Genomic DNA, 40,923 nt, shown 5'->3' with positions numbered 1-40,923 from the left:
CCAGCCTGCGCGTGAAGGTGCTCGCATTGGCCACCGAAGCAGGATTCCCCGGTGAGTCGACCAGGTCGGCGCGTGCCGACTTCGACCTCGCGCTCGCAGCGCTGTTGCACACGGAGATGGGACTGGTTCCCGCAGAAGCGGCGTCCGGTGACGTGTGGGCGTTCCTGGCTCTCGTGCTTCTACCGGATGTCGCCTACTGGCGATACTCGCCCACGCCGGTGCGGGATCGTGTACAGGCATCCGACATCACCCGCCACGTGTTCGGACGTCTCTGGTGGCGGGCACAGCTGGTCCACGACCCGAGCGAGCCGGATCCGTACTCGGCGTTGGCCATTCTCGGTGAAGCCGCGTTCGACCAGATCTACGCCCGTCGTAGAGCGCTCGGAGGAAGCCCGTACCTGGTCAAGGCAATCCTGCGGGTGTGGGGCGAGCTGGACCGCGGCGGGGAGAACGAGCGTGACGTGCTCCGTGACTTCCTGAAGCGACTGCTCCGGCTGGCTCCGTTCCTGAGCTTCGACGCCATTGAAGACCGCCGGCTGGACGCCGAGCTCATGCGCGCTGCCGGGGACAGCGTCCTGGCAGTCCGGGATGAGCGCCTTCGAGCGGCTGCGGCAAGTGCCCGGGAACGCCAGGATTCGGCGGTCGGCGGGTGACCTTCACCTGCGGTCGAGGGTCAAAGGCGTGGCGATCGTGAGAGTTCGTCCCCCGAGCCGATCTCGCCTTGTCGGAGTCGGAAGCGGCTGAGTCGTCACTGCTGTCCAGCCGGCAGCGGACAAGCAGATGGGCCGACCTCCGAGGAGATCGGCCCACGTACTTGCCACCTGTGGTGTAGCGCCCCTGGCAGGATTCGAACCTGCGACCTCGGGATTAGAAGTCCCTCGCTCTCTCCACTGAGCTACAGAGGCTGGAGGGGTGCGAAGGCGACCACGATTCGTGGCCACCGGTGCCCCCACCGGACACATCGTCCGGAGTCGATCGACCGTTTCCGCCTTACGGCCAAATGGGTGACGAAAACCGTCTAAACGTGATGGGGATCACTTCGGCGAGGCCGTTGAGGCTCTCTCCACGAGGGAAACGTCGAGTCTCGTCGGCCTCGGCGGTCTGCCGCCGGCCAGTAACTTCAGCGCCAGCTCGCCGGCTCGGCGGCCCTTGTCGGCCAGGGGTTGACGCACGGTAGTCAGCGGTGGGTCGCTGTAGGCCGCTTCGGGGACGTCGTCAAAGCCGACGACGGACACGTCCCGCGGCACGGTGAGGTTCAGGTCTCGGGCCGCTCGCAGGGCGCCGAACGCCAGTTGGTCGGACGTGCACAGCAAGGCGCTCGGGCGTGGCGTGCGGGTGAGCAACCACCGCGCGCCTAGACGTCCGAGTTCGCGATCACTGCCGCGGGCCTCCCACACCGGGACATTGTCCGGTTTCACCCCGGCTTTTTCCAAAGTGTCGAGGTAGCCGCCGAGGCGGTCTCGGCTCACGCGGAACGGCACGGCCGAACGGCGGGCGGGGGAGACCGGGCCCGATGCTCCGTCCGGGTGCAGGGCGAAGGACAGCACGCCGAAGCTGGTGTGGCCCAGTGCCAGCAGGTGTGTCGCGGCGGCGCACGTGCCGGCGTAGTCCTGCACCTCGACGCGGGCCGAGTCCGGTAGTACGGGCTGGTCGATCACGACGAGCGGGAGGCCGCGGGCGGCTACCGCGGCGAGGGCGGGGGCGGTGTCGGGCAGGGAGTAGGCGACCATCACGTCCGCCTGGGCGCGCGTCACGATCGACGGGCGCGGGCCGCCGGTCGAGTCGCCCGGCATCAGGACCAGGCTGTGGTCGTGGCCGTCGACGGTCGAGGCGAGACCGTCGAGCACGATCGAGAGGGCCGGGTCCGAGAACGCGCCGGACAGGCCCTGCGGCAGCATGAAGCCGACGGCCGCGGACGAGCGGGTGGCAAGCGAACGCGCTACCGGGTCCGGGCCCGGGTAGCCCAGTGAGAGCGCCGTTTCGAGGATGCGTTCGCGCAGCGTCGACGACAGCTGGTCCGGGCGGTTGTACGCGTTCGACACCGTCGCTCTGGAGACCCCGACGGCCGCGGCGACGGTGTCCAGCGTCGGCCTGCGTCGGCGGTCCGAGTCCACGTCAGCATCGTATTCGAGAGGTCCGACATCCCGGGCTGGCGTGACTGAAGCGCTTCAGTCATGCTGGAGGGCATGTCCCCACGGCTGGCCACGTTCCTCGTTTTCCTCCTGAACGGCGGCGTCTTCGGCACCTGGGCCGCGCGCGTGCCCGCGCTCGCCGGGCAGGTCGGTGCCGAGGTGGGCAGCCTCGGCCTCGCGCTGCTCGGGGCGAGTGTCGGGCTGGCCTTCACGGCGCCGCTGGCGGCACGGATCTGCGCCGTCCACGGGTCGCGCGGCGTGCTGCTCGCGAGCAGCGTCCTCAGTCCGTTGATGCTGCCCGTGCTCGCGCTCTCACAGTCGCCGCTCCAGCTCGGTCTGACGCTGGTCGCGCTGGGGGCGAGCGTCGCCGCGATGGACGTGTCGATGAACATCGCGGCGGTGGTCGTCGTCCGCGAGCTGCAACGGCCGTTGATGCCGCAATTCCACGCGGGGTTCAGCGTCGGCGGTCTCATCGGGTCGTTGGGCAGTGCGGCCGCCGCGCAGGCGCAGTGGACGCCGATGAGGCACTTCCTCGTCACGGCGGTGGTGGGCGTTCTCGTGGTGGCGGTCATCGCGAAGAAGGTCCCCGGAGGCGTGGGGGAGCGCCATAGGGAAGAAGTGACCGAACGCACCAGCGTGCTCAAGAGCCCGGTTCTCTGGCTGTTGGCGAGCGTCGCGCTGTGCAGTGCCATCGCGGAAGGAGCGGCGGCGGACTGGTCTGCGCTGTTCATGGTGCGTGAGCGCGGCATGGGTGACGCGGCCGGCGCATATGCCTATGCGGGTTTCTCCGTCACGATGGCGCTCTCACGGTGGTTCGGCGAACCGTTCCAGCGCAGGCTCGGTCCGCACTGCCTCCTCGCGGCGGGCGGCGGGCTCGCCGCGGCGGGTCTGGCACTGGCCGTCGTGGTGCCGTTCCCGGCGGCTGGCTACGCGGGGTTCGCCCTGGCCGGCCTGGGGCTCGCGTTCTCGTTTCCGGTGGTCATGGACCTGGCGAGCGACGTCGGCAAGCGCGCGGACGGCAGCGGTGGCGAGCGCGAGCTGGGCCTCGTGACGACGATCGCCTACAGCGGGTTCCTCGCGGGCCCGCCGATCGTGGGCGGGCTCGCGCACGTCAGCTCGCTCGTGCTGTCACTCGGGTTCGTGGCGCTCGTCACCGCGCTCATCATCCCGGCGACCCTGCTGGCCAGGCGCGCCGCTAGGCGGCCGGCACGCGTTTGAGGGCCTCCTGGCCGATCGGCTCCAGGGTGTCGCGCGCCTTGGCCTCCGAGACGCCGCCGCCCATGCCGATGGCGACCATCAGCGACTCGGACCGCGTCACGGCGATGGTGGCGGTGCACACCATCTCGGTCTCCTGCTTGCCACAGCTCAGCCACGTGGCGTGCTTGCCGGTCAGGACCTCCTGGCCCTTGCTCTGGATGCGCTTCGACTCGTCGAACGACCGGTACGGGACCGCCACCAGCACGTACGCGTTCTCCTTGAGTGTGAACAGGCACGAGTTCGGCATCTCGACGCGCGGCGCGGGGACGAACTGGAGCGTCCCGATCGGCTTGAGGTCCTTCTCCGTCACGAGCTTGCACGGGTCGACGCCAGCGGTCTTGCGGGGCGTCTCAATTGCTAACGGAGGGGGCGGTGCGGCAATGGGTTCGCCCTGTACGCGGTAGCTGCAACCGCTTAACGCGAGGACGACGAGCAGCAGGGGGAGAGAACGTCTCACACGATGCAACCCTAGAGGGTCGTAGGCTCCAGGTCGTGCCAATCGAACGCTCCACCAGAACGGGTTTGGTGCCCCTCGTCGTCATCGGCTTCGCTGTGGCGGCTCTCGCCGCCGTCGCGTTCAGCGCCCTCTCCGGCAACCCTCCGGCGGGATTGCTGGTCGTGCGCGTGCTGACCGAGACAGGCGCGGTGGTGACCATCGGCTCGTTGCTGCTGGCGGCGTTCCTCGTGCCACCGCAGAAGTCCGGCACCCTCGCCGCGGACGGGTACGCCGCGATGCGCACCGCCGGCTGGTTCGCGCTGGTGTGGCTCGTCGGTGCCGTGCTGTCTGTGCCGTTCAACACAGCGGCGGCGATCGACCGGCCGGTGAGCTCGTTCAGCCTCAGCCAGATGATCGCGACGGCGATGCTGCTGGAGCAGTCCAAGGCGTGGATGCTGACGGCGATCCTCGTGGCGTTGCTCGCCGTGGCCTGCCGTCTGGTGTTGTCGTGGGGATGGACGACGGTTCTGCTGTTCCTGGCCGTCTTCGCGCTCATCCCGGTCGCCGTCACGGGACACTCGTCGTCCGGCGGCTCGCACGACATGGCGACGAACAGCCTGCTGTTCCACCTCGTCGCCGCCGTGCTGTGGGTGGGCGGTCTGATCGCACTGCTGGCGCACGGACGTCGTGGCGGTGCACACCTCCCGCTCGCCGCCACGAGGTTCTCGAAGCTGGCGCTGGTCTGCTGGATCGTCATGGCCGTCTCGGGCGTGGTCAACGCGTTGGTGCGCATCACGTTCACCGACCTCTTCACGTCGACCTACGGTCTGCTGACGCTCGGCAAGCTGGTGTGCCTGCTGCTGCTCGGCGTGTTCGGCTACTTCCAGCGCGAACGCGGCGTGAAGGGCGTGGTGGACGGCAAGCCGCACGCGTTGCTCAAGCTCGCGGGCCTCGAAGTGCTGCTGATGATGTTCACGATCGGCCTGGCCGTCGCGCTGGCCCGCACGCCTCCGCCGGGAGGCAGCCTGGAGCTGCCCAGCCGCGTGGAGATCGCGATCGGCTACGACCTCGACGGACCGCCCACGCTCGCGAGCATCCTGTTCGACTGGCGGTTCGACCTCGTCTTCGGCACGGCGGCGGTGGCGTTCGCGCTGCTGTACGTGCTGGGCGTGCGCAGGCTCGTGAAGCGCGGCGACAAGTGGCCGGTCGGTCGCACCGCGGCGTGGTTGTGCGGCTGCTTCTCGTTGCTCTTCGCGACGTCCTCGGGCATGGGCCGCTACTCGCCGGCGATGTTCAGCGTCCACATGGAAGCGCACATGGTGCTCTCGATGCTGACGCCGATCCTGTTCGTGCTGGGCGGACCGGTCACGCTGGCGTTGCGCGCGTTGCCGGTGAGCAAGGAGGTTCCGGGACCGCGGGAGTGGATCCTCGCGTTCGTGCACTCGCCGCTCGCGCGTCTGCTGACGAACCCGTTCGTGGCGCTGGCCCTGTTCGTCGGGTCGTTCTACGCCCTGTACTTCTCGGGGCTCTTCGAGTCCGCGCTGCCGTTCCACTGGGCGCACATCGCGATGAACGCCCACTTCATCCTCGCCGGCTACGTCTTCTACTGGCCCGTGATCGGCGTGGACCCGTCACCGAACAAACTGCCGCCCCTCGGACGGTTGGGGCTCTTGTTCGCGTCGATCCCGTTCCACGCGTTCTTCGGCGTCATCCTGATGAGCTCCACGACCGTCATCGGCGAGCAGTTCTACCGCGGGCTTTCGCTGCCGTGGGTGCAGAACCTGCTGGAGGACCAACGGCTCGGCGGTGGCATCGCGTGGGCGGCGGGGGAGATCCCGCTGCTGGTGGTCATGGTCGCCCTGCTCGCGCAGTGGGCGCGGCAGGACTCCCGTGACGCCAAGCGGATCGACCGCAAGGCCGACGCCGATGGCGACGCCGACCTCGAGGCCTACAACGCGATGCTGCGGAAGATGGCCGGCAAGGACTAGAGCGACAGCGGCCGGCGGAAGCCGCGGACCGCGAAGAACGCTCCGATCGCCGCGATCACTCCGCTCGTGACCAGCGCTCCCGCCACCCCGGTGACCGGGTGGGCGAGCGCCAGGCTGCGGGCGGCATCGACCGCGTAGGTCAGCGGGTTGATCTTCGCGATCGCCTGGAGCCAGCCCGGCAGGCCGTTGACCGGCACGAACGCGCTGGACGCGAACATCAGCGGGAACATCGCCAGGAAGCCGACGGTCTGCATCAGCTCGGCCTTGCGCACCCACGCGGCGATCGCGATGAACACCCAGCTCAGCGCCCATCCCACGACCAGCGCGAGGCCGAGGGCGGCCAGCGTCCCGAGCACGCCGCCGTCAGGGCGGAAGCCGAACACCAGCACGCCGAACGCGATCATCAGCACGAGCTGGAACCCGGTGCGCACGGCGTCGGACAGGTTGCGTGCCAGCAGAACCGTGCTCGGGCGGATGGGCAGCGAACGGAACCGTGCGAGCACACCGTTCGACATGTCCTGCACGAGTCCGATGCCGGACGCGAGAGAGGACTGCATCGCGGTGTTCACGAGGATCGCGGGCAGCAGGAAGTTGATGTAGCTCATGCCCGGCGGGAAGTTCGCCGTCGACGTGATGCTGCCGAAGATCTGGCTGAAGAGCGTCAGCATGATCAACGGCTGCAGCACGCTGAAGAAGACGAGTGCGGGCGTGCGCAGGAGTGCGCGCAGAGAACGGCCAGTCAGCACGAGGACTTGCGTCGGGTAACTGCTGCCGTGCCAGGTCAAAGTCGCCATGGTGTTTCCCCCTAGTTCGCGGCGAGCGTGAGGTAGACGTCGTCCAAGGTGGGCTCTTTGAGGCCGATTTCGTGGGCCTCCAAGCCGTTGTCGTCCAACGCGCGCACGACCGTCGCGAGGTCGCGTGACCCGCTGACGGGCGTGGTGAGCGTGAGACCTTCCGCGACCGGGGTGAGCCCGACGCCGTTGATCGCCTTCAGCGCCAGGTCCACTTCGGACGCCGAGTCGAGCGTCACGGTCACCGTGCGCTGGCCGACCTGCGCCTTGAGCTCGGCCGACGTGCCGGACGCGACGACCTTGCCGTGGGACAGCACGGTGATCGAGTCGGCGAGCCGGTCGGCCTCGTCGAGGTACTGCGTCGTGAGCAGGACGGTCGTGCCGTCCGCGACGAGCTTCTCGACGATCTCCCACATGGCGAGGCGGCTGGCGGGGTCGAGACCGGTGGTCGGCTCGTCCAGGAACAGCACCTCGGGGTTGCCGACCAGCGACGCGGCCAGGTCGAGGCGGCGCCGCATGCCGCCGGAGTAGGTCTTGGCGTTGCGCCGGGCGGCGTCGGTGAGGTCGAACTGCTCCAGCAGGTCGTCCGCGCGCTGGTGGGCCTGGGCGCGGCTGGCCCCGAGCAGGCGGGCGATCAGCACGAGGTTGTCGTGGCCGCTGAGCTGCTCGTCGACGGCGGCGAACTGGCCGGTCAGGCCGATGCGGCTGCGGACGTCGTGGGCCTGCTTGACGACGTCGAACCCGGCGACCTTCGCGGTGCCGCTGGACGGCGGCAGCATCGTGGTGAGCAGGTTGACCAACGTCGTCTTGCCGGCGCCGTTGTGGCCGAGCAGGCCGAGGACGGACCCCTTCCGCGCGGTGACGCTCACGCCGTCGAGGGCGTTCACGTCGCCGAACTTCTTGCTCACGTCGTGAGCTTCGATCATGAGCTCAGTCATCTGATCCCCCTGTTTTGAGTGCTCCGTGCAGGAAGAGCTCGACGAGCTCCGCGGGTTCGACGCTCTTCTCGCCGAAGCCCTTGCCCTGCAGGCGGTTGGTGAAGACGAAGCCGAGGAGCAGGCGGGCGGCGTGCTCGGGGCTCGTGCGCAGCTCCACGTCGTCGAACAGCTCGGCGATCGCGTCAGACACGCGTTGCATGCCTGCCTGGGGACCCCTGTGCTTCTCGTGGTCCTCCTGGCTCGGCTGGTAGCCGGACTCGCGCAGCGCGCCCATGACGGTCCACATGCGGTCGAGGTAGCCGGACACCGTGCTCGCCGCCTCGACGAGCCGTTCCTCGATCGGCAGGCCGGCGGGCACGGCCCTGATCCTGGCGACTTCGTCGTCGGAGAGCAGTGCGCGCTGGATGCAGGCGCCGAGCAGCTCCGCCTTGTCCTTGAAGACGCGGAACACGGTGCCCTCCGCGATCCCGGCCGCGGCGGCGATCTGGCTGGTCGTGACGTTCGCGCCGGCCTCGACGACGAGCGGCAGCGTCGCCTGGACGATCGCCTCGCGGCGGTCCTCCGGGCTCATCGCGGGGGCGCGGCGGCGGCGTGGTTCCTCTGACACGTCCGCCACTGTATGAGTGAGTCCTCACTCATGTCAATGAGTGGGCGCTCACTCACTGGGCTCACTCGAGCGCGCCACTAGCACGCGGGTCCGACAATTCCGGTGCCCGAGGGGCTGCAAGATCCCGACCTGTCCACAACCCGCGAGTAATCCACAGATCCTGTTCCGCCCGGCCCCCGCCGCCCGCCTCCGGCCCAAGCTGGACCGGCACCCCTCAACCCCGGAGGCGAACCCGATGTCCTGGAATTCCACGGTGGTCACGGTCGTTGGAACCGTGACGAGCGACGTCTCGTACAAGCACGGCGAGGACGGCAGGAGCAACGCGTACTTCCGCCTCGGTTCGACCGAGCGCCGCTACAACACGGCGGTCGGCGACTGGGAGGACGGCGAGACGCTGTGGCTCAGCGTCTCGTGCTGGCGCAAGCTCGCCGACAGCGTCAAGACCACGCTGTCCAAGGGTGATCCCGTGATCGTCCAGGGCAAGCTGCGCCTGCGGCACTACGAGAAGGACGACGTGAAGAAGATCGCCCTCAACCTGGACGCGCTCCACGTCGGGCTGGATCTGAGCCGCGTGCAGTCACTCGGGGCCGCTCCCGTCGTTGAACCGCGGGCCGGTGAGGAACAGGTGGCGCACACAGCGCCGTTCTGAGTCCGGTGCCGTACCCGGTTTTGCGCCGTTCGGGCGCAACCTCGCACGGGAAATCCGGGAACCCCCCGTTCCGGCGGTGCCGCCGGAGAAGATGTGAGCACTGCGAAACTTGAAGGAGGGAAGCTCGTAGGTCGGAGCCGCCGAGGACCGATCGCCGAGAGTCGTTCACGTTCGAACGGAACGAGCAGGTCACCGAGTCGCGTGACGCTCGATCCGGGGGTGGACGCCTGCTAGTCGGCGACCGAGGTCAGGAGCCTCTGGGCACCGCTCTACGATCGCCGCCATGGCCGAGTTCATCTACACCATGAAAAAGGTGCGCAAGGCGCACGGTGACAAGGTCATCCTCGATGACGTCACGATCATGTTCTACCCCGGCGCGAAGATCGGTGTGGTCGGTCCCAACGGCGCCGGCAAGTCGAGCGTGCTCAAGATCATGGCGGGGTTGGACACGCCGAACAACGGCGAGGCGTACCTGTCTCCCGGTTACACCGTGGGCATCCTGCAGCAGGAACCGCCGCTCAACGAGGAGAAGACCGTCCTCGGCAACGTCCAGGAGGGCCTGGGCGAGATCAAGGTGAAGCTCGACCGCTTCAACGAGATCGCCGAGCTGATGGCGACCGACTACTCAGACGAGCTGATGGAGGAGATGGGCAAGCTCCAGGAGGAGCTCGACCACGCCGACGCGTGGGACCTCGACTCCCAGCTGGAGCAGGCGATGGACGCCCTGCGCTGCCCGCCCCCGGACGCCGACGTCACCAAGCTCTCCGGTGGTGAGCGCCGCCGCGTCGCGCTGTGCAAGCTGCTGCTGAGCAAGCCCGACCTGCTGCTGCTCGACGAGCCCACCAACCACCTGGACGCGGAGAGCGTCCTGTGGCTGGAGCAGCACCTCGCGCAGTACACCGGCGCCGTGCTCGCCGTGACCCACGACCGGTACTTCCTGGACAACCTGGCCGAGTGGATCCTCGAGATCGACCGCGGCCGCACGCACCCGTACGAGGGCAACTACTCCACCTACCTGGAGAAGAAGGCCGAGCGGCTCGCGGTCCAGGGCAAGAAGGACCAGAAGCTCCAGAAGCGCCTCAAGGACGAGCTGGACTGGGTGCGCTCCGGCGCCAAGGCCCGCCAGGCCAAGTCCAAGGCGCGACTCGACCGCTACGAGGAGATGGCGGCCGAGGCCGAGAAGACCCGCAAGCTCGACTTCGAGGAGATCCAGATCCCGCCGGGCCCGCGTCTGGGCAGCGTCGTGGTCGAGGTCGACAAGCTGAAGAAGGGCTTCGGCGAGCGCGTCCTGATCGACGGGCTGTCGTTCACGTTGCCGCGCAACGGCATCGTCGGCGTCATCGGCCCGAACGGCGTCGGCAAGACGACGCTGTTCAAGACCATCGTCGGTCTCGAGCAGCCGGACGCCGGCGGCGTGAAGGTCGGCGAGACGGTCCTGCTGTCCTACGTCGACCAGAACCGCGGCGGCATCGACCCGAAGAAGAACGTGTGGGAGGTCGTGTCCGGCGGGCTCGACTACATCCACGTCGGCAACGTCGAGATGCCGTCGCGCGCGTACGTCAGCGCGTTCGGCTTCAAGGGCCCCGACCAGCAGAAGCCCGCGGGCGTGCTGTCCGGTGGTGAGCGCAACCGCCTCAACCTCGCGCTCACGCTCAAGCTCGGCGGCAACCTGATCCTGCTGGACGAGCCGACGAACGACCTGGACGTCGAGACCCTGGGCTCGCTGGAGAACGCTCTCGAGCAGTTCCCCGGCTGCGCCGTCGTGATCTCCCACGACCGGTGGTTCCTCGACCGCGTCGCCACGCACATCCTCGCGTGGGAGGGCACGGACGAGGACCCGTCGAAGTGGTACTGGTTCGAGGGCAACTTCGAGGGCTACGAGAAGAACAAGCTCGAGCGCCTGGGTGCCGACGCCGCCCGGCCGCACCGTGTCACGTACCGCAAGCTGACACGGGACTGAGAGGGCAACGGCGACGTCGTGGCGGCGAGGGGCGAGACGCGGGCGGACGTCGAGGTGAGCACGCTGGTCGTGCCCGCCTGGCGGCTGCGTTGGCGGGCACCGGAGCTCGCTCTGGTGCTCGGCGAGCGCGCACTCGCGCTCGCCACCGCCCGCCGCGACGAAGCCGACCGCCTGCGGGCGGAGTCGCTGGTGGTCTTCGCGGGCAACCGCGTGGGCCGCGGAGTCCGCGTCGCCGACCGGGCCATCGACGCGCTGAAGGCGGCCGAGGCCGCCGGTGAGCACGAGACGGCGTGGCTGCTGCGGGTCGAGCTCGCGGCGTGCGCGCGGTCCGTGGGCGCGCCGCTGACGGGGTTCGCCGCCGTGCTGCCCGTGCTGGAGGCGCCGGACGTGCCCGCGGAGCTGCGGGCCTCTGCTCTGGTGCAGGCCAGCGAGTGCCTGGTCACGGTCGGCCGCGGCGACGAGGCCGTGCGGGCACTCGCCGAGGCCGACCAGCTCCACGTCGCCGACCCGACGCTCGACGACGACACCCGCCTGTTGCTGCGCGGCCACATCCGCGCGGTGCAGGCGGCGCAGCACCGGCGGTGGGGCGACATCGCCGCCGCCATCGGTGCGGCGCGCGAAGGGCTCGACCTGCTCAGCAGGTTCGCCGACCCGGCGGCGGACAGCGGTCAGGGCTTCGGCCGGCTCACGCTGGAGCTGGTGCTGGCGTTGATGGACGCCAACCGGCTGCTCGACGCGAGCGAGGCCGGTGCCCCGCTGCTCGACCGCCCGGTCCGGGCGCCGTCGGCGTCCACGGCGGGCTGGCTGCGCCTGGCGCTGGCCACGCGCGTGCACCTGCCGGCGGGCCGGGTCGGGCTCGCCCGCGAGATGCTGCGCGAGGCCGTGGCGAGCGCCGAACGCCACCAGCTCGACTCCCTGCTCGCGGAAAGCCTGCTGGCGCTGGCGCACGTGCACGAGGTGTCCGGCGAACTGGCCGACGCGCTCGCGGACCTGCGGTCGGCCCACGCCGCCGAACGCCGTCGTGCCCGTGCCGTCTACGCGGTGCGGGCGAGGCTGGCCGCCGAGTTCTCCGGCGTGCACCGCCAGCCGGCCGACCTGCACCAGCAGCTGGCGAGCCTGCTCCGCCCGATCGAGGGCATGCCCACCGCCACCGACGGCGTGCTGCCCGCCGCGCTCAAGCAGCAGCTGCGCCAATGGCGTCCCGTCCACGTGCGCAAAGGCGATGGCCTCACGGCAAACCGGGTCCGCCGCGCGGCTGAGGACATGACCGTGGAAGGCTTGTCCGCAGCGCGACAACACGCCGCCGACCGGTGGCGCATGGTCCAGCCGTTCGGCGAACCAGAAGACAAGACTTCGGAGCCCGTGGAACCGCCACCAGCACCCTCGTCGTCCGACCGCACCGTCCCCGCGTCCGGCCTGATCGCCTCCGCGGGTGCCATGGTCAGCGGCCGCCGCCGCGCCGCCCGAGTGGCAGCAGGCGAGATCGGCGACGACACACCGACCACCATCGCGCAGATCCCCGTCATCACCGACGCCTCCGAGCCGCCCCCACCGGCCGAGCCGCCGGCGGTGCGGTCCGTGCCCGGCGACACGTCGCCGTCCGCTGACAGGTCGCCGTCCGCCGACCAGGTCCCGCCGGCCGAGCAGACCCTGACCCTCGACCAGGTGCCGCCGGCCGAGCAGGAGCAGCTGAGCCCCGAGCAGGTGCGCAAGCGCAAGGTCGAGCAGCAGCTCATGGAGCTGCAGCGGGAGGCCCGCCGCCAGATCGAGGCCGAACGCCAGGCCCGCGCCGAGCAGCGCGCCGAGGCCGAGCGGGAAGCCAGGGCCGCGGAGGAGGCCGCTCGCGAGGAGGCCGCGCGCCAGGAAGCGGCCCGTCAGGAGGCCCTCCGCGAGGAAGAGGCCCGGCAGGAAGCCCTCCGCGAGGAGGCGGCCCGTGAGGCCGCGCGTCAGGAAGCGCTGCGCCAGGAGGCCCTGCGCGAGGAAGCCGCCCGTGCCGAGGCGGCCCGCCAGGAAGCCCTGCGCGAGGAAGCGGCTCGTGCCGAGGCCGCCCGCCAGGAAGCCCTGCGCGAAGAGACTGCCCGTGCGGAAGCCGCGCGGCAGGAGGCCCTCCGCGAGGAGACGGCCCGGCAGGAAGCGGCCCGCCAGGAGGCGGTGCGCCAGGAGTTCGCCCGCGAGGTGGCGGCCAGGCAGGAAGCCGCCCGGCAGGAGGCCGCCCGCGAGGAAGCGGCGCGCCGGGAGGCCGCGCGCCTGGAGGCGGTGCGCCGCGACGTGGCCCGGCAGGAGGCGGCCCACCAGGAGGTCGCCCGCCAGGCCGCGGAACGCGAGGAGACGGCCAGGGCGGACGGCTCCGGGAACCAGTCCGAGAGCGTGCTGGACATGCTCAAGGCCCAGGGCCTGAGGGCGGGAGGCCGCCGCCGGGCCCGTGACGCCGGTGCGGAGCAGGAGACCCCGTCGTGGCGGGTCGAGCCGCCGTCCCGCCCGCGCCAGGACGACCCGTCCGCGGAGTCCACCGCGGACCAGGAACAGCAGACGCCCGGCTACTTCGCCACCGCGGCGGGGCGGGGTTCCGCGGACGCGGGCTCGCCGCCGAGCTACCTCGGGTCCGGAACCTCCGGTCCCGCGGAGGCCGAGTCGTCGCCGGGCCAGTCCGGCGCTCCGGCCGCGCCGGACACCGAGTCACCGGCGCGGCAGGGTCTCCCGGCCGGTGGGCTCTTCGGCGACCGGGGCACCCCGGCGTCGCCGGACCTGCCCGGACAGCCCGGTCAGCCCGGGCAGCCCGGTCGCGGGGGACTGGCGGCGGCGTTCGCACGGCCGCCGGCGGCACCCGACTTCGGGCCCCACCTCGACGAGCCCGCCTACCCGCTGCACACCCCCGCGGAGGGGTTCCCCGCGGTGCCCGACCCGGACGAGCGCAAGCTCCCCGACCTCGACTTCAGCTCGCTGGACTTCAGCACCCCGAAGCCGAGGCCGGTCGCCTCCGTCCCCGCTCCGGAACCGGAGGCGCTCCCGGAGCCGGAACCCGCGCCCCAGCCGGAACACCTGCCGCTGCCGCCCGCCCCGCCGATCCCGGACCCGATGCCGCCGGTGCCGGTGCCGGACGAGATCCCGCGGCCGCCGCGGCCGGACCTGATGTCGACGAGCTTCCTGAGCTCCGCGGACGTGGACGACGACCCGGCCGACGTGCCGACGGTTCCGGTGCGCCTGGCCCCGGCACCGGACCAGCAGGCCGCCGAGCCGCAGGCCGGCGGGGCGCCGGTGTTCGGCACCCAGACGAGCTTCGGGACGCAGACGTTCGGGACGCAGGGCTTCGGCACCCAGACCGGGTTCGGGACGCCGGTGCCGGCCGACCCGCCGTCGGACGTCCCCGCACCGGCCGCCGGCCAGCCGGACCCGGCGGCGCCTGCCGCACCGGCCGACCTCGAAGCCGCGGCGGCGAACGGTGACACCGGCTCGCGGACCGGCAGGCCGAGCAGCAGGCGCAGGCCGAGCGACCTGAGCCTGGCCGACCTGCTCGCCGAAGCGCTGGTCGCCTACGAGACGGGCCGCCGTTCCGACGAGGAGGAGGTCGACGCCGCGGACCTCAGCGTCCCGGAGTGGTCGGCCGTGGACCCGGACGCCGTCACCCCGGAGTCCGGCGTCGAGGTGCCCCCGGCGCAGCAGCCGCAGCCCGCGCAGCAGGTGCCGGCGACGGAACCGCAGGCGGGGCAGCCGGTGAGCGTCGACTCCCCGTTCCGGGCGAGCGACCCGTTCGGCTCCGCGCCGCCGTCGGCGGACTTCTACTTCGGCGCGAGCCAGTTCGGCGCGCAGCACAAGCCGTACGTCCTGTCGGAGCACTTCGGCCCCGCGGCGACCGCGGGGCAGCAGACCGCTCCCGAGCCCGTCCCGTCGTCCCCGCCACCGGAGACCGACCAGGAGAAGACCGGCCCGATCGTCCCGGTGGCGCCCGCGACGGACAACGAGACCACCGGTCCGATTCGTCCGGTGCGCTTCGACGGGCCACCCGGCTGGACGCTGCCGGGCGTCTGAGGGTGTCCAGCGCCACACCTCAAGCCTTGCCCAACCCGTCCGCCGGCGAGTGACCCGCCGGCGGCGGGCGGGTAGGAGTTGTGCACGGTCCGGCGGTCGCCACGACGCCGGGCCCCTGATCGGTTGTGTGCCACGGATCGGCTGAACTTCCGGTGCCGCCCGCCTCCGCGGGGCCGCCGGTGTCCGGCCGCGTCCACGATGCGGAACCTGTTGCCGCCACTGATGAAGTGACTCGATTCAGCCCTCGATTCAGTGGTCCGTCAGTGCCCCTCCCGTGTCCGGTGACGGCCGCCATCCCATCTAGGGTGGGGGCGGACCCGGCACACAGAGGTGCCGGATAGCGTGGAGTCGCCTGAAGATGACCTCGACTGGAGCCCCGACCCGAACCGACGACGTCCCCGCGGTACCCACCGCGGCCGACGGCAGTCGAACGGCCAGTCCTGAGCAGGTCCGTGACGAGCTGATCGAACGGGCCGCCGCCAATGCACCGGAACTCGCTGACCTGATCCGCCTCTTCTACCGCCACGTGCCCGCCGAGGAAGTCAACGACGACGACCCGGTGGACCTGGTCGGAGCGGTGCGGTCGAACTACCAGCTCGCCGAGAGCCGCGTCCCCGGACGCGCCGCGGTGCGCATCCTGAACCCGACGCGCAGCGCCGACGGGTGGCAGTGCCCTGTCACCGTCGTGCAGGTCGTGACGGACGACATGCCCTACCTCGTGGACTCGGTCGCGTCCGAGCTCACCCGCGGTGGCGTGCAGGTCCAGCGCGTCGTGCACCCGATCGTCGTCGTGCGCCGCGACCCGGTGACCGGCGAGCGCACCGAGGTGCTGCCGACCGCCGACCCCGCCGACCCGCCCGCCGACGCGCTGGCCGAGTCGTGGATGAACATCGAGGTCGACCACATCACCGACCCCGATCGGGCCCGCGAGCTCGAGACCCGGCTGCTGGCGGTGCTGAACGACGTCCGCGAGGTCGTCGAGGACACCGACCGCATGGTCGCCACGGCGCTGCAGCTGGCCGACGAGCTCGAGAAGGACTCGTCCGAGGCCACCACGGACGGCGCGAAGCTGCTGCAGTGGCTCGCGGACGGGCACTTCACGTTCATGGGCTACCGGCAGTACGAGCTGGTCCGCGAGGACGGCGAACCCGCGCTGCGGGCCGTGCTCGCGAGCGGCCTCGGCGTGCTGCGCCAGGACAGCCTCGCCGCCCGCAGCCTCACCGCCGGGCCGGACAACGGCGCCCAGGCGCTCAGCACCGAGCTGCTCGTGCTGACCCAGGCGAGCGCGCAGAGCAGCGTGCACCGCAGCGTCTACCCCTTCTACGTGGGCGTGAAGACGTTCGACGGCGAGGGCGGCGTCTCCGGCGAGCACCGCTTCCTCGGCATCTTCAGCACCACGGCGCTGCACGAGGACGTGCTCGACATCCCGGTGATCGAGCGCCGCGTGCGCGAGGTCATCCACCGCGCCGGCTTCCCGCTGCAGTCCTACTCGGGCCAGCGGATGCTCGAGGTGATCCAGAACTACCCGCGCACCGAGCTGTTCTCGGTGGACGCGGAGACGCTCTACCAGACGACGACGGGCGTCATCGCGCTCGCGGAACGGCGGCGGCTGCGGCTGTTCCTGCGCCGCGACCCGTACGGCCGCTTCTTCTCGTGCCTGGTCTACCTGCCGCGCGACCGCTACACGACGACGAGCCGCCTCGCGATGCAGGAGGTGCTGCTCGCCGAGCTCGGCGGCCTCAACCTCGAGTACAGCGCGCGCATCGGCGAGTCCGCGCTGGCCCGCGTGCACTTCACGGTCCACACGGACCCGGCGCGCACGCTGGAGCCGGACGTCCACGCGATCCAGGCGAAGCTCGCCGAGGCCGTCCGCAGCTGGGACGACCGCATGGTCGAGGCCGTCGGGGGCGACGACCCGGGCGCCGAGTCGGCCACCGAGCAGGGCCAGCGGTTCGCCGCGGTGTTCCCGGAGGCCTACAAGGAGGACTTCGCGGCCGCCACGGGCCTGGAGGACTACCGGCGCATCGAGAAGCTCGCCGAGGGCGACCTCGACATGGTCTTCTACGTGCCGGAGGACGCCGAGCCGGGCGAGCGCCGGTTCAAGATCTTCGTGACCGGCGCGGGCATCACGCTGTCCGACGTGCTGCCGATGCTGCAGCGCATGGGCGTGATCGTGGTCGACGAGCGGCCGTACGAGATCGCGCGCGAGGACGGCGTGCAGTGCTGGATCTACGACTTCGGCCTGCGCATCGACAAGGCCGCCCTCGCCCAGCTGTCCGAGGCCGACCTCGACAACGTGCGGGTGCGGTTCCAGGACGCGTTCGCCGCCGTCTGGCGCGGTGAGGCCGAGGTCGACCGGTTCAACTCGCTGGTGCTGCAGGCCGGGCTCACCTGGCAGCAGGCCGCGATGCTGCGCGCGTACGCGAAGTACCTGCGGCAGGCGGGCACGCCGTACTCGCAGGACTACATCGAGGACGCGGTGCTCGGCCACACGAGCGTGGCGATCGCGCTGGTGGCGCTGTTCGAGGCCCGGTTCGACCCGCGCTTGGACGACGCCACGCGGACCGACCGCACCGAGACGATGGTCGTCGAGATCGGCAAGCTGATCGACGACGTCACGAGCCTCGACGCGGACCGCATCCTGCGCAGCCTGCTCTCGCTGATCAACGCCACGCTGCGGACGAACTACTTCTTCCGCGACGCCGACGGCAACGGCCGGCCGTACCTGTCGGTCAAGCTCGACCCGCAGGCCGTCCCGGACCTGCCGGCGCCGCGGCCGAAGTTCGAGATCTTCGTGTACTCGCCGCGGGTCGAGGGCGTGCACCTGCGCTTCGGCAGCGTCGCGCGCGGTGGCCTGCGCTGGTCCGACCGCCGCGAGGACTTCCGCACGGAGGTGCTGGGCCTGGTCAAGGCGCAGGCCGTGAAGAACGCGGTGATCGTGCCGGTCGGCGCGAAGGGCGGCTTCGTCGTCAAGAAGCCGATCGCCCCCACCGGCGACCCCGGCATCGACCGCGAGAACAACATGTCCGAGGGCATCGCCTGCTACAAGATGTTCATCTCCGGCCTGCTCGACCTCACCGACAACCTGATCAACAACGAGGTCGTGCCCGCCCCGCAGGTCGTGCGCTACGACGCCGACGACACCTACCTGGTCGTCGCCGCGGACAAGGGCACCGCGACGTTCTCCGACATCGCCAACGGCGTGAGCCAGAGCTACGGCTTCTGGCTGGGTGACGCGTTCGCCTCCGGTGGCTCGATCGGCTACGACCACAAGGCCATGGGCATCACGGCCAAGGGCGCGTGGGAGAGCGTGAAGCGCTCGTTCCGCGAGCTCGGCGTGGACACGCAGACCGAGGAGTTCACCGTCGTCGGCATCGGCGACATGTCCGGTGACGTGTTCGGCAACGGCATGATGCTGTCCGAGCACATCCGGCTCGTGGCCGCGTTCGACCACCGGCACATCTTCATCGACCCGAGCCCGGTGGCGGCGAGCTCGTTCGCCGAGCGCGTGCGGCTGTTCAACGTCCCGCGTTCGTCGTGGGACGACTACGACCGCTCGCTGATCAGCGAGGGCGGCGGCATCTTCCCGCTCTCGGCGAAGTCGATCCCCGTCTCCGAGCAGGCCCGCGTCGCGCTGGGGCTGCCGGAGGGCGTGGTCAAGCTGTCGCCGCAGGAGCTCAAGAAGGCGATCCTGCTCGCGCCGGTCGACCTGCTCTGGAACGGCGGCATCGGCACCTACGTCAAGGCGTCGACCGAGTCGCACGCCGACGTCGGTGACAAGGCCAACGACTCGATCCGCGTCGACGGCGCCGAGCTGCGCGTCAAGGTCGTCGGCGAGGGCGGCAACCTGGGCCTGACCCAGCGCGGCCGCATCGAGTTCGCGCGCGCCGGCGGCAAGGTCAACACCGACGCGCTCGACAACTCCGCCGGTGTCGACTGCTCCGACCACGAGGTCAACATCAAGATCCTGCTGGACCACCTGGTCCGCGAGGGCTCGGTGGAGCAGCAGCAGCGCAACGAGGTCCTCGCCGAGATGACCGACGAGGTCGGCGAGCTCGTGCTGGCGGACAACTACTCGCAGAACAACGTCCTCGGCGTCAGCCGGGCGCACGCCGCTCCGATGCTCTCGGTGCACGCGCGCCTCACGGCCGACCTGGAGGCGCGCGGGGCGCTCAACCGCAAGCTGGAGGCCATGCCGAGCGCGGCGGAGTTCAAGGCGCTGGAGAAGGCCGGCGAGGGCCTCACCTCGCCGGAGCTCGCCACGCTGCTCGCGTTCACCAAGCTCACGCTGAAGGAAGAGCTGCTCGCGAGCGACATCCCGACGATCGACACGTTCACCCGCAAGCTCCCGGACTACTTCCCGAGCCTGCTGCGCGAACGCTTCGGCGCAGCCATCCCGAACCACCCGCTGGCGCGGCAGATCATCACGACCGTCGTGGTGAACGAGGTCGTCGACGGCGGCGGCATCTCCTTCGCGTTCCGGCTGGCCGAGGAGATGAGCGCGTCGGCCACCGACGCGGTCCGCGCGTACGCCGTGGTCACCCAGGTCTTCGACCTGCCGTCGATCTGGCGGGAGATCGAGGCGCTGGACAACGTCGTGCCGACGGAGGTCCAGGACAACATGGTCCTGGAGACCCGCCGCCTGCTCGACCGCGCGTCCCGCTGGCTGCTGTCGAACCGCCCGCAGCCGCTCGCGGTGGGGTCCACGATCAACCGCTTCCGCGGCGTGGTCGAGGAGCTCAGCCCGTACGCCTTCGACCTGTTGCAGGGCAAGGAACTGGCCGTGGTCGCGGGCAAGGCGGACCGGTACGTCGAACAGGGCGTCCCCGCGGAGCTGGCGCGCAAGGTCGCGGCGCTGCTCTACATGTACGGCCTGCTCGACGTCACCGAGATCGCCGAGCTGGCCGAGCGGGAGTTCGGCCCGACCGGCGGCGCGGGTCCCGAGCGGACGCACCGCGAGACGGCCGAGCTGTACTTCGCGCTGTCCGACCACCTCGACATCGACCACATGCTGGACTCGGTGACGAGCCTGGAACGCGGCAACCGCTGGCACGCGCTGGCGCGGCTGGCCCTGCGCGACGACTTCTACTCGTCGCTGCGGGCCATCTCCGTCGACGTCCTGCGGGCGAGCGACGAGGACGACACGGCGACCGAGAAGATCGGCAAGTGGGAGCAGGCCAACGCGTCCCGCCTGGCCCGCTCGCGCGGTGCGCTGGAGGAGATCAACCGGGTCCACCAGCTGGACCTCGCGACCCTCTCCGTCGCCGCGCGTCAGGTGCGGAGCATGGTGCGCTAGCGACACGACGCAGAACGGGGCGCCGCGGAATCCCCTCCGCGGCGCCCCGTTGTCCTTCCAACGTCAGACGATCTGCTCGAGTTCCACGCGCTGTGCGATCGCCCGGCGCAGCCAGTGACGTCCGACGACGACCAGCAGCGCCACCCCGGCCGCGGCGACCGTGCCCGCCGCCGCCCCCATCCACAGGCCCAGGACCTCCATGCCGTCGGTGGGCGAGGGGATGTCGCCGAACGTGATGTAGAGGAACAGCACGGCGAGCACCACGCCGCCGGAGGCGATGGCCCCGATGGCGACGTTGGTCCACGTGACCGCGCCGGGCTCGAAGACCGCGTCGCTGCCGGCCTTCTGCAGCATCGCCCCCAGCGCCACCGCCAGGACCTGGAGGCAGAGGACGAAGACGATCGCCAGCACGACGAACGGGACCCGCACGGACTCGTAGGGCGGGAACAGCTCCGCCTCGTCCGCCGCCGTCGTCGGGATGACCACGACCTGCGCGAACAGCCCGCAGAGGACCGCGAAGGCGAGCAGGGACTGCAGGAAGATCACCAGTGCTCGTGACATGCATCGAGTATCGAGAGCTGCCTATCGACTTTCAATAGTCCCGTGTGGAGGTCCTGTGAAGGTTCGCGCGGTCGTGAGCGGTAGGGTCCGTGCATGGGTGTCTTCGTCACTAATGTGCGGCCGCGGTGGTCGGACATGGATGCGTTCGGCCACGTCAACCACGCGAACACGGTGACGTTGCTGGAAGAGGCCCGCATCGAGCTGCTCTTCACCGAGGCCGCCCGCCACGGGGTGAAGGAGATGGCCGAGGGCATGGTCGTGGCGAGGCTCGTCGTCGACTACCTCGCGCCGATCGTGTTCACCGGTGACGACGTGGTGGTCGAGATGTCGGTGCGGGAGCTCAAGTCCGCGTCGTTCACGCTCGACTACGCGGTGCGCGTCGGCCGCGAGCAGGACAGCCCCGTGGTCACGCGGGCGGAGACGTTGATGGCGCCGTACAACGTGACGACGGCACGACCGCGGCGGCTGACCGACGCGGAGCGCGATTTTCTCGCCGGGTGGCGGGCAGGGGGTAGTGGTGCCTGAGCTGGTGCTGGCCGACGCGGCCGAGCGGGACGACCTGGGGGCGTTCGCGGCCCGCGCGGTGCGGCTGGACGCGCAGACCGTCGTGCGGCTGCGCAACCGCGACGAGCGGCTGCTGGACGCGTGGGTCGCCACGCCGTTCGACACGCTCGCCACGCGAACCGTTGCGGGACAGGCGAATCCCGCCGACGTGACGGTGGCCGGGTCCGAGCTGCTGACCGGCCTCGCGGTCATGCGGGACGAACGGATCGACCCCGGTCCCGCCAAGGACCTGATGTGGCGGTCGGCGCTGCCTCCCGCCGAGGGCTGGCTGCTCGTCGACCACCTGCCCGTCGAGGTCGTGTCGGACATCGCGGACGAGGGTGTCGAGGTCGCGCGGGAGAACACCGGCCCGCAGGGCACGCCGCCGGCGTCGCTGCTCGACCAGACGGTGCTGACCGTCACCGGGTCCGGGTTAGACGTGAAGATCCCGCTGCGGTGCCTCTTCGCGTTGTCGGGCATGGGTTTCCTGGGCGAGGGCGGCGACGTGCGCGTCACGGCGACCGACTCGTGGCTGCGGATCGACGCGAAGTTCGGCGCGGTGGTGCGCCGCCGGCACTCGATGCTGCCGCTGATCGTCTGAACCTGGAGTTAGGTGCAGGTTCGCTGTACGGGAAAACCCTGCGCCACAGGCGGATGCGCGTGGCACCATGTCGCGCGTGTCCGCCGAAACGCACGAGGTGCGTGAAGAGACCGAGTACCGCGTCTCGACGCTGGAGCTCTTCTTCGACCTGGTCTTCGTCTTCACCATCACGCAGCTGACCCGCACGCTGGCCGACGACACGTCGCCGCTCGGGTTCGCGCAGGTCGTGATCATGCTGTTCGTGATCCTGTGGATGTACTTCGGGTACGTCTGGCTCACCAACGCCGTCCCGCCGACGACCACGGGGCGGCGGTTGCTGCTCATGGCCGGCATGGGCGGGTTCCTCGTCATCGCGCTCGCGATCCCCAACGCCTTCGGCGCCGCCGGGATCGCGTTCGGCATCGGCTACCTGATCGTGAACCTGGTGCACTCCGGGCTGTTCATCTCCGCGGGCGGACCGGGTTCCGCGGCGGCGATGGCGCGGCTGGCGCCGTTCAACCTCGGCTCGGCGGGCCTGGTGTTCGCCGGCGGGTTCCTGCCGCCGGTGGCACGGGCGGTCGCCTGGACGGCGGCCGTGGTGCTCATGGTCGTCTCGCCGTACGTGAACCGGCGGCACGGCGAGTTCCGGATCCGGTCGGCGCACTTCGTCGAACGGCACGGGCTCGTGGTCATCGTGGCGCTCGGCGAGTCGATCATCGCGATCGGCATCGGCGCCGCGGGCCTGCCGTTGAGCCTGCAGCTCGTCGTCGCCGCGCTGCTGGGCCTGGCGCTCGTCTACGCGCTCTGGTGGTGCTACTTCGGCCAGGAGCAGGACCTGCGTGCCGAGCACAGCCTCGCCGCCATGTCCGTGCCGGAACGGGCCAGTGCGGCCCTCTCCGCGTTCGGCTGGGCGCACGCGCCGATCCTGCTGGGCGTCGTCGTCGTGGCCGTCGGCGTGAAGAAGACCATCGGCCACGCCACCGAGCACCTGTACCTGAGCGGCGCGCTGGCGCTGGGCGGCGGGGCGGCGATCTTCCTGGTCGGCGAGATCTACTTCCGCTACCGCCTGAAGATCGGGAGCAACACCTACCGGGTCATCGCGGCCGTCGCGGCGCTGGCGACCGTGCCGATCGGGTTATGGCTCGCGATCGCGCAGGTCGCTGCGCTGGTGCTGGTGTTCGGCGTGCTGCTGGTGGCGGAGCAGAAGCTGCGGGCGTGACGGGCACGCCCGCAGCGACGCGTCAGACCAGCCAGACGGCCGTGTCGGGCGGCAGCTGGTCGCCGTCCATCGGACCGGACGACAGCAGCACCTGGCCGGGCGGCAGCGGCACGGACGCACCGGACGTGTTGAGCGCGCAGATCAGCCCGCCGCCCTTGCGCCGGAACGCGAAGCAGCCCGCCGGGGCGCCGTACCACTCCAGCTCGGTGCCGGCGAACGACGCGTTGGACTTCCGGTGCTCGAGCGCCTCGCGGTACAGCGAGAGCATCGAGCCCGGGTCCTCCAGCTGCGCCTCGGCCGTCAGGTGGTCCCACTCGTTGGGCTGCGGCAGCCAGGTGGTGCCCGACGTCGAGAAGCCGAACGGGGGCGAGGTGCCCTCCCACGGGATCGGCACGCGGCAGCCGTCGCGGCCGCGCTCGGTGTGGCCGGACCGCTCCCACGTCGGGTCCTGCAGCGCCCAGTCGGGCAGCTCCACGTTCGGCAGGCCGAGCTCCTCGCCGTTGTAGAGGTAGACCACGCCGGGCAGGGCCAGCTCGACCAACGCCATCGCGCGCGCCCGCTGCTCGCCCAGCGCGCCGCCGCCGTAGCGGGTCACGTGCCGCACCACGTCGTGGTTGGACAGCGTCCACGCGGCGGGGGTGCCGGACAGCGCCACGGCGCCGAGGGAGTGCTCGATCGCCGAACGGACGGCGTCGGCGTCGAAGCCCGCCTCGACCAGCCGGAAGTTGAAGCCCAGGTGCAGCTCGTCGGGGCGGACGTAGGCGGCGAAGCGCTCGTCGTCCTTCACCCAGATCTCGCCGACGGCCATGGTGCCGGGGTAGCCGTCCATGACCTTGCGGATCATGCGGTGGATCTCGTGCACGCCGTCGTTGTCGAACCGCGGGTCGTGCACATCGTCGGACAGCACGCCGGGGACCTGCGTGCGGATCTCCATGTCCGGCAGGCCCTCGGGCTTGGCCATGCCGTGCGCCACGTCGATGCGGAAGCCGTCGACGCCGCGGTCCAGCCAGAACCGCAGCGTGTGCTCCAGGTCGGCGCGGACCTCCGGGTGCTCCCAGTTGAGGTCGGGCTGCTCGGGCGCGAACAGGTGCAGGTACCACTGGCCGTCGGGCACGCGGGTCCAGGCGGGGCCGCCGAAGACGGACACCCAGTTGTTCGGCGGCTGCGAGCCGTCGAAGCCGCGGCCCTCGCGGAAGATGTAGCGGGACCGCTCCATGCTGCCGGGGCCGGCCTGCAGCGCCTCCTGGAACCACTCGTGCAGGTCGCTCGTGTGGTTCGGGACCAGGTCGACGGTCACCCGGATGTTGTGCTCGTGCGCGTCCGCCACCAGCCGGTCGAACGCGGCCAGGTCGCCGAACATCGGGTCGACGTCGCGCGGGTCGGCCACGTCGTAGCCGTGGTCGGCCATCGGCGAGCGGTAGAACGGGGTGAGCCAGAGGGCGTCGACCCCGAGCAGCTCCAGGTAGCCGAGGCGGGACCTGATGCCGTCGAGGTCGCCGACTCCGTCGCCGTTGGAGTCGGCGAAGGAGCGCACGTACACCTGGTAGAAGACTGAGTCACGCCACCAGGCGGCCTCTTCGGCGATCTCAGGGGTGAGGTCGGAGGATCGTCGCACGAGGGGTCATCCTGCCATTCGTCTCGCTGCCAAAGGACCCGAACGGGTGATGGGCGGTCAGGACCAGCTGTTCATCAAGCTGTTCGCGGCCATCTCCATGTAGTCCCAGAGCTGCTTGCGGTGGGCCTCGTCCAGACCGGCTTCGTCGACGGCGATCCTCATGCAGCGCAGCCACGCGTCACGCTCGATCGGACCGATCTTGAACGGCACGTGCCGCATCCGCAGCCTCGGGTGGCCCCGGTTGTCCGAGTAGGTGTGGGGACCGCCCCAGTACTGCACCAGGAACAGCCGCAGCCGCTCCTCCGCAGGTCCGAGGTCCTCTTCCGGGTACAGGGGGCGGAGGACCTCGTCGGACTTCACCTCTTGGTAGAAGCGCGCGACGACGCGGTGGAACGTCTCCTCGCCACCGACCTGTTCGAAGAAGCTCACGGGGTTTCCCACACGTCCATCCTGACTCACGCGAGTCGCGGCGTGCAGGCGACCCCGTTGTTGGGTTCGCCATAAGCGGCGGGGTGGCCAGGACGCCGGGTGATCGTGGACTCGAATAGGTGTTCCAACTCACCCGGCAGCCTGGTTTGAAACTACTTCGCGGTGAACCCGGCCTCTTCCAGCGCGGGCATGAGCTGCGCGCGGAGGTTGCGCTGCACCGCCCATTGGCGGCCGGGTCGCGTCTTCACGGTGACCCGCAGGGTGATGCCCTCCGGCGTGAACTTCTCCACGCCCAGCACGTCGGGCTTGGCCGTGATGTCCGACTTCAGCGGTTCCTTCTCGGCCACCTGGGCGGCCCGGCGCTCCAGCACCCCGGTCGCCTCGGCGAGGTTCGCGCCGTAGCTCAGCGGCAGGTCGACGACCGCGACCGCGAAGCCCTGCGACGAGTTGCCGACGCGCAGGATCTCGCCGTTGCGCACGTACCAGACGGTGCCGCCGGTGTCGCGGATCGTGGTGGTGCGCAGGGCGACCGCCTCGACGGTGCCGGTGATCGACGGGCCCAGGTCCACGACGTCGCCCACGCCGTACTGGTCCTCCAGCAGCATGAACATGCCGGACAGGAAGTCCTTCACCAGGTTCTGGGCGCCGAAGCCGATCGCGACGCCCAGGATGCCCGCCGAGGTCAGCACGGGCGTGATGTCCAGCCCGACCACGATCATGATCTCCAGGAACGCGATTCCGAAGATCAGGATCGTGACGATCGACTTCAGCACCGAGCCGATCGTGCGGGCGCGCTGCTCGCGGCGTTCGGAGATGAGGTTCCCGAGCGCCTGCGGAGCGCGTTCCCGCAGCGGTTTGAGCAGTCCCGGCTTCTTGCCTTCCTTGCCGGGGATGGTGATGCGGTCGATGATCTTGCGGAGTACGGCCCGCAGCACGAAGGCGGCGATCAGGATCACGACGATCTTGATCGCGCCCGCGAGGATCATCGGGCCGTACTTCTCGAAGAAGCCCACCGCCTGCGCGGTTTTGTTGGCGACGTCATCCACGGGACTCGTCACGTGGTCGTGCCCTCCTACAACTCCATGCCGGTGGCATTCGCTAGAAACGTCAGCTGGTCCACGGCGAGAGACACCGTCCGGCTGACGGACCGGCCCGCGTGACCCACCTCGGTCTCGCGGCGGATCAGCACGGGGTGCTTGGTCGGATCACTCGCCGACGCGTGCTGCAGGGCAGCGCACATCTTCCTGGCGTGGTTGGGATCCACGCGGGAGTCCGACTCGAACACCGTGAACAACACGGAAGGGTACTCAACGTCCGTTACCACTTGGTGATAAGGCGAGTAGGAGAGCAGCCAGCCCAGCTCCTCGGAAACGCTTGCGCTGCCGTACTCGTCGGCCCACAGCCGTCCGAGCAGGAACTTCTCGTACCGCACCATGTCGAGCAGTGGCGCTGAGCACACCACGGCGGCGTAGAGGTCGGGGCGCTGGGTGAGCGCGGCGCCGACGAGCAGGCCGCCGTTGGAGCCTCCCATGATCGCCAGCTGCTGCGGCGTGGTCCAGCCGTCGCGGACCAGGCGCTCCGCCGCGGCGTGGAAGTCGTCGAACACGTTCTGCTTGTTGCCGCGCATGCCGGCGACGTGCCAGTCCTCGCCCTCCTCGTCGCCACCGCGCAGCGACACGTGCACCCACACGCCGCCCGCCTCGACCCAGGCCAGCGTGGTCGCGCTGTAACCGGGGCCGCGGCCGATCGCGAAGCCGCCGTAGCCGGTGAGCAGCGCGGGACGGGGCAGGTCGGGCTTCTGCTCGCCGCTGACCACGAACATGTGGACGGTCGTGCCGTCCTTGGACGCGTAGGCGACCTGCTGCGTCGTCACGGCGGGCAGCTCGACCCGGCCGGGAGCGGCCTCGTGCAGCACGGTCTCGCCGGTGGACGTGGAGAACCGGTACACCGACTGCGGCGTGACGAAGTCCGTCCACCCGAACCACAGGGTGTCCTGGTCGTGGCCGGTGTGGGCGTCCACGACGGACATGCCGTGCAGCGACCCCGTGCCGGGCAGCGGGATCTCGCGCTTGTGCGCGCCGGTCGTGGCGTCGTGCAGGTGCAGTTCGGACACCGCGTGGCGGGTCCGCAGCACCACGAGGTCGCCGTTGAGCCAGCGCACGCCGTCGAGCACCGAGTCCGGCTCCTCGGCGATGAGCTCGGTCCACTCGGTGGGGTTCGCGGGGTCGGCGACGCAGAGGCGCTGCCGGGGCGCGCCGTGGTTGGTGTGCAGGTAGAGCCTGCCGTCACGGGCGACCGACGCCGAGCACTGCACGCCGGCGTCGGACAGGATCACGGGCGTGAGCGCGGCGTCGCCGTGCAGGTCCGCGATCCACACGGAGTCGTGCTTCATCGTGCTGGGCGCACCGCTCACGACCAGCCAGCGGCCGTCGTGCGACAGGGTCAGCGTGTAGTAGAAGGTGTGCGCCTGGCCGTCGCCGTGCACGTTGACGTCGTCCGCGTCCGGGTTCGTGCCGACGCGGTGGCGCCACACGCGGCGGTGGAACAGCTTCTCGTCCTCGGGCAGCAGTGCCGGGTCGAGCTGGCGGACGTAGAAGAACTCCTCGCCGCCGGGCAGCCAGCCGATCGCGGAGTAGCGGCAGCGGTCGATCGGGCCCTCGACGAGCTCGCCGGTCTCGACGTCGACGACGTGCAGCAGCGAGTGCTCGTTGCCGCCGACGGACACCTGGTAGGCCAGCCGCGTTCCCTCGAGGCTGGGGGACCAGCTGTCCAGGGTGGTCCTGCCGGACGGGTCGAGGACGCTGACGTCGAGCAGCACGCGTTCCGTGCCGTCGGTCTCGCGCACCACGACGACGGGGTGGTCCTGCTCGGGACCGCGCCGGGTGAAGAACGCCCTGCCCGCGCGCCAGGTCGGCGTGGACACCGACCCCGTGCGCATCAGCTCCTTCAACCTGCCGTCGAGGCGCTCGCGGCCGGGCATCGCGTCCAGCCAGGAGCGGGCGAGCACGTCCTGCGCCCGTGACCACTCCTCGGTGCGGGGGTCCGCCGTGTCCTCGAGCCAGCGGTACGGGTCGGCGACGGTGTGGCCGTGGAGCTGCTCGGCGAGGTCCAGGCGCTCGGCGACCGGGTAGGTGATCGTCGCAGGCAGTGGTGCGGAAGGTGCTTCTGTCACCTTGGCAAGGGTAGCGGCTGTTGAAAACCATTCCCGTTGGGGCGCGGGTTCACCACGGGTTTGATCACACATCCATGACGCGTCACTTATCACACGTGATTTTTTCCTGGTAAGTGTGGTCTCCTAGGGCTGACCCGGTGGAGGTGGTCGCGTGCCAGACCGACAACCGACCCCTATCGGCGCCTCGCTGTCAGGCGAGCCGGCGCCGACGGTCCCCCCATGCCGGAATCAGCCCGAGCTGAGGGCGGTGCCGGATGGGGATCGAGACGGGGGAGGTTCCGGTCAGACGCCGGTGGTTTTCCCCTGGGGAAGACGCAAGGTCCTACTGCTGAACGCCACGTTCGAGCCGCTCACAGCCTTGTCGCTGCGCCGGGCGGTCGTGCTGGTGGTGTGCGGCAAAGCCGAGGTCGTGCACGGGGACGCCTCAGGGCTGGTGCTGCACTCGTCGAAGTCCGAGGTGCTCGTGCCGTCCGTGATCCGGCTGAGCTCCTACGTGCGCGTTCCTTACCGCGGCCGCGTGCCGATGACCCGTGCCGGGCTCATGCACCGCGACCGTTACCGCTGCGCCTACTGCGGCGGGCGGGCCGAGACGATCGACCACGTCGTGCCGCGCTCGCGTGGCGGACCTCACACCTGGACCAACTGCGTCGCCTGCTGTGCGAAGTGCAACCACCGGAAGGCGGACAAGCTGCTGTCCGAACTGGGCTGGCGGCTGCGCGTCGTTCCCGCGGCGCCGCGTGGCCCGCACTGGCGGCTGCTCGCCGGCGTGGCCGAGGCTGATCCGCAGTGGTTGCCGTACCTGGGTGAACCCGCGGCCTGATCTGCCGCTTCGCGGGCGGGTCAGGCCGCGAGGGAGAAGTCGTCCCGACGTGCGGTGATGCGCACGGAGTCGTCGTGCGCCGTGATGCGGACGCTGTCGTCGCGCCGGGCCGTGATGCGGACGCTGTCGTCGTGCGCGGTGATGCGCACCGAGTCGTCGTGCGCGGTGATGCGCACGGAGTCGTCCATCGTGATGCGGACCGAGTCGTCCTCAGCGGTGATGCGGACGCTGTCGTCCATCGTGATGCGCACGGAGTCCTCACGCGCCGTGATCCTGACCGAGTCGTCGTGCGCGGTGATCCGGACGGAGTCCTCACGCGCCGTGATGCGCACCGAGTCGGTCATCGTGATCCTGACCGAATCGCTCGCCGTGATGCGGACCGAGTCCGCCATGGTGATGCGCACCGAGTCGGACGCCGTGATCCGCACCGAATCGCGGGCCGTGATCCGAACGGAGTCGTCCCGCGTGATCCGGACGGAGTCACTGGCAGTAATACGCACCGAACCGTCCTTGTAGCTCGGAAGAGTGAAGGTCACGGCCTGGGGGCGGGTGATCGTGAACATTTTGTGTCCTCCAACTCGTTCGGGGCGGGTGCGCAAGACCCGTATAGGTGAAAAGCTAGGAGGTGGATGTTCCGGGAACAAGACCCCAAACCGGCACCCGTTCGCCTCCGACCGGGTGAGGTCTGACCGGGCGTAACCACTGCGCCGCACGAGAGCGCTCATTGCCCTCACTGGCCGGTGTGGACACGCTCTGTAGTGTCCATTTCGATGGAACATGACATGCGTCACACCGCAAAAGGCCTGCACGGGCGGGGATTCCGGGCTCTCACCGCCGCCTGGGCCGTGTCGCTCGTCGGCGACGGCGTGCGCGTGGTCGCGCTGCCCCTGTTCACGGCCGCCACCACCCGCAGTCCGCTCGCGGTGTCCGCTGTCGCCGTCGCCCTCACGCTGCCCTGGCTGCTCGTCGCGCTGCCGGCGGGCGCCCTGGTCGACCGGTGGAGACCGAGAACCGTGGTCGTCGTGGCCCACTGGGTGCGCGCCGGGGTGACCGGATCGCTCGCGCTGGCGGTCCACACCGGACACGCGACGGTCGTCGTCTTGTGCGCCACGGCTTTCGTGCTGACCTCCGCCGAGACGTTCGCGGACTCGGCGTCGCAGGTGCTGCTCGTCGAACTGGCGGGTCCGGGCGACCTGGAGGCCGCGAACGGCCGGTTCGTCGCGATCGAGACGGTCGGCATGGACCTCGCCGGTCCGCTGGCCGCGGCGGTGCTGTTCTGGTGGGAACCGGCCGCCTGCTTCGCGCTCGACGCGGCGTCGTTCGTGATCTCCGCGGTGCTGGTGTCCCGGGTACCGGACGTCGCCTCCCGCCGGTCCCGCGGTGATCTTCGCGGGCAGCTGCTGGAGGGGGCGCGGTTCCTGGTGCGCACGCCGGGCCTGCGGTCACTGGTAGTTGCCGTTGCAATCACAGCTTTCTGCGCGGCGGCGGTCAACGCCGTTCTGGCGCTCTACTCCATCCAGGTACTCGGCCTCGCCGAACCGGTGGTTCCGGCGCTCGTCGTGTGCATGGCGGCCGGTGCTCTGCTAGGCGCCTGGCTGTCACCGCGGCTCGCGTCCCGGTGGGGCGCCGGCCGGGTGATGGTCGGTTTCCTGGCGTTGCTCGGGACCGCGTTCGCGGTGTTCGGTCTCGTACCCCGGCTGGTGGTCGCGCTGCTCGCGTGCCTGCTGTTCGGGCTGGCGTCGGCGGGCTGGAACGTGCTGTCCGCGACCCGGCGGCAACGGCTCACACCAGGGCCGATGATGGGTCGCGTGACGAGCGCCTACCGCGTGCTCGCCTGGGGTCTGGCGCCGCTGGGGGCGGGTCTCGCCGGGCCGCTCGCGTCGGCGACGTCGCTCGGGACGGTCTACGTCGTGGCGGGCTCGATCGTGGGACTCGCCGCGATCTTGCTGGCCCGGCCGCTCGCGCGCGGCTGAGTTCGGCTACCGTACCCGCCGTGACCATCGTGGAGACCGTTCTCGTCTTCGCGCTGATCCCGCTGGCGATCTACGGCGTGATCACGCTGCTGACGGTGAGGCCAAAGGCCACCCGGATTCCCCGGTACCGGCCCGGCCAGGAGTGGGGCTACGCCCCGGTGTGGTGGAGCGCGAACCCGGCCGGGTTGAGCGCGGACCACCACAGCGCCGCCGAGCCCGCTGCCTCGGGTTCGAGCGCCAAGGGAGGTGCCCGTGGCAACTGGTAAGGCGATCGAGGCCGTCGACCCGGCGACGCTGCCGCTCGGAGCCGTCGTGACCAACAGCGGCCGGGTGTCCGCGGCGAAGATGTACGAGCCGCACGCGCCGGAGCTGCCGTTCACGCCGACCCAGCTCGCGCAGCTGGACGAGGCGCTGACGCTGTCCAGCCGCACCACCGGCCTCGACTTCAGCGTGTACCTGGGCGAGCTCGGCTCGTCCTCCCGTGAGCGCGCGGAGGAGCTGCACGGCTCCACCGACCGCCCGTCGCACCACGTCCTCGTGGCCGTGTCGCCGGGTGAGCGCGTCGTCGAGATCGTGACCGGCGAGGAGTCGCACCGCCGTCTCGCCGACCGCGGCGCCAAGCTCGCGGTGATGAGCATGGTGGCGTCCTTCAAGGAGGGCGACCTCGCGGGCGGCCTGATCTCGGGCCTGCGCATGCTCACCGACCAGGCGGGCCACGCACCGCGGTCCTGACCCACGTGCTTTCGAACGCCCCCGGTGCCGCACCGGGGGCGTTTTCTACGCGCTGACGTCGTTGCGCGAGACCACGAGCCCGCAGATCCGCTCCCAGCCGAGCCGGCTGTACAGGTGCACGCCCTCAGCCGACGAGAACAGCAGCCCGGTCTTCGCCCCGGCGTCCACCGCCTCACGGGCCAGCGCGCCCATCACGACGCTGCCGAGCCCGCGCCGGCGGTGTGCCTCCGCGGTCTCGATCCGGTGCGCCACGGCGTCCTCGCCGACCACGGCCATCAGCCCGCTCGCGGTCTGTTCGCCGTCCCGCAGCACCCGCACACCGATGACCGGCCCGCGCGTCACCTCGACCGCGTAGCCCGCCGGCGGTGCGGCCACCGGGTGGTCGGCCAGCGCGCGCCGCATGAACGTCTCGTCCGGCCGTGCCACGACCAGCCCGGCCGCCTCGACGGCCGCGGTGACGTCCTCCGACGCGTCGGACAGCACGCTCAGCCAGTTCGGTTCGGTGGTGGCGGCCACGACCGCGGCCGCCGCGGCGACGTCGTCGGAGCCGGTGACGATCCACTCGAACTTCCGGCGCGACCGGTTCACGTGCACGACCAGCCGGCCGTCACGGCGTTCGGAGGTCAGCCCGTCGGCGGCGATCCAGCCGCGGTGCCAGCGCTCGGCCAGTTCGTCGATCATGCTTCTCCCTCGGGGTCGGACGCGTCGAGGACGCGGGCCAGGAGCATGGTGGCCGGACTGAAGCCTGCTCGCTGGTAGAACCGCACCGAGCGTTCGCTGGGTGACAGGACGACGCGGGCGCAGTTGCGGGTACGTGCGTGCGCGACGGCCGCGTCGAGCAGGGTGGTGCCGATGCCGCGATCGCGATGGGCGGCGAGCACGAACGCGTTGCCCAGGTATGCCCATCGACCGGCCGGCCTGCCTGGCCGGGGCATCCGCTCGAACAGGGCGAGGTTCACCATGCCCACCGCCTCGCCGTCGATCTCGGCTACGAACGTCGTCCGGCGTGGCGCTTCCGCGGTGCACCACTGGGCGAAGCGCTCGTCGAAGTCAGCGTCGTCGAGCGGACCGCCCGCCTCCTCTTCCGACCATGCCCGTCGCAACGTCGTCAGCGCCGCCGTGTCGCGTTCGCCGGCCTGTCGTACCAACACCCACACACCCCCAACAGACGGGAAAGCCCCGTGCCGCCATCGAAGCGGCACGGGGCTCACCCGCCAAACGATTTCAGGAGCGGTCGAACTCCTGCGCGGCCAACGCGCGCACGATGCCCGCACGGCCCTCGGACACCAACCGGCGCAGCGCGGGCGGGTGCTCGTCCGCCAGCCACGCGTCAGCGGCCTCCACAGTGGACTTCGCGATCGACCAGGCCGGGAACATGCCCACGACCATCGACTGCGCGCGCTCGGACGAGCGGCGGTCCCACACGCCCTTCACGTCGGCGAAGTAGCGCTCGACGTACGGCGCGAGCAGCTCCTTCTGGCTCGGGTGCGAGATGCCCGCGATGATCGACTCGCTGACCGCGTTGGGCAGGTCGTCGTCGTTCACGGCGCGGTCCCACGCCTCGTCCTTGGCCGCGGTCGTCGGCCGCAGGGCGCGGGCCGACTGGGCACGGCGGTGGCCGGTGGAGGTCGGGTCGCGCTCCTCCTCGGCGGTGATCTCCGCCAGGTCGGCCTTGCCGTGCGCGACCAGCGCGTGCAGCAGGCGCCAGCGCAGGTCCGTGTCGACGTCGAGGCCCTCCAGCACCGCCGAGCCGTCGTACCAGCCGCGCAGGACGTCCAAAGTGGAGTCGTCGAGCACCGACGACGTCAGCGCGTTCACGAACGCGAGCTGGTGGTCCGAACCCGGCTCGGCCGACTGGGCCAGCTCGAGGGCGGTCGCCACGAACCGGCGCCAGCCCTCCGCGCGCCACGAGTCGTCCGCGTAGGACGACAGCGAGGTCTGGGCCTGGAGCAGAAGCCGTTGCACCACACCGACCTCGGTCTCGGAACCCAGGCCGGCGAGGACGAGGTTCACGAAGTCGCGGGCCTTCAGCTCGGCCTCGCGGGTCATCTCCCACGCGGCCGACCAGCACAGCGTGCGCGGCAGCGGCTCGGCGACGTCGGAGATGTGGTCGATCAGCGCGGCCAGCGAGTCGGGGTCGAGGCGCATCGTGCAGTACGTGAGGTCGTCGTCGTTGACCAGCACGATCTTGCCGCGGTGCACGCCGACGAGCTCCGGCACCTCGGTGCGGTCGCCGGTCACGTCCAGCTCGTGGCGGTGCGTGCGGACGAGCTTGCCGCTCTCGTCGGCGTCGTAGACACCGATCGCGATGCGGTGCGTGCGCAGCTCACCGGCACCCGGACGGGCACCGCCCTGCAACACGGCGAACTCGGTGAACCTGCCGTCCGCGTCCACGGTGAACTTGGGGCGCAACAGGTTCAGGCCGGTGGTCTCCAGCCACTGCGCGCTCCACCACGACAGGTCGCGGCCCGACGCCTCTTCCAGCGCGCCGAGCAGGTCCGCGAGCGTCGCGTTGCCCCAGGCGTGCTTGGCGAAGTAGACCCGCAGGCCCGCCAGGAAGTTCTCCAGACCGACGTACGCGACGAGCTGCTTCAGGACGGAGGCGCCCTTGGCGTAGGTGATGCCGTCGAAGTTGACCTCGACGGCCTGCACGTCGGAGATGTCCGCGGCGACCGGGTGCGTCGAGGGCAGCTGGTCTTGCCGGTAGGCCCACGACTTCTCGATCTTCGCGAACGTCGTCCAGGCCTGGCGGTACTCGGTGGCCTCGGCCTGCGCGAGCACGGACGCCCAGGTGGCGAACGACTCGTTCAGCCACAGGTCGTCCCACCAGCGCATCGTCACGAGGTCGCCGAACCACATGTGCGCCATCTCGTGCAGCACGGTCTCGGCGCGGCGCTCGTAGAGGTAGCGGGTGACGCGGCTGCGGAAGACGTAGTCCTCCAGGAACGTGACGCAGCCCGCGTTCTCCATCGCGCCCGCGTTGAACTCCGGCACGAAGCACTGGTCGTACTTGCCGAACGGGTACTGCACCCCGAACGCCTTGTGGAAGAACCCGAAGCCCTGCTTGGTCTCGGTGAACAGCCGCTCGTGGTCCATGTGCGGGGCGAGCGAGGCGCGGCAGTAGATGCCCAGCGGGATGCGGAAGTCGCCCTCGACGAACTCGTCGCGCCACTCGGCGTACGGACCGGCGACCAGGGCGACGATGTAGGTCGACATCGGCTTGGTGGTGGCGAACGTGTGCACGTCCGCGCCGCCTTCGCCGGGCTCGGTGGCGGTGATCTCGCCGTTCGAGATGACCTTCCAGTCGTGCGGGGCGGTGACCTTCATCGAGTAGACCGACTTGAGGTCGGGCTGGTCGAAGCACGCGAACATGCGCTTGGCGTCCGCGGTCTCGAACTGCGAGTACAGGTACACGCCGCCGTCGACCGGGTCGACGAACCGGTGCAGGCCCTCGCCGGTGTTCATGTACCGGCAGTCGGCCTCGATCGTGAGCTCGTTGGTCTCCGCGAGGTCCGGCAGCACGACGCCGTCCTCCTCGCGGTAGGAGGAGACGTCGAGCTCGCTGCCGTTGAGCACAGCGCGGTGCACGGTCGCCGCCACGATGTCGATCCACGAGGAAGCACCCGGAGTCCGGCTGCGGAACACCACGGTGGTGGTGGAGCGGAACGTGTCCGAACCCGGCTTCCCGCCGCCGTCGGTCAGGTCCAGCTCGATCCGGTAGGACTCCACTTCCAGCAGCTCAGCACGTTCCTGAGCCTGGTCGCGGGTGAGGTTGGGCGCGGCCACTGGTCACCTCGTCTGCCACGCGTTTGGTTACGCGCTGACGTCGTCGGAATGGTTATGACTCCCGCATCCAATCACGGAAGCGCCGTGCGGGAAGAGATGACAGGGTGATCTGGTTGGGCTGATGGGGCGATAACCGCACCCGACGCGACAGAACGCGACTGAAGGGGCACGCATGGCCGACAAGGCGAAGGTCGATTTCTACTTCGACCCTCTTTGTCCGTTCGCCTGGATCTCCTCCCGGTGGATCCTCGAGGTGGAGAAGGTCCGAGACATCGACCTGAGCTTCCACGTCATGAGTCTTTCCGTGCTGAACGAGGGCCGCGACCTGCCCGAGCAGTACAAGGAGCTCATGACCAAGGGCTGGGGTCCGGTGCGCGTCGCCATCGCGGCGGAGCAGAAGTTCGGCAACGAGGTGCTGCCGAAGCTGTACGCGGCGATGGGCACGCGCATCCACAACGAGGGCATGAAGGACTTCGACGAGGTCATCCCGCTGGCTCTCGAGGACGCCGGCCTCCCGGCGGAGCTCGCCGAGGCGGCGAGCTCGACCGAGTACGACGAGGCGCTGCGGGCGTCGCACCACCGCGGCATGGACCCGGTCGGCATGGACGTCGGCACGCCGACCATCCACATCGACGGTGTCGCGTTCTTCGGCCCGGTGCTGACGAAGATCCCGCGGGGCGAGGAGGCGGGCACGATCTTCGACGGCGCCCGGCTGCTGGCCGGCTACCCGCACTTCTTCGAGCTGAAGCGCACCAGGACGGGCGACCTGGACTTCAGCTGAGTTTTCTGTCAGGGGTGGTCGCTAACGTCGTGAGACATGGCAGACCACCACGTCGAAGTCGCAGTTCAGGGTCCCTGGTCGCTGGGGACGTCCCGGGCCTTCTGGGAGGGCTTCACGCCGTCCGCGCTGCCTGTGCGCGACGGCGGGGCGCTGCGCTCGACGTTCCTGGTCGAAGGTGAGTGGCGTCGTGCCTCGGTCTCCGTGACCCAGGCCGGCGCCACAGCTCTGTTGTCCCTTTCCGGCGACGGGGACCTCGACCTCGCCGCGGCACAGGTGTGCCGGTTCCTGTCCCTGGACGTCGACGGCTCCGGCTGGCCCGCAGTGGCGTCGCGCGACCCGGTGGTCGCCGAGGCGCAGGCCGCGTTCCCCGGTCTGCGGCCGTGCGGCTTCTACTCGCCGTACGAGGCGGCGGCGTGGTCGGTGCTGTCGCAGCGGGTGAGCATGGCGCAGGCGGCCAGGCTGAAGGCTTCTCTGGTGGTCGACGGCGTGTTCCCGTCGCCTGCCGAGCTGCTCTCGCTGGAGCTCGACCTGCCCGGCCGCAAGCCCGAGTACCTGCGCGCGGTGGCCCGGGCGGCGCTGGACGGGCTGCTGGACGCCGTCGCGTTGCGGGCGTTGAACCCCGCGGCGGCCGTGCTGGCGGTGCAGCAGGTCAAGGGGCTCGGCCCGTTCGCGGCGGAGCTGGTGGTGCTGCGCGGGGCCAACGCGCCGGATGCCGTGCCGCACAACGAGGCCCGGCTCACCGACGAGGTCCGCGAGCGGTACGGGCGGCCGTTGACCGAGGTGTCCGAGGCGTGGCGGCCGTACCGGACGTGGGCGGCCGTGCACCTGCGGGTGCTGCGCGAGCAGCGGCTGGGAGGTGCACTGGCGGCTTCCGGCCCGCGGACGTGACCCCTGCCCGGTGATGTGACACCCTGGACCCGACAAGCGCCAGAAGTGTCACACCGCCGTCTGGAGGGCTCTCGTGATCGAGGTCGTCAACCCCGCCACCGAGGAAGTCGTCGGCACGCTCGCCGAAGGCACACCGGCCGACGTCGACACGGCCGTGGCCGCGGCGGTCGCGGCCTTCCCGGCGTGGTCGCAGACCTCGGTCGACGAACGGGCGAAGGCGGTCCGCACCGTCATCGACGGGCTGGAGGACCGCGCCGACGAGCTGGCGCGGACCATGACCCGCGAGATGGGCACGCCGCTCACCTTCAGCCAGAAGGTGCAGGTGGCGAACCCGATCTCCATCGCGGAGGGCGTGGCCGCCGTGCTGGAGGCCGGCTACTTCGAGCCGGAGGAGATCGGCAACTCGCTGGTCTTCCGCGAACCGGTCGGGGTCGTCGCCGCCATCACGCCGTGGAACTTCCCGCTCCAGCAGATGGTCGCGAAGGTCGTCCCTGCGCTCGCCGCGGGCAACACCGTGGTGCTCAAGCCGAGCGAGCTCGCGCCGGGCACCGCCGACCTGCTCGCCGAGATCATCGCGACGGCCGTTCCCGAGGGCGTGTTCGGGCTCGTGCACGGCACCGGGCCAGTCGTCGGCGAGGCGCTGGCGGCGCACCCGGACGTCGACATGGTGTCGTTCACCGGCTCCACCAGGGCCGGGCGCCGCGTGTCGGCGGTGGCGGCCGAGACGGTCAAGCGGGTCGCGCTGGAGCTGGGCGGCAAGTCGGCGTGCATCGTGCTCGACGACGCCGACCTCGGTCGCGCGGTGAAGATCGCGGTCGCCAACTCGTTCATGAACAACGGCCAGGCGTGCAGCGCGTGGACCCGGCTGCTCGTCCCGGCCGACCGCCACGACGAGGCCGTCGAGCTGGCCGCCGCCGCGGCGGGGAAGTACACCTCGGCCGATCCGGCCGAGCCGTCGACGCGCATCGGGCCGGCGGTGTCGAAGGCGCAGCGCGACCGCGTCGTCGGCTACATCCGCAAGGGGGTCGAGGAGGGCGCGACGCTGGCGGCTGGCGGCCCGGAAGCGCCGCTGCCGCAGGGCTTCTACGTCACGCCGACGGTGTTCGGCAACGTCACGCCCGAGATGACGATCGCGCAGGAGGAGATCTTCGGACCGGTCCTGTCGGTCATGCCGTACACCGGCGAGGACGACGCGGTGCGCATCGCCAACTCCACCATCTACGGCCTGGCGGGCGGCGTGTTCTCCGCAGACACCGACCGGGCGCTGCGGGTGGCGAAGCGCCTGCGCACCGGCCAGGTCGACATCAACGCCGCGGCGTTCAACACGAGCGCGCCCTTCGGCGGCTACCGCCAGTCGGGCAACGGCCGCGAGTTCGGCCGGTTCGGCCTCGACGAGTTCTGCGAGATCAAGTCGGTCCAGCGGTAATTGGGCTGCGGGAGCGGCCGTGGCGGCGTATCACTGCTGCCATGGCTGACTCCGCTCTGAGCATCAGGACCATCACCGAGTCCGACCTCCCGGACTTCCACCGGGTGTTCGCGTGGTCGTTCCTCGACGAACCCGTCGCGGACCACCGCTGGCTGAAGGTGCTGGAGCTCGAACGGGCCCACGCCGTGTTCGACGGCGACGAGATGATCGGCACCGGCGGTGTCCTCACCCGTCAGCTCACCGTGCCCGGTGGCGTCCAGGCCGACGTCGGCGCGGTGACCGTGGTGGGTGTCAAACCCGGCAACCGGCGCCGCGGCATGGCGTCGCTGCTCATGAGGACGCAGCTGCACAGCATCCACGACGCCGGGGAGTCCCTCGCGATCCTGTGGGCGTCGGAGGGCTCGATCTACCGGCGCTTCGGGTACGGCGAGTACGCGTCGAGCCTGTCGATGCTGAAGATGCCGACGCGGATGCCGTTCCACCCCGGCGTGACCGTGAGCCCGGCGCGGATCCGGCAGGTCACGCGCGACGAGGCGATGCCGTTCATGCGCGAGGTCCACGACCGCGTGCGCCGCGCGCGGACCGGCTGGCTCAGCCGTGTGGAGAAGTCGTGGGACGTCCACCTCTCCGACGCCGAACGCGACCGCGGCGGCCTCACGTCCTACCGCTACTGCCTGCACCCCGAGGGCTACGTCGTCTTCCGGGTGAAGCACGGCGGCGACAACGGCGGGCCGTCGCACGAGCTGCACGTGCGCGAGCTGGTCTGCGAGACCGAGCAGGCCCACGCCGACCTCTACCGGTTCCTGCTGGACCTCGACCTGGCGGGCAGCATCTCGTTCTTCACCGCCGCGGACGACCCGATCCTGCACATGGTCGACAACCCGCGGAAGGTGCGGCGGGAGCTGACCGACGCGCTGTGGCTGCGGGTCGTCGACGTCGAGAAGGCGCTGCGGCTGCGCCGCTACTCGTCCGATGTGGACAGTGTGCTGGAGGTCGAGGACCCGCTGTGCCCGTGGAACTCCGGGCGCTGGCGCCTCACCGCGAAGGGCGGCGAGGCGGTGGTCACGCGCACCGAGGACCCGGCCGACGTGTCAGTCGACGTCGCCGCTCTGGGCAGCGCATACCTCGGCGGTACAAGGCTTTCCGTGCTCAGGCGCGCACACCGCGTGGTCGAGCACACGGCCGGACACGTCGACGCTCTCTCGTTGGCGTTCCTCGATGCGCGTGAGCCGCATTGCCCCGAGGTGTTCTGACGGAACTACGGCAGGCGTTCACTCGTTGACTGTTCACCAGGCGTGGGAGGTAGTGCCGTGGGAACGGTCGTGTGGGTTGTAGTGCTTGTTTTGCTGGTCGCGGGTGTGTTCTACCTGGTCAGCCAGAGCAACGCGCGCAAGGCGCGGGAGCTCGACGACGCCAAGGCGGAAGCCCGCCGGTGGGTCGAGCGGCTGGGCGGGCAGGTGATGAGCCTCACGGGCAGCAACGCCGCGTCGACGCAGGCGCTGGCCGACGCGTCCGAGCGCTTCACCGCGGCCGGCTCGCAGATGGAACAGGCCCGCACGATCCCGCAGGCGCAGCTGGTCACCCAGACCGCGATGGAGGGTCTGCACTACGTGCGTGCGGCCCGTGAGGCCATGGGCATGGACCCCGGTCCCGCGCTGCCCGAGAGCGCCGGCCAGAAGCAGGCCGGTGCCGTCAGCGAGGACCGCCAGGTCACGGTCGAGGGCCACCAGTACGCCGCGTCGCCGCAGTCCGGTTCGGGCACGCCGTACTACTACCCCGGTGGCATGGTCGCGGGCCGCCCGGTGCCGCGTGGCTGGTACTCCGAGCCGTGGTGGAAGCCCGCGCTCGTGGCGGGCGCGTGGGGCGTGGGCACGTTCCTGCTGATGGACGCCATGTTCTCGGGCATGCACGGCATCGGCGACTACGGCATGGCCGACATGGGCGCCGGCGACTTCGGCGGAGACATGGGCGACTTCGGCGGCGGCGACATGGGCGGTGCCGACATGGGCGACGCCGGCGGGTTCGACTTCGGCGACATGGGCGGTTTCGACTTCTAGCGGAAAGTGCTCACGAACTGAGCACTTTCCGGCCGCACCCGAAAAGTCATCCGACCCTTTTTCTGGAGTCGATCTTCAGCGCTGTGGTCGCCCTCAGGGCTGGCAGACGGGGCACCAGAAGAGGTTCCGGCCGGCCAGTTCGGTGGTCAGGACCTCGGTGCCGCACAGGAAGCACGGCTGTCCGGCACGGCGGTAGACGTACACCTCGCCGCCGTGCCGGTCCGTGCGCGGCGCCCGGCCCATCGCCTTCGGCAGGTGCTC

At 70.6% G+C, this 40,923-nt stretch carries 34 protein-coding genes and 1 tRNA gene; 19 read left to right on the top strand and 16 right to left on the bottom strand.

Going from position 1 to position 40,923, the window contains the following annotated elements:
• Window positions 1-653 (top strand): DUF6339 family protein (locus VF330_RS27735; RefSeq protein WP_330854624.1); only part of this gene is annotated, 653 nt, incomplete at its 5' end.
• A gap of 179 nt (window positions 654-832) precedes the next feature.
• Here VF330_RS27735 and VF330_RS27730 read toward each other — a convergent pair.
• A tRNA-Arg gene (locus VF330_RS27730) sits at window positions 833-905 on the bottom strand.
• Between the two features lie 129 nt (window positions 906-1,034).
• Window positions 1,035-2,114: a LacI family DNA-binding transcriptional regulator gene (locus VF330_RS27725; RefSeq protein WP_330854623.1), complete on the bottom strand. Its 1,080-nt coding sequence runs from the start codon at window positions 2,112-2,114 to the stop codon at window positions 1,035-1,037.
• Window positions 2,115-2,186: 72 nt separating this feature from the next.
• On the opposite strand from VF330_RS27725, the gene VF330_RS27720 reads away from it, so the two are divergent.
• Window positions 2,187-3,350 (top strand): MFS transporter, encoded by a 1,164-nt coding sequence (locus VF330_RS27720; RefSeq protein WP_330854622.1) that lies wholly within the window; start codon window positions 2,187-2,189, stop codon window positions 3,348-3,350.
• Here the strand turns inward: VF330_RS27720 and VF330_RS27715 are convergent.
• A complete protein-coding gene (locus VF330_RS27715; RefSeq protein ID WP_330854621.1) occupies window positions 3,328-3,699 on the bottom strand; it encodes a hypothetical protein in 372 nt (123 codons plus the stop codon). The two genes, VF330_RS27720 and VF330_RS27715, sit on opposite strands and share 23 nt — an antisense overlap.
• Window positions 3,700-3,881: 182 nt before the next feature.
• Here VF330_RS27715 and VF330_RS27710 point away from each other — a divergent pair, with 182 nt between their 5' ends.
• Window positions 3,882-5,813, top strand: a complete 1,932-nt coding sequence (locus VF330_RS27710) for a cytochrome c oxidase assembly protein (RefSeq protein WP_330854620.1) — start codon at window positions 3,882-3,884, stop codon at window positions 5,811-5,813.
• Here VF330_RS27710 and VF330_RS27705 read toward each other — a convergent pair.
• Genes VF330_RS27705 through VF330_RS27695 form a run of 3 tightly spaced genes read right to left on the bottom strand, consistent with a single transcriptional unit; the run spans window position 5,810 to window position 8,149 of the window.
• Window positions 5,810-6,607, bottom strand: a complete 798-nt coding sequence (locus tag VF330_RS27705; protein ID WP_330854619.1) for an ABC transporter permease — start codon at window positions 6,605-6,607, stop codon at window positions 5,810-5,812. The genes VF330_RS27710 and VF330_RS27705 overlap by 4 nt on opposite strands.
• 11 nt (window positions 6,608-6,618) lie before the next feature.
• Window positions 6,619-7,542: an ATP-binding cassette domain-containing protein gene (locus VF330_RS27700; protein ID WP_330854618.1), complete on the bottom strand. Its 924-nt coding sequence runs from the start codon at window positions 7,540-7,542 to the stop codon at window positions 6,619-6,621.
• A complete protein-coding gene (locus tag VF330_RS27695; RefSeq protein WP_330854617.1) occupies window positions 7,535-8,149 on the bottom strand; it encodes a TetR/AcrR family transcriptional regulator in 615 nt (204 codons plus the stop codon). The genes VF330_RS27700 and VF330_RS27695 overlap by 8 nt, the downstream gene beginning before the upstream one ends.
• A gap of 253 nt (window positions 8,150-8,402) precedes the next feature.
• On the opposite strand from VF330_RS27695, the gene VF330_RS27690 reads away from it, so the two are divergent.
• The 4 genes from VF330_RS27690 (at window position 8,403) to VF330_RS27675 (ending at window position 20,080) form a co-directional block, all read left to right on the top strand.
• Window positions 8,403-8,798, top strand: a complete 396-nt coding sequence (locus tag VF330_RS27690) for a single-stranded DNA-binding protein (protein WP_330854616.1) — start codon at window positions 8,403-8,405, stop codon at window positions 8,796-8,798.
• Window positions 8,799-9,081: 283 nt separating this feature from the next.
• A complete protein-coding gene (gene ettA, locus VF330_RS27685) occupies window positions 9,082-10,758 on the top strand; it encodes an energy-dependent translational throttle protein EttA (protein ID WP_330854615.1) in 1,677 nt (558 codons plus the stop codon).
• A gap of 18 nt (window positions 10,759-10,776) precedes the next feature.
• Window positions 10,777-14,784 carry a hypothetical protein gene (locus VF330_RS27680; protein ID WP_330854614.1) on the top strand — a complete coding sequence of 1,336 codons (4,008 nt, stop codon included), beginning with the start codon at window positions 10,777-10,779 and terminating at the stop codon, window positions 14,782-14,784.
• A 358-nt stretch (window positions 14,785-15,142) separates the two neighbouring features.
• A complete protein-coding gene (locus VF330_RS27675) occupies window positions 15,143-20,080 on the top strand; it encodes an NAD-glutamate dehydrogenase (protein WP_330854613.1) in 4,938 nt (1,645 codons plus the stop codon).
• A 63-nt stretch (window positions 20,081-20,143) separates the two neighbouring features.
• Here VF330_RS27675 and VF330_RS27670 read toward each other — a convergent pair whose 3' ends face one another.
• Window positions 20,144-20,641 carry a DUF2975 domain-containing protein gene (locus VF330_RS27670; RefSeq protein WP_330854612.1) on the bottom strand — a complete coding sequence of 166 codons (498 nt, stop codon included), beginning with the start codon at window positions 20,639-20,641 and terminating at the stop codon, window positions 20,144-20,146.
• Window positions 20,642-20,734: 93 nt separating this feature from the next.
• Here VF330_RS27670 and VF330_RS27665 point away from each other — a divergent pair, with 93 nt between their 5' ends.
• The 3 genes from VF330_RS27665 (at window position 20,735) to VF330_RS27655 (ending at window position 22,983) form a co-directional block, all read left to right on the top strand.
• Window positions 20,735-21,166: a thioesterase family protein gene (locus VF330_RS27665; protein WP_330854611.1), complete on the top strand. Its 432-nt coding sequence runs from the start codon at window positions 20,735-20,737 to the stop codon at window positions 21,164-21,166.
• A complete protein-coding gene (locus VF330_RS27660; protein WP_330854610.1) occupies window positions 21,159-21,785 on the top strand; it encodes a hypothetical protein in 627 nt (208 codons plus the stop codon). The genes VF330_RS27665 and VF330_RS27660 overlap by 8 nt, the downstream gene beginning before the upstream one ends.
• A 76-nt stretch (window positions 21,786-21,861) precedes the next feature.
• Window positions 21,862-22,983, top strand: coding sequence for a low temperature requirement protein A (locus tag VF330_RS27655; protein WP_330854609.1), 1,122 nt, complete (start codon window positions 21,862-21,864; stop codon window positions 22,981-22,983).
• A 22-nt stretch (window positions 22,984-23,005) separates the two neighbouring features.
• Here VF330_RS27655 and VF330_RS27650 read toward each other — a convergent pair whose 3' ends face one another.
• The 4 genes from VF330_RS27650 to VF330_RS27635 all read right to left on the bottom strand — a co-directional run bounded on the left by VF330_RS27650 (window position 23,006) and on the right by VF330_RS27635 (window position 28,199).
• Window positions 23,006-24,598 carry a glycoside hydrolase family 13 protein gene (locus VF330_RS27650; protein ID WP_330854608.1) on the bottom strand — a complete coding sequence of 531 codons (1,593 nt, stop codon included), beginning with the start codon at window positions 24,596-24,598 and terminating at the stop codon, window positions 23,006-23,008.
• Window positions 24,599-24,655: 57 nt separating this feature from the next.
• Window positions 24,656-25,039 (bottom strand): globin, encoded by a 384-nt coding sequence (locus VF330_RS27645; RefSeq protein WP_330854607.1) that lies wholly within the window; start codon window positions 25,037-25,039, stop codon window positions 24,656-24,658.
• A gap of 140 nt (window positions 25,040-25,179) precedes the next feature.
• A complete protein-coding gene (locus tag VF330_RS27640; protein WP_330854626.1) occupies window positions 25,180-26,013 on the bottom strand; it encodes a mechanosensitive ion channel family protein in 834 nt (277 codons plus the stop codon).
• 86 nt (window positions 26,014-26,099) lie between these two features.
• Window positions 26,100-28,199, bottom strand: a complete 2,100-nt coding sequence (locus VF330_RS27635) for a prolyl oligopeptidase family serine peptidase (protein WP_330854606.1) — start codon at window positions 28,197-28,199, stop codon at window positions 26,100-26,102.
• A 151-nt stretch (window positions 28,200-28,350) separates the two neighbouring features.
• Here VF330_RS27635 and VF330_RS27630 point away from each other — a divergent pair, with 151 nt between their 5' ends.
• Complete coding sequence (locus VF330_RS27630; protein WP_330854605.1) at window positions 28,351-29,019, top strand: HNH endonuclease; 669 nt, start codon at window positions 28,351-28,353, stop codon at window positions 29,017-29,019.
• A gap of 20 nt (window positions 29,020-29,039) precedes the next feature.
• Here VF330_RS27630 and VF330_RS27625 read toward each other — a convergent pair whose 3' ends face one another.
• Window positions 29,040-29,582, bottom strand: a complete 543-nt coding sequence (locus VF330_RS27625; RefSeq protein WP_330854604.1) for a DUF2345 domain-containing protein — start codon at window positions 29,580-29,582, stop codon at window positions 29,040-29,042.
• 219 nt (window positions 29,583-29,801) lie between these two features.
• Here VF330_RS27625 and VF330_RS27620 point away from each other — a divergent pair, with 219 nt between their 5' ends.
• Genes VF330_RS27620 through VF330_RS27610 form a run of 3 tightly spaced genes read left to right on the top strand, consistent with a single transcriptional unit; the run spans window position 29,802 to window position 31,724 of the window.
• Window positions 29,802-30,992: an MFS transporter gene (locus VF330_RS27620; RefSeq protein ID WP_330854603.1), complete on the top strand. Its 1,191-nt coding sequence runs from the start codon at window positions 29,802-29,804 to the stop codon at window positions 30,990-30,992.
• A gap of 20 nt (window positions 30,993-31,012) precedes the next feature.
• Window positions 31,013-31,258: a hypothetical protein gene (locus VF330_RS27615; protein WP_330854602.1), complete on the top strand. Its 246-nt coding sequence runs from the start codon at window positions 31,013-31,015 to the stop codon at window positions 31,256-31,258.
• A complete protein-coding gene (locus VF330_RS27610) occupies window positions 31,245-31,724 on the top strand; it encodes a DUF5130 family protein (protein WP_330854601.1) in 480 nt (159 codons plus the stop codon). The genes VF330_RS27615 and VF330_RS27610 overlap by 14 nt, the downstream gene beginning before the upstream one ends.
• 45 nt (window positions 31,725-31,769) lie before the next feature.
• On the opposite strand, the gene VF330_RS27605 is transcribed toward VF330_RS27610, so the two are convergent.
• The 3 genes from VF330_RS27605 to pepN form a co-directional block, all read right to left on the bottom strand.
• Entirely contained in the window at window positions 31,770-32,405 is a 636-nt protein-coding gene (locus VF330_RS27605; RefSeq protein ID WP_330854600.1) for a GNAT family N-acetyltransferase, read from the bottom strand.
• Window positions 32,402-32,875 (bottom strand): GNAT family N-acetyltransferase, encoded by a 474-nt coding sequence (locus tag VF330_RS27600; RefSeq protein WP_330854599.1) that lies wholly within the window; start codon window positions 32,873-32,875, stop codon window positions 32,402-32,404. The genes VF330_RS27605 and VF330_RS27600 overlap by 4 nt, the downstream gene beginning before the upstream one ends.
• Before the next feature lie 73 nt (window positions 32,876-32,948).
• Complete coding sequence (gene pepN, locus VF330_RS27595) at window positions 32,949-35,510, bottom strand: aminopeptidase N (RefSeq protein ID WP_330854598.1); 2,562 nt, start codon at window positions 35,508-35,510, stop codon at window positions 32,949-32,951.
• 172 nt (window positions 35,511-35,682) lie between these two features.
• Between pepN and VF330_RS27590 the strand changes: the two genes are divergently transcribed.
• From VF330_RS27590 to VF330_RS27570, 5 genes are all read left to right on the top strand, one after another.
• On the top strand, window positions 35,683-36,291 hold the full coding sequence (locus VF330_RS27590) for a DsbA family protein (protein ID WP_330854597.1): 609 nt from the start codon (window positions 35,683-35,685) through the stop codon (window positions 36,289-36,291).
• A 36-nt stretch (window positions 36,292-36,327) separates the two neighbouring features.
• Window positions 36,328-37,179: a DNA-3-methyladenine glycosylase 2 family protein gene (locus tag VF330_RS27585; protein WP_330854596.1), complete on the top strand. Its 852-nt coding sequence runs from the start codon at window positions 36,328-36,330 to the stop codon at window positions 37,177-37,179.
• 73 nt (window positions 37,180-37,252) lie between these two features.
• Entirely contained in the window at window positions 37,253-38,605 is a 1,353-nt protein-coding gene (locus tag VF330_RS27580; protein WP_330854595.1) for an aldehyde dehydrogenase family protein, read from the top strand.
• Window positions 38,606-38,646: 41 nt separating this feature from the next.
• Window positions 38,647-39,858 carry a GNAT family N-acetyltransferase gene (locus VF330_RS27575; protein WP_330854594.1) on the top strand — a complete coding sequence of 404 codons (1,212 nt, stop codon included), beginning with the start codon at window positions 38,647-38,649 and terminating at the stop codon, window positions 39,856-39,858.
• Between the two features lie 57 nt (window positions 39,859-39,915).
• Window positions 39,916-40,662: a hypothetical protein gene (locus VF330_RS27570; protein WP_330854593.1), complete on the top strand. Its 747-nt coding sequence runs from the start codon at window positions 39,916-39,918 to the stop codon at window positions 40,660-40,662.
• 93 nt (window positions 40,663-40,755) lie between these two features.
• Here the strand turns inward: VF330_RS27570 and VF330_RS27565 are convergent.
• Window positions 40,756-40,923: zinc finger domain-containing protein (locus tag VF330_RS27565; RefSeq protein ID WP_330854625.1), on the bottom strand; the 168-nt coding region annotated here is incomplete at its 5' end.

It is taken from the genome of Lentzea sp. (assembly GCF_036380075.1).
Classification (GTDB): domain Bacteria; phylum Actinomycetota; class Actinomycetes; order Mycobacteriales; family Pseudonocardiaceae; genus Lentzea.
This window is presented reverse-complemented; position numbering and strand designations above follow the sequence as displayed.

Excerpts from the sequence above, each read along its gene's own strand:
- VF330_RS27720 (WP_330854622.1), top strand. The coding sequence starts at position 2,187 with ATGTCCCCACGGCTGGCCACGTTCCTCGTTTTCCTCCTGAACGGCGGC.
- VF330_RS27705 (WP_330854619.1), bottom strand. The coding sequence starts at position 6,607 with ATGGCGACTTTGACCTGGCACGGCAGCAGTTACCCGACGCAAGTCCTC.
- VF330_RS27700 (WP_330854618.1), bottom strand. The coding sequence starts at position 7,542 with ATGACTGAGCTCATGATCGAAGCTCACGACGTGAGCAAGAAGTTCGGC.
- ettA (WP_330854615.1), top strand. The coding sequence starts at position 9,082 with ATGGCCGAGTTCATCTACACCATGAAAAAGGTGCGCAAGGCGCACGGT.
- VF330_RS27675 (WP_330854613.1), top strand. The coding sequence starts at position 15,143 with ATGACCTCGACTGGAGCCCCGACCCGAACCGACGACGTCCCCGCGGTA.
- VF330_RS27670 (WP_330854612.1), bottom strand. The coding sequence starts at position 20,641 with ATGTCACGAGCACTGGTGATCTTCCTGCAGTCCCTGCTCGCCTTCGCG.
- VF330_RS27665 (WP_330854611.1), top strand. The coding sequence starts at position 20,735 with ATGGGTGTCTTCGTCACTAATGTGCGGCCGCGGTGGTCGGACATGGAT.
- VF330_RS27640 (WP_330854626.1), bottom strand. The coding sequence starts at position 26,013 with ATGATCCTCGCGGGCGCGATCAAGATCGTCGTGATCCTGATCGCCGCC.
- VF330_RS27625 (WP_330854604.1), bottom strand. The coding sequence starts at position 29,582 with ATGTTCACGATCACCCGCCCCCAGGCCGTGACCTTCACTCTTCCGAGC.
- VF330_RS27620 (WP_330854603.1), top strand. The coding sequence starts at position 29,802 with ATGCGTCACACCGCAAAAGGCCTGCACGGGCGGGGATTCCGGGCTCTC.
- VF330_RS27605 (WP_330854600.1), bottom strand. The coding sequence starts at position 32,405 with ATGATCGACGAACTGGCCGAGCGCTGGCACCGCGGCTGGATCGCCGCC.
- VF330_RS27590 (WP_330854597.1), top strand. The coding sequence starts at position 35,683 with ATGGCCGACAAGGCGAAGGTCGATTTCTACTTCGACCCTCTTTGTCCG.
- VF330_RS27585 (WP_330854596.1), top strand. The coding sequence starts at position 36,328 with ATGGCAGACCACCACGTCGAAGTCGCAGTTCAGGGTCCCTGGTCGCTG.
- VF330_RS27575 (WP_330854594.1), top strand. The coding sequence starts at position 38,647 with ATGGCTGACTCCGCTCTGAGCATCAGGACCATCACCGAGTCCGACCTC.